Source organism: Algoriphagus resistens, from assembly GCF_001442615.1.
Classification (GTDB): Bacteria; Bacteroidota; Bacteroidia; order Cytophagales; family Cyclobacteriaceae; genus Algoriphagus; species Algoriphagus resistens.
On sequence record NZ_LMXN01000001.1, the window covers coordinates 633,155 to 690,825 of the forward strand.

A 57,671-nucleotide genomic window follows, 5' to 3' on the forward strand; every position below is an offset into this window, starting at 1 on the left:
AACTGTCCCTGAAGCTGGAACAGATCAGCGCTGATTATCCAAATCCAGACCACACCACCCAAGCACCGCATCTATGAAAAAGAAACTACTCCTATATTTTATTGCCTGTCTTATGCTATTGAACTTCCGGGCTATCGGGCAAACAACTGCAACCCTACAGGGGTCTGTAGCCTCATCTGATGGGATGGAGTTGCCCGGTGTGCTTATTTCACTGCGCGATACGGAAATCAGAACTATCACAGATGAGGCAGGGGAATTTAGCCTCAATGCCCCCGACGGAGAATATACCTTGAGCGCTTCCTATATCGGTATGGAACCCTTTAGTATATCAGTCACCATACCCGGGGATGATCCCATCCGTATCATTTTGAAGCAATCCGATTACGAACTGTCCCAGGTGGATGTGGTGTCCACAGGATATCAGGAACTTCCAAAAGAGCGGGCAACAGGTTCATTTGCTTTTTTGGACAGTCAACTGGTGCAGCGGAAGGTGAGTCCCACCATTCTGGACAGGTTGGAGGATGTCACTTCAGGCCTGATTTTCAACAGAGGCTCAAATGCCTCAAACGACCCGTTAAGCATCCGTGGACGGAGCACCATTTATGCGAATACTTCCCCTTTGATCATCGTCGATAATTTCCCGTATGACGGCCCTTTGGAAAATATAAATCCCAACGATGTGGCTAGCGTCACTGTACTTAAAGATGCTGCGGCAGCCTCTATCTGGGGAGCCAGGGCAGGAAACGGTGTTATCGTCATCACTACCACAAGAGGTAAGTCAGACCAGCCCATGCAGGTAAGTTTCAATTCCAACGTCACAGTTACCGAACCCCGGGATTTATACTATGTACCACAGATGTCCATACCTGATTTTATTTCTATTGAGCAGGGGCTGTTTGAAAACAATTTTTACAGAAACCTCGAAAACAATTCAAACAAGCCCAAGCTCCCTCCTGTGGTGGAAACTTCGATTGCCTTGAGAGATGGGCTACTATCGCAGGCCCAGGCCGACGAACAGCTGAGGCTTTACCGCCAATCGGATATCAGGAAAGATATAGAAGAGAATTACCTGCGTCCTGCCATCAACCAACAATATGCCGTTTCTCTGACTGGGGGCAATGCAGGCCATACCTACAATATATCCTTGGGGTATGATCAGCTGGGTTCAGATGTAAGAGGCAACGATGGCAACAGATGGACCCTGGCAATAGGAGATGAGTGGAAGACACTTCGGGACAAGCTTGAAATAGGATTACGGGTCAACCTTGCCAATCAAAACTCCCATACCCGGACGGAGCTGGCCAAGGGGTATGCTTATGACAGGCTGATGGACAGCAACGGAAATCCATTGCCCGTAGCGAACCTCTACAGTACCCGGTATATCAGTTCGGTAGAAGGGGAAGGCCTGTTGGACTGGCGATATATTCCGTTAAATGAAATCGGGAAGCAGGATTATACCTCCAGATCCTATGATTTCAGGGTTTCTCCCTCAATTCAGTATGCGCTGACCCCAGACCTGAAAATCGGTCTCTTTTATCAGTACTGGAAAAATATGGGGACTACCAGAAACCGGGCACCACTGGACCTGTTTTATACCAGGGATCTGATCAATAAATACACCCAGGTACAGGAGGATGGGAATTTTTCATATCCTATCCCCAAAGGAGATATATTGTCCACAGCCCAGTCCGAATCTTTTTCCCATACGTTCAGGCCCCAGCTGACTTACGTCAAGGAGTTAAATTCCAAGCATTACATCAATGCGATTGCCGGGATGGAGATAAGGGATTTACAGGGGCTAAGCTGGTCGGACAGATACTATGGTTATCAGGATGATATGGGGATCAGCATTCCGGTTGATCTGGTGAACAGGTATCCCTACTACCATAATCCCGGACAACAGGTGACTGTACTGTCCAACAGTGGGCACGGGGGCAATACAGATCGTTTTCTTTCTTATTATACCAACTGGGGATACGATTACAGCCACCGGTATTTTTTTAATTTCAGCGCCAGAAAAGACCAGGCAAATATTTTCGGAGTGGATGCAAACCAACGGGGAGTCCCGCTCTGGTCGGTAGGCGGGGCATGGATTATTTCAGAAGAAAACTTTATGAAAAGCCCGTCTATGCCCTTCCTTAAACTGAGAGCGACCTTTGGCTATAGCGGAAATGTGGATAAAAGCCTTTCCTCGGCCGTTACGGCACAGTATGTGAATTTCCAGTTTTATGATGCACTGCCGCATCTGACAGGGGCTACCATACTAAACCCGCCCAATCCGGATCTAAGATGGGAAAAAGTAAGGACCACAAATCTGGCACTGGACATGGAAACCCAGAACGGTATGTTCTCCGGTACTGTTGAGTATTACTCCAAATATTCCAGGGATCTTTTAGGCGAATATTCAGTGCCCTCATCCACCGGTAGAACCAGCTTTAAAGGGAATTTTGCGGAGACGCAGGTGAGGGGAGTGGATATTTCCCTGTCCGCGAAGATTTTCAGGGATTCCTTTAAGTGGACTGCCAGTCTGCTTTATAGCGGGCTCAAAGAAAAGGTGCTGGACTTTGAAAAAGAGCCCACGGTAAATGACCTGCTAAGTTCAGCATTGAGCTCCTCTCCTTATCCGAAAGTGGGAAGACCGCTGTTTGGGGTTTATTCTTATGCCTGGGCAGGATTGGATCCGGACACAGGGGATCCGATGGGAATACTCGATGGGGAGCCAAGCACAGATTACCTCGGCATTTCCAGAGCGGCAACCAGTGATAATCTTCAGTATCACGGGCCTGGTAGGCCTACCAATTTCGGCGCGTTTAGAAATGATTTTTCCTATAAAGGATTCAGTCTTTCTGTGAATGTATCCTATCGCTTTGGATACTATGTGAAAAGGAGGTCAATAGATTACTACACGCTTCTAAGGGGGGCTATAGGCCATGGAGACTATGATCTGAGGTGGAAGAATCCCGGGGATGAGCAAGTCACCCAGATCCCGTCCCAGCCTCTTACGGCTGACTCAAGAAGGAATGCCTTTTATACCAATTCGGCTACGCTGATTGAAAAAGGTGATCATATCCGGCTCAATGATATCCGGTTGGCCTATACCCTTTCCCAGTACACTACCGCCTGGTTACCGGTTAAATCTGCCCAGATTTATGCCTATGCCGGCAACCTGGGTATCATCTGGAAAGCTTCAGGTCAAAGGCTTGATCCGGATTATCAATACGCCAAGCCACTCCGGTCAATTTCCTTCGGCCTCAAACTCGATTTCTAGTATAAATGGGGAGGGTTAAAAACAATAGCTCTGTAAGGCTTCCGGACAGTTTTCCAGACTCCTTTTTACCGCTAACTTAAACGATAAACAAAATGAAAATAAACTATATATCAATTCTGTGGATGACAGCACTAATCTGCTTTTCTTCCTGCCAGGAATACCTGGATGAGAAACCTGAGAAATCAATACTTGTTCCTTCCAGTGCCGGGGATGTTCAGGCACTTCTTGACTATTACCCAAACCTGAATCAAAATTCACTTCTAACTTTTATCATTTCTGATGACTGGGAGACTACTGAGGAAAACTGGGATGGGTTAAGTCCATGGGAGCAGAATGCATACCTGTGGAAGACGGAAATATTTGAGCCCAATACGCTGTCCACTGATTATATCAGGATTCACAATCAGATATTCACCGCCAATGTTTGTCTGGAGGTATTGGATAAGTTGGCAGTAAATGAGGATATCAGCAATCTGCGGGGAGAGGCATTGGCACTTCGCAGTAGATCAATCTTTGAATTGTCGCTTTTGTTTCTGCCCCATCCTTTCTCACCGGATGCGGATGATATCCGAATTCCGGTCCGCCTAAAGCCTGAAATAAATTCGGAGCCCGAAATTCTTGGGATTCATGAGACGTTGGAAATAGTCGAGCACGATTTACTTGAAGCATTTTCTTTACTGTCTGAAAAAGGTGCGTATAGGACCCGTCCTGACAGGATATCTGTTCAGGCGTTACTGTCAAGACTTTATTTATATCAACAAAGGTGGGGAGATGCAAAGGAGTCCGGCAAATATGTCATTGGTTCAGAGTATAAGCTAATGGACTTTCATGAAATGGATAGTTCTTCTTCTTACCCCTTTGAGTTGTTCAATTCAGAAATGTTGCTTTACGGGATCACCAGTAGTTTCTCTGTGACCGCCAGTTCTGCTACGTATATCAATTCCGATCTGTATTCCCGGTATGGCGAGAAGGATCTTAGGCGCAGCTTATTTTTCACATTGGATCGGGATAGTCTGCCGCTCTTCAAAGGGTCTTACCTTGGTGATTATAATCTGTTTACAGGAATAAGTTTGTCAGAGGTTTATCTCACGCTGGCAGAATCTTCCATTAGAAACGGTGAGCTTAAAGAAGGGCTTACTTATTTAAATGCATTGGGGGGACATCGCTATCTGGATTTTGAAGAATGGGATGTTGCCACATCCGATGAAGCACTAGGATTAGTACTAAATGAAAGAAGAAAAGAATTGGTCTTTAAAGGGACACGCTGGATGGATATGAAACGCTTGCGGAATTTGGGTGACTTCGATTATCCGGTCAGGGAAATCAGAGATGAAGTTTTCACACTGCAGGCCGGGAATCAGTTTACACTTCAGTTACCGGCACTTGAAATTGAGTTGGAATCATTGTAGAGCAGAGAGCCCAGATTTATTAAACCTGGGCTCAATGGTCCTGATGTTCACGCTCTTATTTTAGCGGTGCAACACCTCTGTTTACAAACATTTTATTCTCACCAGGGCTCAATGGTTCACCACCGTCATCGTCATAAAGGCAGTGGGCATTTTGTGCACTATCACAAGTATAAGTGGTAGAACTCGGTGGAATGTCCGTCACATTGATGTAGGTGTCTTCATCTACTTTTCCCCACTGTTCTGTTTCGGGACTGGTAAAAGCAAATGCGGCAAAAGCAGCAAATGCAAACGCAATTAGGGGCAACTTGCCCTCGAGCTTCTTCATATAGTGTCCTGTTTTTTAACAGATCAAAAACAGGTGAAACCGTTTAGGGTTGTCTGCAGGGAGTTCATGCTCCCGACAGGCATGGTTAAAGTACCTACTCTGGTTAAGGGTTTTCGGCTTCTCCCTTCTGCAACGCCGAGTGTTGACAGGCCTTTCGACTCCCTGTCTTAGAAAGGGACGGTGCAATTTTTTGTAGCTTTTGGAAAATAAGTTATCCTGCAAAGCTTTGTTATTTTTTGGGTGGGGATCTGACCAATGTCCCTGCCCGTTTTTTACTTCATGTTTGGTTTAGCAGTTAGTCTTTAATCGGGTTTATAGGTTAAATTTGGACTATAGTATAGAAATGTTATGTTTCTATACTAGTTATAGCTTAACTACCTGTTAAAAGCCTGGGGCATATTCCTTGGGCATATTCCTTGGGCTTTTTTCTTGGGTTTTGGTGTACTCCAAAAATACCCAATGCGAGCAGCAGCAGATTCAACATAAAGTGTTCTGCCCATCCCAGCGATTCAATGATCCCTGCACAGTTGCACGGAACCCTGGGAAAAGCCCCCACCCAGATCAGTCCCACGTAAGAGGTGAAGACGGTGAGCAGGAGAATACTTGAGAGAAATCCCCACCATCTGGTTACTGAAAAGAGCAGGAGCCCGGCAATCAACAACTCTATGATTGGTACTGCATAAGCCAACACTTCTGCCAGCTCTGCAGGAAAGGTTTGGTTGTGAAAGGCATTCCTGCTATCGGTAAACCTGACCAACTTGTCCATGCCTGTATAGGTCCAGACAATGATCAGTATCAGGCCTGAAATCGACTGAAAATCCCATTTAAGGGTGGCTTCCTTTTTCATAGTTGAAAGCTAGAAACTCCTAAAACTGTGAATTCACAAGGTGGGAGAAGGGGCTAAAAAATCGGACAATGTCCTAAAATTGAGCATTTTGGAATTTTTTTAGCTAGAAATTTAGGTTTTATTAAAAATTCAGTTTTACCTGAATGTTAAGTTTATTGGTCATCGGAGTGTATTCCGGTATTAGTGTTTTGCCTTTTTTGATTAGTTTTTTTTAGGGCATTGGTACCTTTTTTAAGAGGGTGTGGAGTAAAAATTGGTTGTGTTACAAATTGTTTAATCTGATGTCTCATGCATTGGAAAGCTGTTGAATTAAAACATTTACTTGATCCTCAGGATGTAGTTTCCAAGGAAGCCTATCAAAAAGTTGGGGCGTATATCAAGTACAAATCAGCGTATTGGGGCCAAAGAAGATTGCTTGCTTTGTTCCTAAAATACCCTTCTGTCCAAACCCCTAATCCTAATTCCCCAATCCCAAAACCTCCAAATAAACCTGTTCCAATTCATCCACCATTCTCTTCATGCTGAACTGATCGATCACACGCTGTCTTGCTGCCAGTCTCATGCTATCATGTAATTCAGGATTTTGAATCAACGTACAGCAATAATCGCTTAATTCATTCCAGTTTTCTATAGAAGTCAGGTACCCCTGCACCCCTTGCTGGATTACTTCACCTATGCCTCCGGCACTGGTGGCTACAACGGGTACCTCACAGGACATAGCTTCAAGCATGGCTATAGGCAAACCCTCAAATTCCGAGGTGCTCAGGTAAATATCCATCAGGGATAAATAAGGGACCACATTTTTCTGTACTCCTACCAAATGAAAATGAGACTCTTTACCTGATTTTCTGATCTGCGCTTCAATTCTTCTTCTCCATTCACCATCACCAACCAGCATAAAATGGGTTTCTGGACAACATTCCAAAATTTTCAATGCTACCTCCACCCAGAGCCATAATCTTTTTTGGGATCTAAATACCGCCACGACTCCAATAACAGGCGCTGCAGCTGGAATAGTAAGAGAGCTTTTAAGATCTGCAATTACCTGATACTGGCCATCTGGCACTTTTATTTCTCCAGATATGGTATTTAAATCGTACCCTGCCCCGGTAGCTATCGGGCGTTGGTTCTGGATTCTCACAAACGCATCCGTGTTCACCCCATTTTGTATCACCTTAAGCTTCATCCTTTCCCCACGCTTGTAAGGATCCCATATTGAATTCAGACGCATGGACAATGCAACCTCATTGGATACAGCGATAGCCACGTCCTGTTTTTTGAAGCTGATACGATTACCCCAATAAGAGAGAGCATTATACCGCTCCCAGGTATTATGCTCAGTATAGACGATGGGTATTTTTAAGGAATTGCCAACAGATCTACCCAAAATCCCTGCCCATGGCAAATGTGCATGGATGATGTCAATTTCATATGTCCTGATAAATTCCCTCACCTTATTGACCTGAAAAAATAGTCCCAAATTGCCTGAGGGGATAAGCTGAACCTGGATCCCGGCTCTTTGCAGTTCGGATACTATATTAGTATCCTGATGGTAAAAATAAAGGCAATGGAATTCAAATTGTGTCTGATCATGAACCAATGCCGTTTCCGGAATTAGCTTTTCAGCGCCCCCTCGCCCCAGGCTTTTGATCAGGTGTAATATTTTTATTTTCCTACCTGCATCCTTTACATCCTCTGTCGCCACTTCAATTTTCATTAGTTACTATTCATCATTTTAAATTCCCTAAAAGACATCTAAGCCTTCTATGCCTATGGTTATTATAGGCTCCCGGGAAGGCAGCAGCCCTTCAAGTTTACATTATGCCCAATTATACAATAGACCAATTAAATTATCCGATGGTGATATTCTTTTCCCTCAGCTAGGTTGGCATAATCCATAGTTTCGGGGCAGCTAGCCGAGATCATTTGCTCACTATCAGCCAATTTGTTTTACATTTCCCATTTTTAAACTTATGCATCTAACATCCCATTTATTACATCCCATTTCCTACTTTTCCTCCCAGCTCACCCATACTCAGACTTAGCATTCCAAATTCAGATTTTAACTGCTGGTAATGGCTCATAATTTCATCCAGTTCTATCATAGCTTGAATAGGATCAGTGGCAAAATTATGGGGATGCCACCAGAGATGATAGATTTCATTTGCTTTTGCAGCTGCAGACATTTCATTCTTTACCCGTTTTAGGCGAACTGAATTGAAGAGGCTGTTTTTGGATATAGGTCGAAGAATCCTGGAGGCAGGGATCAGGAGAGGTTCATGGGGTATCTGTTGAATGGCTTCAATAGGGTAACTTGTTTTTGCGCCAACGTTGAAAAAACAATCAGCTGAACGGAACCATTTTTTACTCATATCCTCATGTTGGGTTTCCTGCCAATACCAATTCCTTGGGTTGCTTCTAGCCTGTGTGTAACCTTCTTCCAGACAGATGGGGAGGTACAGTTCATTGATGTGGTTTCTCGGGAATATCAATGACTTTAAAGCGATCCCAAATTTTTCCTGCGAAATACGCTGCGTTGCCTGCAGATCCTTTCTAAACTGCTCGGGGCTTTGGCCACGCATCAAGGTATAATAATGGGCAAAAGTATGTGAGCCCAGCTCCTGACCGGGCGTAGTGATGATTTGCCGGATAAGATCCGGTGCAAAATGTTCTGCTGGTCTTATGCCATTTGTCCTGACAAATTCGTAGGCCGAAAGTTTGGAATCTCTATAGGAGGGCATCTGAGTGGGAGAGTAGTATTGCCACTCCTCTTTACTTTCTGCGAAAAGCATTCCCACCGTGGCCCAGGTCGCATGAATTCCATTCCTGGCAAATATCTCCAGCAGATCCGGTACAATTTGCCTGGTATGTTTGAAATAGTTTGGATTATAAGTCGTTCCCACCTTGTCAAAAATCCCCCAGAGGAGTTCAAAATCAAGAGAAATGGTAAAAATACTTTTGTTCATTAATCTGGGATCAGTAATTAGGGGTTAGGGGTTTTCGAAGAAATATACCTACTGTGTCCATTCAGAATTGGTATCGTGACAGCACATTCTTCTCAGAGAATCCTTAAACTCAACTGAAATATACTTACAATCTTTAGCTTCTATTAGATGATCAATAATTTCTCCTAGTGAACCCCTGTTAGCGGCTCGGGCTTTTGTAGGTCTAAAATTAATTCGTGGTTATAGGCCTTTTTAAGATCGTTTTATATTCAACTTGAGATAAACTAGGTTTGTCTATCCAATTTCAATAGCCATTTTTCGTAATAAGTCGTCTTCCAATGTGTAGATGTGTTTTACTTTTCCATCAAAGATTAAATTTCCTTGCAAGTCTTTTACAATTTGGTGAACGGTTACTTCAAAGGTTCCGTTTGGTCTTTGATAAAATCCAACTGGCTCAACAATCGGGTTTATTTCCGTCCATTGTCTGGTCCAATATTTTCTTATTTCATCGTGTCCGCTCACATAACCGCCTTCAAAAGCTTTTGGCCATTCGACGTCTGGGTGAAATGTCGCAAGTGCAGTGTCAATTTCTCTAGCATTAAATGCCTGATACGCCTTTTTTATTAATTTCTCGAAATGAGGGATCATATACTTGTAAAATTGTCATTTGTTATAGTTGCTTTTCTCTTTTAATGGTATTCTGCATAGTTGACTGTGATGTACTTCTAGCCTGACTGCTAACAAGGAAGTGAAATCTTCCCCATCCTTCAGCAATGTTAGTTGTAACTGAACGGGTAGACCTGAGTATTTGAGAGGATAATTCAAATTTTCCATGGTTAAGCAATAGTGGTAAAACCCCATTTTGGATTCTGTTTTTTAAAAAAGGGCGGTTAATCGGCATTTCAAATTCTCAAAAGTATCCATCCCATTTTACTGCTAAATAGTTAAAATTCCCAATTCCTATTCCCCAACCACCTGCTCACTTTCTTCAATCCTTTTCCTTTCCTCCTCCACAATCCGATTATAAATCTCAGCTCGTTTTTTGATTTTGTTGGTCTTTTGCCAATCCAAAAATGCAGCGATCACAAAGAGCATATAATACATGATCTGCGATTTTTGCCGGATGATAATCCCCAGGTTTGACATCACAAAAGTCATAGATATGGAAATGGAAATAAATACCACTGCAGACATCTTCACCATGGCAGGAGCTTCCTTGATGTATTTGATAAAATCCTTATTTAGAATCTTACTGAACATATAAATGTAGAGTGCATTTTCAAAGGAAATTGCTATTCCCAGCAGATTGGGAGAGTCTAGAAAGAGCGGCCTAAACCAGAACGTGAATAGTTTCATAGGAAGACTATAAGAAGTCATATCTACACCAGACCCTGCAGATCGCAATCTTTGGGCATTCAGGCCTGATTCCTCCTCGAAGCTAGCCAGTACATTATTGGGGTCATAGCCAAGGAAAGTCAATAAATCCTCATACACGTAGATACTCATTGCAATCGCACCGATGGCTACCAGATATTTTTGATATACCGGGACTTTCTCCTTGCCCAATACAAAACCGACTCCCATGCCGACCAGCACTGCAAATAGAATATGTGGCCGTATCATGTAACATATAAACCCCCCCAGCATTATATAAGGGATTCTTTTCCCAGGCCAGGAAAGGCCATAGGTCAGAATGCCTAATCCGGCAAAAATATAGGCTCCCTTTCCAAGCGAAGCCGTCCAAAAGTGCATATTGGGAAGAAACATAAAAATTGTAATCGCATCCCAACCCTTGAATTTGGCATTAAAGCGCAGGTTCTCCTTAAAAAAGCAATAGAAATACACAAATCCCCAGAACCCTACCCAGGTACTGAAAAACATCATCATATCGTAGTTGAACCCAAGCCACTTGACAAAGGGATAATTCACCCACTCTATGAACAGGGTGCCTGGCTCAAATGCGTTAAACCAGTTTTTATAAAGGCGATGGCTATTGAAGTAATTAACGGAATCAGATCTGTTAAACTGAGCATAAGCCCAGTATATCAATCCGAATAGCATATGATACCAGTACAACTGGTTGAGCAGGCCGGCTTTGATCCATTTATGCTCTTTTTGGAGCTGGCCTATGATAGGCTGGCTCACACCAAAGAGAACTAAAATAAGAATTACTGCTCCTAACAAGGGGATCTGGTTTTTTGCTAAAGATAAAGAAGATGTGAGGCACTGGCAAAGTGAAAGTTCACCAGCTCTGTTGACACCAGTATAATTTCGGAGCCAATCCCGAAAGACCGAATTGCTTGCTTGGGCTTTGGCTCTTAAAATACCCTTCTGTCTAATTCCTGATACCTATTCAAGCAATCCAATTCCTAAACGAATTGCCCTTTCTACAGGAGAATAACCAACATCAGAATCTGAAATAGACAATTCCCCTCTCAACAGCAAAGGTGGTTGTGCCATAAACTTAGGGGTACTTCCGTGATGCGGTTGGGCTGAATGGACCAAGAAAGGATGACATAGGTACACTGTCCCAGCTTTGCCGGTTGCAAATGCTTCTTTTCTTTTTGGGAGCTCTTCTAGCTTCTCCGCAAGTTCCATAAAAGAAAGCCCTAAATCCCCTTCTTCAGACAACAACTTGGCAACATCTCTATGAGAACCCTCATAAATGACAGTGGGGGCATCATTTTCGCAGACATCGGAATACAAAACCAGCATCAATAACGCCCGTCCTTTTGATTTGATATTGACACGCCACTCCAGAAAATTATTCGGGTCATTACCCGGAAAACTTGCGTCTACATGTTGACCCGTGTCCTTAGGCTGTTGGTTAGATGGAAATCTGACAGGAAATGTTCCTACATTTCTGCAAGGAATCCATTTGTCCTTTCCAATTAACTGGTTAAAAGCAATAAGCAGCTTTGGAGTGTTTACTGAATTGACAAAAGGTTCGTCTGTGTACATTCCCAAACGGATTACGGGTTCAACCCAGGTTAAAGGGTCTGACCTGTCACAAGGGAGGTCATTCCATAGAATCTCTAAAACAGCATCTGCAGTTTCCCTGGAAAATGAATTGTCAAGGCGAACAAAACCGTAATGGATAAAATGCGCTATTTCCTTTTTACTTAGTATATCGGCCATAATTTTTTTTTGATAAACCATTCCCCAGACAAAATCAGGTTCAGTCGTCCAATGGGCTGGTTATTAATAAAATGAATGAATAGTAGAAAAGTACGCTTTGTATGAAAAAAAGCGCATTGCTTAAAGAACTAAGCTTGAAAAGGATATTATAGCATTACCGTCATTCTCATAGAGACAAAGTTAAAAAGTATCTCTATAACCCGCAAAACTTAGGGCGGCCCGCTATACGGATAATTCCCATATACATTTTGTCCACCTAAAAGAAGGAAAATAAATTGTGAAACCGAAAAGTTGCATATATATTTGCAACTGATTGGTTTCTTAAAAACAGAATGAAATGAGAAGAGATATATTTCAAGCCATAGCCGACCCAACCAGAAGGGCGATCATTGCACTCGTTGCATTGCATGCAATGACACCTAATGCCATTGCCGAACACTTCGACACAACCCGGCAGGCAGTTTCCAAACATCTGCGCATTTTGACAGAGTGCGAACTGGTTAAACAGGAGCCCAAAGGCAGAGAAATTTATTATCAGCTTGAAATAGACAAAATGAAAGAAATAGATCAATGGCTGGAACAGTTCCGGAAAATTTGGGAAACCCGTTTCAACCAACTTGACAGCTTATTGACTACAATTAAAAAATAGATGAAATCGAGCATGACACAGGCGTCACACACTGGGATGATTATAATGCATGCGAGATTCCACGGGACCATAAAAATTCAACAATAAACACATGAAATGAATCCGACATTAGCATTTGATTTTAAAGTCAACATAGAGAACAAAACCATTCACATCACGCGTGAATTTGCTGCGGACCCTGAATTGGTCTGGAAAGCATGGACTACCGCCGGACTGCTTGACCAATGGTGCGCGCCAAACCCGTACAGGACAGAAACAAAAACGCTGGATTTCCGAGAAGGTGGTTTTTGGCATTACGCATTGGTAAGCCCAGAAGGGGAGAAACATTGGAGTCGGTATGATTATAAAAAAATTGAACCTCATAAAAGCATTACAGAATTAAGGGCATTCAGCGATGAAGAGGGGAGGGTCAGCCCGGATTTCGCACGTACCGAATGCACCGTGGTTTTCAGCGAAATCCCGGTTGCCATAGGAAGCAAAACGCGCATAACGATAACTGAAAAATACGGAAGCCCTGAAATGTTTGAAAAAATGGCGACAGACAGCCACAGAAAAGGCTTTTCATCTCATCTTAAAAATTTAGACAAGTTATTGCTGACAATAAATAATAAATAAAATGAATCCTACATTGGCATTTGACTTTATAGTCAACAAAGAAAACAAAACCATCCACATCACACGCGAATTTGCCGCCGACCTTGAACTGGTATGGAAAGCATGGACAACAGCTGAGCTGCTCGACCAATGGTGGGGCCCGCAGCCGTGGAAAGCTGAAACCAAGACCATGGATTTCCGTGAAGGTGGCTTTTGGCTCTACGCCATGGTAAGCCCCGAAGGAGAAAAACATTGGAGCAAGTCCAACTTTCTGGCTATCAAGAAAGAAAGCTCTTTTACAATGAAAGGTGGGTTTTGCGATGAAAGCGGCACGATAAATCCTGCGTTTCCCCAAAACTTATGGGAGAATAACTTTACCCCTAAGGATAATAAAGTGCGAGTAGATATGCTGCTGACTTACGATACACTTGACGATCTTGAGAAAGAAATCGAGATGGGCTTCAAAGAAGGTATGACCATAGATTTCCAGCAATTGGACAAATTATTACGGACCTTTTCAGCGTAAAAAAGCTTTCCTAGTGCCAAGCTGGAAGGAACAGTGTAATTGCAAAATTGAAGAAGATAGAAGTAAGCAGGAAGTACGTTAATAATCAAACAGATGGCTAAAGAGCAGCTAAAATTCTGGTCTCCGGTAGAATTGTTGGAGTTTCTTCCCAGAGATGAGGCCTTGATAACTGACGTGTTACGTGAGATAACGATAGAAACGCTAAACGGCTATGGAAAGGAGAAACTGTCCTACAATGTTCCGTTCTTTTATGGCAACAAATCTATTTGCCTGATATTTCCCGCTTCCATTCCCCGAAGTGGTATAAAAAACGGTGTCTTGTTCGGCTTTTGGTATGGAAATCGTCTAAAAGATGAAAGCAACTATCTGACACATGGAACGAACAAACAGATCTTCTACAAGGTTTATCAGTCGGTTGAAGAAATTGATATCCCAGCTTTAACCGGGCTGATAAAAGAAGCAGTTGAACTGGATAAAAGGTTGTGTAAGAAATAGAACCAAAAACAGGAGTTGTAATTGTCACAGCAGAACATCTGTTTTGGGCTAGCAAATGCGGCAGTAGGGTTGTTGGCCGATTCCCCCGGATTGTCAGGTATCCAAAAAGGTATCTCAAGTGGTTGGTGGGAAAAATACCATTTTCACACCAACGTATAGCAGCATAGTGTATCAGAACAAACGGGAATAGCTGGAGCAGTTAACGCAATTTCAGGAAATATTTTCTAGGCCCACCCGTTGTATAACAATAACTAATTTATCTCTTAGAGCGAGATGAACACGGTAAAATCCATGTATAAATCCAAGAAAAGTGGTGGGGAAAAAGTGCGTAACGTTCATATTGATGGTATTGATAAGCTCAATTGCATGTGGGCAGCAGGTAGATAAAAACGGATTCCGGGGTGCGGGAGGCAGTGTCGCCTTCGGTGTAGGTTTTATGGATTTTACTTCACTCAACTCAGATTTGAAAGCCCTGGACATGCCTGTCTTTAACAAAACCCAGAGGAGTCTGGATGTCGGATTAACCGGTGGAGCGTTTATTAAACGATTTTACCTAGGAGGGAGTGGTTCATTACAACTCGGTGCTTCGGCCTCTGATACGCATTATGAATTGAAATACACGGGTGGTTATGGGATGCTGAAGGCAGGTTATACACTCATTGACAGGAGTCCGGTTATAGTCTATCCAACTATTGGTTTTGGGGGAGGGGGACAAAATCTTCGGATTGAACCGAAAAACAGTCCTGACGGAAACCTGCCCACAATGGATAATAACTTACATGTGGGTTACATGCTGATAGATTTTGGCATCAATGCCGATTTAATTTCCCTGGATAAGGATGACGGAGGACAACTGGTTTTGGGACTTTCTCTGGGCTACAAATGGAAGCCCTGGGTAGGAGGATGGGAGTTTGATGGACAGCATCTCCAAGCTTTTGATAAATTTTATGCAAATGGTTTATATGTTAAATTAAATCTTGGATGGGGTACTTTTAATTTTTGATGAACAATTTACAAAATCCATATATCCGCTAGTTTTCTCGGAAAAATCAACCTGTGGCTTTTTCAATAAGCCTAGGTCTGATAAGGCAATTGGATCTAAATGTATTAAGGGTATGTAACCCAGAAATCAAGTAGGACTGCATTCATCCAGTTTAAATTTAAAATCCTGTTTTATAGGTAAACGCGGTCTCACTTAGTTTAATCCTGGATTTCTTTAGTTGCCGCCGGATAGAATACCAATCTCCAGACACCTTGTTTTTTATAATATATCTGGGTAACAATTTGTATTGTAACAAAGAAAAACAGATTCAATACAGTGTTTAACACCGGTACAATATCAACGGGTAGCATGTATGCTATCAGCAAAACGATGCCCGCATTTATAAGCATGCTACCTCCCCAGATGATGGTGGATACTCTCCATACCCGACGAAATCCTGCTTGCCCGGCCCACAGTGATTCCAAATGTTCCCTGGAGATTTTGATTCTTTGTAACATATAGGAGGCTAGGGTGAAGACCAACGGCTTTTTAAATGCCAATGAAACCAAAAAAACACTTCCGATGAAGGCAATGAAAAACCCTGCTTTGGCCAGCATGAACCTTGCACTTCCTGTGATAAAAGCCATGGTGACACTCATTGCCAGGATACCTAGCATTAACAATCCCAATAAATCAGTTTTACCCTTTTTTATAAAGCGATAAACCTGAAAGCCAAGGATCGGTAAAGCACCGATCAGCAGTGAGTGAAATGCATTGAGCCCGATAAATCGAAGTCCATAAAAAAAAGCAAGCGGATAGATGATGCTAAAAGCCAATGGGATGGACAACTCTCGAAGAAGTCCCCATATTCGGTTATTTGTAGTATTTGTATGTATATCAACCCTAGGGTTCTCCTCTTTTTTAGTTTCCATAGGTTTTGGTTTTTAATCATTGCCTTTTATGTACTTATCTTAATAAGTAAAATTAGTTAATGAATTAAAGCTTATATTAAGATGCTACAACAGTGCCAAGCCCGTAGTAATGAGTCGGGTTTTTCCATTATAGTGGACACTATGCCTTGATGGTTTGTAGATGTTATGAGCTACTAATCTCATGTGAATCTGCCGGCCTTAGGCATCCGTTTCTATCTTGTAGATCAGATCCAATACTGGTAGTATATAGGAACCATCGATGTGATACACCCAAGTCTGCCCCATCTTTGTTAACGGTAAAAACGCAATTTTTATTTCCTTCTTCCTGTGCCCTCTGTGTTTAATGATGCTTTTAATTGGATCGATTTCATATGATTATAATTTGTCTTTTAAGGGCCATATGGAATCTCGCATGGTGAATAATCATCCCAGTGTGTGACGTATTCGTCATGCTCGATTTCATATGCTGTTTCACAAACTGTAGTAAAAGCTGATTTCCTGGGGAGTATCTATCCAATCAAATTTATGGCGCAGTAGAATTTCAATACCTATAATTTCCTACCCATTTTTAACTTGGGCTAAATTTTCTTTTACCTTGCTCTCAATTGAATTAAGGACGATGGATCAAAAGTGTCCATAGTTCGTATATACCAAGACGGATCTCACGCAAGGTTAATAAGGAGATCGAAAAATTAATGGAGATGAATTCTAATCGGATCAGGTCAATGACCATTTTTGAAACTTTTCAGCAGTTCACCGAAATTTCCCCAAAATCCTTAAATGACCTGCAGCAGCTGATTGTTGAAGAAAAATATTCGAAAGGAGAACACCTGCTCCGGTTTGGGGAATATGACAAAGATTTTTTTTTTATCGTTGAAGGGTCCGCCCGGGCATATTATTTACGGGATGGCACGGATATAACTGATTATTTTGCGTTGGATGGACAATTTATAGGCGGACTTGAAAGTTTGTTTCAAGCAGAACCTGCACTTAAGGCCATTGAACTTACCGAAGATTCTGTAGTGCAATCTTTCAATTACGTTGAATTTGAAAAGGTATGTACAAAACATCACGAATTAGAGCGCTTGGGGCGAAAATTAGTAACCCATCTTTTCATACTGGCCCAGCAGGTGGTAGAAGACTTACGCTTCTTGTCCGCTGCGCAACGGTATGAACAGCTACAGATTAGACACCCTGGTATTTTAAACCGGGTTCCTCTTAAACATATTGCCAGTTATCTTAATATTTCTATTGTAAGTCTAAGCAGAATAAGAAGCGGGAAGCAATAGGTACTTGGTAATAGTGGTATTGTGAATTTGCCGTTGTAAACTTCTGATTTTAACATATGTAAATTTTTAGGTCTCATATCCTGGCTATTTTTGAGACTTAATTTCTTGCAATAAGATCATGAAAATAGGAATCCAAGGAACCTGTATTACAGGCACATCACTTGCCTATTGGCTATATCATTTTGGCCATGAGCCTGTATTGGTTGAGCAATCACCTGAATTACGAAAAGGTGGGTATTTAATCGGTTTTATGGGGTATTGGCAATGATATAGCTGAAAAGATGGGATTATTATCAGAACCTAAAAAGCGCGGATATCCTATTGAAAAAATCCTTTTGAAAGACAACGCAGGAAAGACCCAGTCAAGTTTTGATGTGGATATTTTCAGAGATGGCTAACTACCGTCATTTAAGCATTGAAAGGTCTGAACTTGCTGCTGCGATTTTTGAAAAGGATAGATAATATACTCCAACTGAAACTGCTCCTTAGGATTTTGAGGAAGGCAGAAAGTATAACAGACAATCAACTATCCTTAGGAGGCAACACAAGCATCTACCCTCAAAATAAAATAACAACCATCCCTTACACGCACAAACTTTATTAAATGGACTTATACGGACAAAAAAGCAAAAGCATTCCACAGAAAATAGTCATCCATTTTATTGAAATCCTGTTGCTGGGCTTATCCTACTGGATTTTATTTCAAAATGGAGGTAATTGGGTTGAAGAACATTTAGGCATCAGTAATGCGGGTACCTCTATGGACAGAAGGATTATTATTTTTGTATTTCATACCGTTATTTTCCTTCGCCTAGCCTATATGATGATTTTTTTGTTGAAAAGAAGGATTCCCTGGGAAGAAAGTTTGAGTGTTCCTATGGCTTTTGCCCTTTATTTCATCGGATTTTCATTGTTTGTATTACCTGTCTCAAAACCGGTTGACCTCGCCGATTATTTCGCAATTGCAATGTTTATTTTGGGGTGTGTCCTTAACACAGGCGGAGAAATTCTGAGAGGCCAATGGAAAAAAAGACCTGAAAATAAGGGGAAAATATACACCAGGGGATTTTTTGCCTATTCCCGGCATATAAACTATTTTGGTGATCTGGTCTGGGCAAGTGCCTATGCTATACTGACAGGAAATAGTTGGTCTGTAACAATTCCTATCTTCTTATTTTGCTTTTTCGCCTTTTACAATGCTCCAAAACTTGACAACTATTTAAAAGAAAAATATGGCGTCGATTATGAGCGATATGCCCGAAAAACCAAAATGCTAATACCCTTTATCTATTAACGTCAAGCCAAATCCGGTTTTGAAAGCTGCTTAGTGAACCTGAATATTATACGGGATACTACACCTGTTGATAAATCAAATCTTCCGAAACTATGCATTTATATGTTCAGGTAAAATTCCTTGAAAGCCAGTTTAGTTGATCTCTTGTTAAACAGCGAAAATTTCTAAGGTAATATATAGATTTTTACAAAGGGAATTGAAGTATCATAAGTCCTGAAATCTGTATACCCACATCTTTCCAAAATCCCTTTCATATAGCCAGCTTTTTTATAAGCTATAAAATTGTCATAATGGTCTGAAAACCGCTGGTCTAGCCACAGCACCATTTTTTGCTTAAATGTTTCCGGGTGGGTCAGCGCACAGATGATCGTGCGCTGTGATAGCTCTTCCAGTTTCTTTACAAGATACACTGCTTCAGGTACAGGAATCACATGAAAAAACAGACTGGCTATAGCAAAATCATACCTCTGATCATCTTCATAGTGCTCTCCAAGTTCCCTGCATATAAATTCTATATTCGTACTACCCGCACTTTCTTTTTGTTTCCTTGCATAATCAATTAGCTTTTTGGATTTATCAATGCCCAACCCGTAACTTATTTTTCCGGAAAGTCTCTGCAACAGCGCCCCATTTCCGCAACCCCATTCAATTACTTTGCTGCCCGGGACTACAAAGTCACTAAGTTGCTCCCAAACAGAAGTCAGGTTGTCTTTAGCTTTTAAATGCATTGTATTATTGATTTAACAGGGATTTACTGCGATCCGTAAAAGCTTTTGATAATCCCCGTGTTGCTTGCCCACTTTTTTGCATAGCTTCAAACCTCGATAAGTGTTTATTTTAAAATACTTATAATCATTGGTTTATAAGGGGTTTCAATCGTATTTTTTTTCACCAATCCAACCCATACCCATTATTCCTTTGTAAATCAGTCCTTCCATAAAAGAGACCTTAAAATCAGCTACAGAGGTGTTTTTCTCTATAATATCAGTCAAGGTTGAGAACGTGGTAAAATAGAAGGTATTTGCCAGCTTCCGGTTTGAAATAACTTTTTCTGAATTCACTTTTCAATTTGTTGAATCGATTCTTAGTACTGGGTTTGCCCAGTGTATTAACCTGATTAACAAAAAGTTGAGATATTGTATAAACGGGGCAAAAATGGACTTTTCCATTTTGTCCGGTCAAGTCAGGGCGGTAGGATTCAGACCTACTCCCCGAAAGTTGTGTTTAGTGATTTATCTCGTTAGCAGGACTTGGAAGAGATGACAGCCGGACACCTTATACCCATTTTGAACTTTTTTGATAGTTTGAAAATCAGGTGATTTGTATCAGTGATTGACCATCTTCATTGCCCCTTCGCTGTAGCGCTCACCGATTACGGGATATTGCTTGATCACATCGTTAATTGCTACAAGATCTGTACTTGTTAGGTTGACTTCAACCGCACCAACATTCTCTTGCAGGTATTTTCTTTTTTTTGTCCCTGGAATCGGTATGATATCATCGCCTTGTGCCAAAACCCAGGCCAGCGCAAGCTGTGCAGGTGTACAACCCTTGGTGCCTGCCAATGCTGCAAACTCCACTATCAGCTTATTGTTGTTGGTTATGTTTTCCTGCTGATAGCGTGGTAAAGTTCTCCTGAAATCGTCCTCAGCAAGGATATTTACGTTGAGCGTATTGGTGACCAATCCTCTTGCCAAAGGAGAATAAGGCACCAATGAGATGCCAAGTTCACGGGTAGTCTGCAATATCCCGTTCTCCACATCCCTTGTCAGTAGTGAGTATTCACTTTGTAGGGCGGCAATCGGGTGTACGGCATGTGCTTTTCTGATGGATGCCACTGAAGCCTCGCTTAGCCCGAGATAGCGCACTTTACCTTCTTTTACCAAATCGGACATTGCGCCAACAGTTTCCTCGATTGGAATGTTTGGGTCAACCCTGTGGGCATAGTAAAGATCGATGGTATCAATTTTCAACCGTTTTAGGCTCTGTTCAACGGCAACTTTTATCCAAGTCGGAGAACCGTCAAAATAAGTGCCCACAGCACTGCTTGGCCCGGCAACGCCGTCCTTAAAACGGAATCCGAATTTGGTTGCTATAAACAATTTGTTGCGGTTTGGTACCAATACCTTGGAAAGGAGTTCTTCATTGGCACCGTTGCCATACATATCGGCGGTGTCCCAAAAGTTGATACCAAGATCAAGGGCTTTTTCCAGTGTAGCTAAACTTTCTTTGTCGTCTGTGGGGCCATAAGCGAAGCTCATGCCCATGCACCCCAAGCCAAGCGCAGATAGCTGCTCGCCGGTTGTTCCAAGTTTTCTATATTTCATTGTTGTAGGATTTATTCCTCAAATGTAGATCTTGGACACAAAACCTGATTTATACTATTCAAACAGATTGTTATACTATTCACACTGCCGAGCGTAACAGGGTAGGCGCTAACCCGGTGTGCTTTTTAAAGAACAGCGTGAAATAGGATGGGTATTCAAATCCGAGGCTATAGGCAATATCGGAAATATTCCAGTCGGTATGCTGCAATAAAGCTTTGGCCTCTTTGATGATGCGGGCTGCAATATGGGCGGTTGTAGTCTTGCCGGTCACCTCTTTTACCGAGCGGTTAAGGTGATTGATATGTACGGATAGCGCGGTGGCGTAATCGGCAGGATTTTTCAGCTTTAGTGTCAAAGCAGGGGAATCAATAGGGAACTGCCTTTCCAGCAATTCAAGAAACAGTGCGCAAACCCTGGAAGAGGCGTTGGCATAGGAATGAAAATTTGAGGCCGGATTGTTCTTCATGGCCTCATGGATGAGCAGGTGCAGATAGCTGCGTAGAACATCATACTTATGCGGGTATGCAGAACACATCTCTGCCTGCATTTTTTGAAATATAGCCGATAGTTCGCCCAATTGTGCTTCATTGGGAAAGAAGATCGGGTTACAGCCGATCCTGAACAAGGGTGAATCACGAAGGTTGGTAACCCGCTCGCTATGTTGGATGAAATCTTCGGTAAACAGGCAGTACCAGCCTGATTGATGCCCGGATGCTGCTTCCCAGGAATAGGGTACTATAGGATTGGAGAAGAGTAGTGCCGGTCGGTCAATCTTTATCCATTTGTCGGCATAATAGATCTTGCCCTCGCCAATGATCAGGGAAACCTTGTAAAAATCCCGTCTGCTGTACGGACTGACCACTGCACAGGTCTCCCTGCTGAACACGTTGATGTGTCCCATGCCCGCATTGTCAAGCGGAACATCTTTCGGCGCATGGCTTGGGAGCCTACTATAAAAATCGCTAACACTCTCTGCTTGTTTCATTCAATAAATTTATAAAATTCAAACAAATTTTTATCGTTAACAAAACTGGCTTGTCATAATAATTTCTGGATAGGATGCTAGATTATCAAGAAGCGTGAGCTCATCGACATTATCCTAACCTGATGTCCTAATGTGTGACAACAGGTTAGGTAGAGGGGTTATTATTTCGTTAAATCCACGCATTTGTCATTTATGCTAGCCAGCGGCTCAACGCTCATGTAGGTTAAGCCACCTATGATATAGCTATAAAATGTCAAGATCTCGGGCTACATAGTAGCTGGGTACCAAGGGCCGGAAGCCAGTTCTGCTGCGCAGTTTGGAAATATCCTGCACGCCTTGAAACGGATCGTTGAGCGGTCCTTCTTTTTCGTCAAAAGTTTCTGCTGCCTTTCCGACAGAATCAGCAAGTTCATACAAAGTGATCGGGGCGTCGTCGGCCACGTTAAAGATCTCTCCGTCCAGTCCTTCGCTGGTGAGCAGCAGAATCAGTGCCTGGGCGACATCAAGGTGATGTACCATGTGCATGCGCGAGCCTGAGTGCATATTCAGGTTTTTAACGTATGGAATGATTTCGGCTATGTGCGGGTCTTTGTCGCCATAAACGAAGCCAAGGCGCAAGATACGGACATCGAACCCCTGGTTTTGCTGCATGGTTATCAATTCCCTTTCTGCGGCAATCTTGCTGGATGCGTAGGCACGGGGATCATTGATATCTACTTGTTCATCTTCCCGTGCAGGGCGGTGGTAGCCTGAGCCGTATACATTGGAGGTGCTGGTAAAAACAAAGCGTTTAACACCTGCTTCCTGTGCTGCCTTCGCCAGTGCTATACTTCCTTCGCGGTTGGTTTTGACAATGCCTTCGTTATCGGTAAAGGTACGGAACAGTGCGGCAAGGTGGATCACGGCATCCATACCGGCTGCAGCCGGTGGCAAGGTGGCCGGCTCATACAGATCGCCGGTAACGGCTCTTGCGCCGAGTTCAATCAGTTGGCTCGCCTTTGTCTTGTCCCTTACCAATATTGATACCTCAAAGCCTTTGGCTAACAGGCGCGGCACTAAGCGGCTACCTACTTTTCCTGTTGCTCCTGTTACTAAAATTTTCATAGTTGAATGATTTAATGTTACAGGGCAAAGTTGCGCCGAAAATGCAGGGGAAAACGAATCAGCATCAAACCAATAATTATGATTTTCAAACCTTTCGGAAGGTGTTGGGCGTGCTGCCGGTCAGACGCTTGAAATAGTTGTTAAAATAAGCGGGATACTTAAAACCAAGGGCATAGGCGATTTCGGCCACGCTCCAGTCACTATGTTGCAGTAGCGCTTTCGCTTCGGCGATGATCCGGCCTGCTATATGCGCAGAAGTGGACTTTCCGGTTGTTTCTTTGACAGATCGGTTCAAGTAATTCACGTGTACAGTAAGGTGGCTGGCATAGTCCTGCGGGCTGCGTAGGCGGAGCGGTTCGTCGGTGCGCTCAATGGGGAACTGCCTTTCGAGCAGATCTATAAACAGATGTGTAATTCGGCTTGCGCCATTCCTGAAGGTCAGGGTCTGCTTCGGGGGTTGTATTCGCAGGGCTTCGTGGGTGATGAGCGCTATGCAGTTTTTGATCAGATCGCCTTTATGTTGATAGTCGCCTTGGTAAACAGCCAGCATTTTCTCAAACAGGCCGGTCATAAAGCTGGCTTGTTCAGCATTCAGGGGTACGACCGGGCTATCGCCCGTCCGGAAAAGCGGCGAATCCTGTAGTTCGCGGCCGCTGAGGAAGGTTTCGGTAAAGATACAGGCATAGCCACCGGTGCGGTTGATGCGGCGGACAAGAGAATGCGTTACCCGCGGGTTGACGAAAAAAAGAACCGTTCCCTTGATGTCCAGCAGTTGGCCACCATAATTGATGGTCATGTCCCCGTTGACCAAGCCCATTTTATAAAAGTCACGTCGTCCAGCTCTGACCGGAACCTCTGTTGATGCAGGAATGGCGTGAACCTTAAAACCTTTTAGTCTTAGGTCGGCCAGGTTCAGTCCGGGTATTTCCGTGTTCTCTTGGTTTACCATGGGACAAAGTTAATAAAATCAATCTTCTACCACTTTCCACTTTCGCACATAAACTAGTGCCTGATTTCATTGCTGCTTCTTAACATTGCAATTGGCGGACGTGAGGCCGATATTTCGTCGATCGTAGTTCCCTGGGTATACATTTGCTGCCATAACGTCCCTTGCCCATTGAGTATATATCCATAATTATCCTTCCTTTCACCTGCAATCCGTGAAAACCCAGCAGGGTAAGCAACTGGCCTGTTCCCATTTTGATTTTATGCTAGCGCCTAAATCCCCATTTCCAACAAAAACACCCGGAGTCCGCTTGAGGGTATTGACGAAATCCTTAATTTGCTGTCAGCAGTAGTCCCGAAGCCTGTGGACATTGGTAATATAGACGAAATAGGGTAGGGGAATGCTGTAACCGCTAGTGTTGTGTGTTATCTCCGAAATCATAGCCTATGAATCCAATTACAATTTTGTTCTTTCTATTGAGCATAGTCTGTAGCACTTCTTGTAGCCCACCTAACAGAACGGTGAAGGTTGACATAATAAAGCTGGACAGCTTATTCACGGAACTTGAAAAACATAATCTGGGAATGGGCAGTCTTGCAATTTCCGTAAACGATCAAATTTCATATCAAAATAGCTTTGGATATGCTCAAGTGGAAGATAGTATTCAATCTTCCACAGAAACATTTTATCGAATTGGATCAGTAACCAAAATGTTTACCTCCGTTCTTGTCTTTCAGTTAATAGAAGAAGGGAAATTGAACCTTGATGACCGTGTGAACATATATTTTCCTGAAGTCCCGAATGCAAAACTCATAAGTGTAAAGAATCTATTAAATCATTCCAGTGGATTAAGTAATTATTCAGATGAACCCGATTTTCAAAAATGGAAATATGAAGCGAAAGCCAAGAAGGAATTACTAGATGTAATTGCAAAAACTAAACCTAATTTTGAGCCTGGTAGCCGGCATGAATATTCCAACTCTAATTTCTTATTGCTCAGTTTAATTCTGGAGAAAGTTTCCGGCAAGACCTATCAAAAGCTTCTAAACAACAGAATTCTTTCGCAAGTAGATCTGACAAAAACCTATTATGAGGCTTCTGCTGATACAGTTTCCCGAAAAAGTAGATCTTACAAATATGCCAATGGAAGTTGGAATTTACAGAGAGAAGATATCGCTGAGAATTATTTAGGGGCAGGGGTAATTGTGTCAACTCCTTCAGATTTATTGAAATTTATAGACGCTCTATTTGCCTTCAAATTGATGGAAGAAGGTAGTGTAAGGAAAATGATTTCCACTAATCAAGATTATGGATTGGGGATTTTTAAGTTTCAATTTGAATCTGACTTTGCTTACGGTCACGAAGGAAGAATAAATGAATACTATACCACACTAATTTATTTTCCGAACAGTAAGTTATCAATAGCCTATTGTACGAATGGAATCGGATATCCAAGAGATGACATCATTAAGGCGGTCTACCAAATTTCTAACGATCAGTATTACGAGCTCCCTAATTTTAGAGGCATTAGATCAAGTCAAGAGTCGCTGAATGAGTTCACTGGAAACTATGCTTCCAGCATTATGCCGATTGAAGTAACATGTGAAATTGAAAATGGAAGGCTGATTGTAGAAACTCAGGGAACTCCCTTTGAAACAACCAGGATAAGCGAGAATTACTTTGCTAATGAGCAATTTGGATACTTTTTTGAATTTCTGCCTGAAAAAGGAATTTTGTTAATTAAGGAAACTGATAATGTTTATGCCTTAAAGAAGAAATGAACAAAACACAACATCTGATAAGCGATCGGGCCGACAATGAAAAATAAAACTATAGTAGTTAAAAAAGCTATCAGGTAGGTTGGCAGGAAGGTGATTCTAAACCCCGTCTGCTTAAAGCCATACCGTTGTGCTTCATTAAATAAATGCGCAGACCAAAGTTTACTATCGAACAAATTATTGAGTTGATTAAGAAGTAAGAGCCAGCTTGCTAGGGCAGGTTGTTTTTTTGCTGACATGGCTGATATCTCTGGCAAGATGGGTTAAAGAATAAATGATCTTTGGTAACTTGGAGCATGCTTAAACTGATAGAATGCCCACGGGATGCTATGCAGGGAATCCCCGGATTTATAGATACCGCTATAAAAGCCGCGTATATCAATCAATTGTTGGAAGTGGGGTTTGATACCGTTGATTTTGGAAGTTTTGTGAGCCCAAAAGCCATTCCCCAGATGCGTGATACCGAGGAAGTATTGGGCTTGCTGGATTTACATGGTTCGAAATCTAAATTATTGGCAATTGTGGCCAACCTCCGCGGAGCGGAGGATGCCTGTCAATTTCCTGAAATAGATTACTTGGGTTTTCCGCTTTCAGTTTCGGAGACTTTCCAGAAGCGGAATACCAATGCAAGCATCAGACAAGCATTGAACACGGTGGAGGAGATACAGAATCTCTGTGAAGTAAAAGGTAAAGTCTTGGTGACCTACCTAAGCATGGGCTTTGGCAATCCCTATGGGGATCCTTATTCTCCGGAACTGGTGGCGGGATTGGTAGAAAAGCTGGATGGCCTGGGCGTGAAAATAATTTCGTTATCAGATACTATTGGTATCGCAGACGCCGGGTTGATAGGAAGTTTGCTGGGTTTACAGATCTCTGCTTTTCCCCATATAGAGTTCGGGGCGCATCTTCATAGCAGACCAGCGGATATTGCCACAAAAATAAGAGCTGGGGCAAAGGCAGGTTGCAGACGGTTTGACGGAGCGCTTAAAGGATTTGGAGGCTGCCCGATGGCAGACGATGAACTGGTAGGAAATATGGCAACAGAAGTGGTGATTGAGACGCTGGAATCCGCAGGATTTGATCTGGGAATCAATAAGCTGGAATTTGCTGAAGCTATGAAATTGGCGGGTTTTGTTTTTAATCCCTAGTTTTTAGCTGGTATAACTCCTGGGCCTGACCCGATTCTTTCGGGAAGGGCGTTAGTCCCTGTTAAACCAGTCTTAAAAATCCCTGTTCGACCGACTTTAAATACCAGAGAGAGCCAATGCCAGAAGATACCGTAGGCTTTATGAGCCTGATTTAGCATTGAATTCGTCCCGGATATTTATTAAAAAATCTTTGATTTCCTGGAGCTTTTGTACCGCCTGAACCTTATCAAATCCCTGCTCTTTCCCGGATTTTATTACTTCCTGCGCTCCCTGAAGGGTATATCCCTTTTCCTTTACCAGGTGGTAGATGTATTTGATCTTCTGGATATCAATCTTGGTGTAGCGGCGGTTGCCTTTTCTGTCCTTCTTGGGACGGATAATATCAAACTCACCTTCCCAGTATCTGATGAGCGATGGCGCAACCTTAAACATTTGCGCTACTTCCCCAATGGAATGATATTTTTTTTCTATTTCTCGTTCTTTGTACGGCACGGTAAAAATTGTCTTTGACTCTAAATTAATGAAAATGCAATAGTTTCTTCAACAAGAACTTTAACTCATTTCGAAAAAAACGATTATTTTATCGATTTAGTGTTTGAAGCAGCTGAACTGCTACAAGTCCTGCTGTTTCTGTACGCAGTCTTGCTTTGCCTAAAGATACGGGCTTGAATCCTAAATCAAGAGCTTTCTGGATTTCTATAGGATCAAAATCACCTTCTGGACCAATTAATACCAAATAGTTGGAATTTGCTTCAGCAAGGTCAAACAGATGATGGTCATGATGTTCATCCACGTAGGCAATGAATTTCTGATATCCCTCAAATTCCCCGGAATCCAGAATTTCATCTAGTTTGGTGACAGGATGAAGTTTTGGGATGTGGAATTTCAGACTTTGCTTGCAGGCAGAGATTATCTTTTTCTCCAACCGTTCAGTTTTAAGGTAACTTCTTTCCGAATTCATGGTTTCCAGGAGTGTGAGTTCATGAAAACCAATCTCTGTGATTTTCTCTGCCATCCATTCCATTCTATCAGGGCTCTTTGTAGGAGCTAGCGCCAGATGAATGTGAAAGCCTTCCTCAGGCACTTCTGTGGTTTGGATTACTTTCAGGCTTGATTTTTTAGGGTCCGCCTCAAGGATCACACACTCGAAAAGAGTTCCTTCTCCGTTTGTTACGAAGACATGATCTCCTTGTTTTTTGCGAAGCACCCTGCAGAGATGCCTGGATTCATCCGATTCAAGTGTGATTAGGGGAGGGGTTATGTTTTCCTGAAAAAAGAGCTGCATAGACAAATTAATAAAGACACAAAAAAAGCACATTTCCCGAGGAAATGTGCTTTAACCATATAAACCTTATAATTTCTATTATCCTTTGGAAACTTCCATACTGACACTTTTGCCCTTGATGGTGTTGTTCTTCATGCCATTGATCACCTGATCAGCATCTTTGGAAGGAACATCCACGAAGGAGAAGTTATCATATATATCGATTCCTCCGATGCTACGTCCCGGTACGCCGGTTTCACCTGCAATCGCACCTACGATATCATTTGGACGGATTCTGTCTTTTTTACCAAGATTCAGGAATAGACGGGTCATGTTTGCTTCACGGGCTCTTTCCGGTCTTTTACCTCCATCTCTTGAGCCACCGTCACGGGATCCGAATTCTCTTCTTCTCTCTCCGCCTCTTTCATTTCTTCCGCCTCTGTCGCCGCGCTCTCCTCTTTCAAATCTGCCGCCACGTTCGCCTCTTCCGCCGTCACGTCCACCTTCTCTTCTTCTGTCGCCACCGTAGGTGTCTATGCTAAAGTTCTGCTCGCTCATTTCTTTCACTGAGTCGCCCATTACGATTTTGATAAGACCTACAGCCACTTGATCAAGTGTGAGACCCTCTGCAAGCATCTGTCCTATAGTTGCTTCGAAAAGTTGGTTGTCCTCTTCTTTCTGAACTTGTTCTGTTACTTTTTGTATGAATTGAGCTTTCTTCAATTCGATCAATTCAGCCGCAGTAGGAGGGGACATCTTGGTGATGGTAGCTTTGGTATATCTTTCCAAATCCCTCATCTTGAAGCTGTCTCTTCTGCCGGTCACGAAGTTGATCGCTTTACCGTTTCTACCTGCACGGCCGGTACGACCGATTCTGTGTACGTAATATTCTTCGTCCAACGGAAGGTCGTAATTGAATACGGCCTCAACATTGTCTACGTCTATTCCTCTTGCTGCCACGTCAGTAGCAACCAAAACTTTGCAATGTCCCTTACGGAATTTACCCATTACTTTGTCACGCTGGGCCTGAGAAAGGTCACCATGAAGTGCGTCTGCAGCGATTCCTCTAGCGATCAAGCCTTCAGTTACTTCATCCACCATTCGCTTAGTATTACAGAATACCACACTTAGGTTGATGTTATGAACATTCATCAGACGGGCCATCAATTCCATTTTCAATGGATTTTTGACTTCGTAATACGTTTGTTCGATGTTTGATACAGTCAATTCCTTCTTGTCGATTTTTACAATCTCAGGATTTGTCTGGTATTTTCTGGTCAAATCCATTATAGGCTTGGCCATTGTAGCAGAGAAGAATACGGTTTGTCTTTCTTCTGGCATCTCCTGTAGGATAGCCTCGATATCATCTCTGAAGCCCATGTCCAGCATCTCATCAGCCTCATCCAAAACCAGAATGCCTACTGAGTCAAGCTTCAATGTGCCACGGTTGATGTGATCTTGCACACGGCCCGGAGTACCTACTACGATCTGAACGCCTTTGCGAAGAACCCTGATCTGACGATCGATAGACTCTCCACCATATATGGCTACAGAATTGATCTGTCTGTGGTATTTGGCAAGTTTCTGGATTTCTCCTTCTACCTGAACTGCAAGTTCGCGGGTAGGGCAAAGAATGATTGCCTGTGGCTTATTGAAATCAGCATCGACCAAATCGATGATGGGAATAGCAAAAGCTGCTGTTTTACCTGTACCGGTCTGAGCCTGTCCGATGACATCTCTTCCTTGTAGGATAAAAGGGATTGATTGTGATTGAATTGGGGAAGGTTGGGTATAGCCCATCTCTTCCACTGACTTAAGAATTTCCGCAGAAATCCCCAAGTCTGAGAACTTGAGTGTTTGATCCATGATGTTTCCTTAATTTCCCTGCCATTCGGTCCTAGTAAATATCCCGACAAGCGACAGTAAGGAATTCACGGCACGAAAAATTGTTCTATGTCTTATTGACGGCACAAAAGTAAGATTAATATTTTTGAATACCAAATTGTATTCAAAAGTTTTTAGAATAATCTTCAAAAAAGCGTCTAATTATGCGAAATATATTTGGTTAGGAGAGAAGGAGGACAGCTTTTCCGAGGATTGTATTGGGGATTAGGATATGAGCTCAATTTTTAGCTGTCTATAATTTGCTTTTCAAAAGCCACGTGAAATGTCTTACGGCGTATAATCATACCAGTGTGTGCTTTTGAGTCATGCTCGATTTCTTTACGACTGTCGCATGAAATAATGAATCAGCACACCCTGCTCAATGAAGCATGATGCCTTAATCTGCTGTGACAATTTGTTTTGGTTGGATGTTGCTTGATTTAAAAAGTGATCCTTCAATTTTCAAATCCCAATTCACAGAAAAGATTTATCCTCGCTCGCTTCTGCAAGCATTTCTTCTGTGAGTTCTTTGCCAAGGTACCGGTCAATAATGCCGTGACCAACATAAAGAAGCGGGGTAAGCACGATGGCTACAGTCATCTTATAGAGGTAATTCATGATTCCCACTGCGATGATCTGGCTTATACTCCAGTTGCCAAACACATAGAATGCAATTCCAAGGACCACAAAGGAATCAATAAACTGACTGACCAGTGTAGAACCTGTGGCCCGGAGCCAGATCTTGTTTTCCCCGGTGAGGGATCTCAGTCTTTGGAATACATATACATCTATCAACTGCCCGAGTAAAAATGCAGTAAGTGACCCAATAATGATTCCCAGTCCCTGTCGGAAGATGGTATTGAAAGCATAGCTGATATTAAAACTTTCCCCATCCGGGGTAGCCGCGTTCACATCCAGCCAAAAATCCGCCGGAGTTAAAGCAGTCACCACACTGATGACGATAAAAGAGTAAGCAATTAATCCAGCTGTAAGAAAGGAGATTTTCTTGACCCCTTTCTTACCGAAATACTCATTGATAATGTCGGTGGTGATGAAGACAACAGGCCAGATCACTGCCCCGGCGGTCAGGTTGAAATCCAATAAATATTCACCGAAAAAAGTCCAGTTGACAGGATCGAAACCAAGTGTCTTTTCTGCAGAAAAAATCTTTACGCCAATGATTTCCGCCAGAATGGCATTCGTCAGGAAGATACCTCCCAAGATTATGAAAAGATTGGTTTTACGCGAGTTTTGGCTTTTGTTCATAATGCATAGGTATGGCCTTCTTCACTCAAAATGCTGTTTGGAAATACACTTTTTGCTTCTTCCAACAAAGGATTGAGTTCTGTATATCTCGAAGAAAAATGCCCCAGAAGTAATTTTTTTACCTTACTGATTTTCGCCAGTTCAGCGGCTTGCCTGGCTGTGCTGTGAAAAGTGGTTTTTGCCCGTTCTAAGTTGTCCTCCATAAAAGTGGATTCATGGTATAGTAAATCCGCATTTTCCACATACTTTTTCAAATCGGGAGTGAAAACCGTGTCAGAACAATAGGCATAAGTCCGCAACGGTGGAAGGGGGTAGGTGTAATCCTTAACCTTAAACAGGTTGCCAGATTCATCCCGGTAATTTTCACCGGCCCGGAGAGATTGGATTGCCTCAAAAGGCAGAGAAGTCTCCAGCAGTTTTTCCTTGACCATACTTCGAAGTCCATGTTTCTCCCGGATCAAAAACCCGGTGGTCGGAAGTCGGTGATTTAGCGGAAAGCTATAGACAGCGTAGCGATCAGCTTCTAGCAGTAAATTGAAACCTGTGTCATGTGTCTCTGTAAACTTTAGTGGATAGGGGAGTTTCGTGTTGCTGTACCGGAAATTGGTTGTGATGATTTCATCCAGTCCCCTGGGCCCAAAGATCGTAAGCGGAGTGGTTCGCTTCGCCAAACTGTAGCTGGAAAGTAGACCGATCAGTCCGTAATAATGATCCCCATGAAGGTGGGAGATGAAAATATGGTTGATCTTGGAAACTTTGACTTTGAAGGCTCTTGCCTGCAGCTGCATAGCCTCTCCACAATCAAGCAGTAAAAAGTCCTGCCCAAATCTAACGACTTGGGCAGTATGATGTCTTCCATGTACAGGAATAGAAGAGGTATTTCCTAATATGGTGACTTCAAAGTCCGGTATCAACCTTCCTCCTCCTCTTCTTTTCCATTTTCGATTTCATGCATAAAGATGGCTTCACTAGCTTCTTCAAGTGAACTCACCAAATTTAATTTTTTATCCAGCATGGAGATTTTCAAAAGCTTCATCACATGATCCTGAACGCCTGAAATGATGAAAACACCACCGTTTTTGCCGAATTCACGATCTCCAACCAGCAATGCGCTAAGCCCTGAAGAATCTACATATTTTACCCCGCTCATGTCTAAAACAAGATTCTCGAAGCCTTCAGCATGAATCGTCAACAACTCGGATTTCAAAACCGGAGCAAGTAGGGAATCCAGTTTCTCTTCCTGTGGGGCGAAGATGACGTACTGTTCTTTTTTATCAATTGAATATTTCATATTAGTATAATTTGTCTTTTAAGGGTCAGATGGAATCTCGCATGGTAGATAATCATCCATGAGTGTGACGTTCTGGTCATGCTCGATTTCACCTGTGTATAATTTGATTTTTATGGGTCATATGGAATTTCGTATCTGTCTGCCTCCGGCAGGCACGATTCATATTATAATTTATCCGGTTTAGCCTAGATGTGAAAGGATTGCTTTTTCAATTCTAGTCTCAATTTCGGATGTGTTTGCTTTCTGGAATGTTTCCCCGGTTATTTTTTCGAAGAGCTCAATATAGCGATCAGAGATGCTTTCTACAATTTCGTCAGTCATTTCCGGCACAGATTGTCCTTCCTTGCCCTGAAAACCGTTCGAAATTAACCATTGTCTTACAAATTCCTTGGAAAGTTGCTTCTGGGCAATCCCTTTCGCCTGGTTTTCTTCATAGCCTTCTGCATAGAAATAACGGGAGGAGTCGGGCGTATGAATTTCGTCTATAAGCAGGATTTTATCCCCGGCCTTTCCGAATTCATATTTGGTATCGACCAGGATCAATCCCATTTCATTGGCCATCTCCTGGCCCCGTTGGAACAATGCCCGGGTGTACTTTTCCAGTTGCTCATAATCTGCGGCACTTACGATTCCCTGCTTCAGGATTTCTTCTCTGGAAATGTCCTGGTCGTGTCCTTCATCGGCTTTTGTAGTAGGGGTGATAATAGGCTCGGGGAAGGGATCATTTTCACGCATGTGCTCAGGCATTGCCACGCCACAGACACTGCGCTTGCCGGCCTTGTACTCTCTGGCAGCATGGCCGGACATATACCCGCGGATCACCATTTCTACTTTGAAAGGTTCGCAGCGGATGCCAATCGTGACGTTGGGATCAGGAACAGAAGTGACCCAGTTGGGTACGATGTCTGCTGTAGCGGCCAGGAATTTGGCGGCTATTTGATTTAATACCTGGCCCTTATAAGGGATCGGCCTGGGCAATACCACATCAAAAGCGGAAATCCTATCGGATGCTACCACAACCAATTCTTTGTCAAACATATAGACATCACGAACTTTACCTTTGTAAAATCCCTGCTGCCCCGGGAAGTGAAAATTGGTTTCTTTGATTGCGTTACTCATCCTTATATCGTTTGGGCAAAAATAGAAAAAGCTTTTCCTTTCTTCTCTTCCCAGTTCTAATTATTTATCGGTTTTGTTTCCGTTTTCGTAGGTTTCTGTTTTGATCAATTGTTCTTTTTCATCAAAAAACTCCCTGTTTCCATCCAACTTTCCTTCCTTATACCTTCTGATTTCCTCAAGCGATCCGTCTTCTCTGTACACTCTTACTTCTCCTTCAGGTTTGTTGTTTAGGTAATTGATAGCAAAGTTAACCTGACCGTTTTCGAAGTAGGTAGTTTCCAGAAGACGGTTCCCCAGTTTATCAAAGGTTGTTTTCTTCTCAATTTTTCCAGACTGGTAATAGTTCTCTGTGGGCTGGATAGGAATTCCTTTTCGAAAAACTGATTTTTCCCTCAACTCACCATTCTGGTGATAGACTAGAAACTCACCTTCTTCATATCCTTTCTTATAGTTCCCTCTTCGTTTCGGAGATCCATCGGGATAATTGAGCTCATAGATACCATCCAAAAGTCCTTTGGAGAAGTTAATCCTGGAAAGTACCTGTCCATCTTCATAATATTGGGTTTCTATTCCATCCAATTCCCCATCCTCATAATTTGCAGAGACGATTATCTGTCCGTTTTCAGCAAATTCCTCAAAAGGACCATCGTACCGACCTTCAGAAAAATTCACTTTGGAAGCTTGCTTCCCCGATTCGTAGAACGTTTCGCTGAGCCCTTCGGGCTTGTTGTTCCTGAAGTGGGTTTTGTCGCTGATCTGACCTGATTCATAATAGGTGGTCACCAGGCCTTCTAATTGATTGTCCAAATAGGTGGACGTCTGCTTTACCTTCCCTCCAGGGAAAAAACTTTTGGATTCACCGGAACGGATATTGTTGACAAAGGGTATGATCCTTAGTGTATCACCTGATTTGGGATCCAAATCGACAAACAGCCCGTTTTTCTGGTCGTCTTGTAAGTGCCCGATGAGAACGAGGTTTCCTTCTTCATCAAATCTCTTTACTTCACCGTTCCCTTTGCCATTCAGTAAAAAATACATCTCCTTTATGAGGGTTTCTTCCTCATCGTAATAGGTGCGGACGGTATCTTGTCCGTAAGCAAACTGAGACAGAATGGCGAAAAGCACAAAAGCAATAGTTTTCCTCACACTAATTGGGTTTTGTAGATGGGGTGGGCAAGTTGTCAAATCTTTCACAAATATTCCATTCTTTGGCAAAAGAACGATCAAATCCCAGACCTGCGTATTTTCATTGAATAAGTGGTGTCCTACTCTACAAAAATCGCATACCGGAATTTTTTGAAGAATATCATACTATAGAAATATCATGCCTATTTCTTTCGTGTACCACATTTTCCATTTGTAAAAAAGATCAGCAGGATCATCAACGAGTTTGTGGTATACTTCAGATCCTATGTTAACATGCAGAAGAATCAGATGCACATGACATTGTTCACATGGGGACAAAAGGAAATTTTGTGGATTGGAAGTCAAGCATCTAAGCAATAAGACAGGACTTTTTTTAAGTCTTGAGCGATCAATAAGCCCAACAATAACTTTAAGTGAGAAGATTTGGAAGCTGTCCATGGGGCTAAAAGATATGCTTATATCCCCGATTTTTTATGGATGCTATCAGCTGTCAATTCAACTCTTTTGTTCAAAAAAAAATGACGTTTTAACGAAATACTGGACTGACACAGGTCTGAATAGAATGAAAATCGGATGTATGATTAATTTGAACAGCAGGCTTTGGTGTATTGTACCATTGCTGGTGATTTCAATCCAGCAGCTGACCGCCCAGGAAAAGCTTACTATTAAGGAGGCGGTGGAAATGGCGGTGACCAATTATGGAAATATACGGGCCAAAGGATACTATGCCGCGTCCTCAAAAGCACTGGCCGGGCAAGCCAAGCGGGAATATCTTCCGGACCTTACACTTTCGGCCCAGCAGGATTACGGTACTGTGAACGGGATAATCTCTCCCCTGTGGGGATTTGGAGGGTATGGTGTCTCCTCTTCGGGTTTACCCCGTAGTGAGCAAAACTGGGACGCGGCTTTTGGCGCGTCCTACGTTGCAAATATCAACTGGGAGGTTTTTGCTTTTGGCAGAGCATCGAAAAGAATCCAAACTGCTGAGGCTGTTGCCGATCAGGATCAAAAGGACCTGACCCAGGAAATATTCCAGCATCAGGTAAAGGTGGCAAGTGCCTATCTGGATGGAGTAGCAGCCCATAAGCTTACGGCTTCTTTCGAAAGAAACATGGAAAGGGCTGAGACCTTCCAGCAAATCGTGAAGGCGAAGGCCAGAAATGGCCTGATCGCCGGAGTGGATTCTTCCCAGGCTGACGCAGAGTTCTCCAACGCAAAAATTGCTTACCTCAAGTCCCTGGACAGAGAGTTGGAAGCCCAAAATAAACTTTTGAACCTGATCGGGGCTGGGGATCAGGAATTCACTTTGGACACCTTGTTTCTGTCTCAGATCCCATATGGGTTTATTGCCGATACAAGTTTTTCAACTCATCCGGTCCTGGAATGGTACCGGGCACGGGTTAATGTGAATGAGCGACAGACTGCCTATGTGCGGACTTTTAAGTATCCTTCCATTGCTATGATCGGGATTGTACAAACCCGTGCGTCTGGATTTGGGCCTACTTATAATGTGGACAATACGGATTTCAACCACTCGTATTGGGATGGAATCAGCCCTACCAGATCAAACTACCTGGTCGGTGTGGGACTTACCTGGAACCTTTCACAGATTCTTAGAGCCTCCAAGCAAGTCCAATCCCAGAAATTCATCAACCAGGCACTTCTGGAAGAATACAGACAAACCGATCAGCAGATCCGCCTACAGGCAACGTTGTCTGACAAAAAATTACAGAACGCACTAGAGAGTGCTGAGGAAGCCCCTGTTCAGGTAAAGGCAGCATCACAGGCTTATCAGCGACAGGTGGCGCTGTATGAGAATGGACTCACTGACCTGGTGAACGTTACCCAGGCTCTTTATCTGTTAATCCGTGCAGAAACTGATCATGCCATTGCAACAAATACTGTGTGGCAGGCCCTGCTGTTCAAGGCAGCAGCAGCCGGGGATTATAGCTTATTCGAAGACCAACTTTAAACCACAGCGATTGAAATGGAACTGATACGTTTTGCACTGAGAAAACCGATTACAATTTTGGTGGTGGTCGTTGGCCTGTTGTTCTTTGGGATTAAGGCAGTGAACACGATCAAGATTGATATATTCCCCCAGCTGGATCTTCCTGTATTGTATCTGTCCCACCCGCATGGAGGTTATATGCCTGAGCAGATGGAAGCATTTTATGGCAAGCGATATGTAAATATCTTCCTCTTCGTCAATGGGATAAAGCAGATTACCACGAAAAACATCCAAGGGCTGACCTTGATGAAAATTGAATTTTATCCAGGTACGGACATGGCGCAGGCGGCTGCGGAGATCAGTGCTTTTTCCAATAGAATACAGGCAGCTTTTCCCCCGGGATCAAACCCACCGTTTATTATCCGTTTTGATGCATCTACTTTGCCGGTCGGACAATTGGTCCTGAGCTCTGACACCAGAAGCAACAATGAGCTGCTGGATATCGCAAATATCAACGTCCGGTCCACATTCACTGATATTCCGGGGCTGGTTTCTTCACCTCCTTTTGGGGGAAGCTCCAGAACGGTAGTTATCAAAGTGGATCCCCAGAAGCTGCGTGACCACAACCTCACACCTGATCAGCTCGTCGAAGCTATGCGCGTCAACAACATTACAACTCCTTCAGGAAATGTTCGGATCGGTGACAAAAATTACCTGACCCCTGCAAATACCATTTTGAACACAGTGGAAGAGTTTGGTGATATACCTCTTTTTAAAGAGGGGGTCCACAACCTCTATATGAAGGATATCGCCACTGTGGAAGACGGGGCCGATATTGCATCCGGTTATGCACTGGTTAATGGCAGAAGGTCGGTGTATCTGAGTATTGCCAAAAGCGCTGATGCATCCACCTGGGAGGTGGTTCAAAACCTCAAAAAATCCATTCCTGATATTCAGAATCAGCTTCCTGAAGATGTGAAGCTCACCTTTGAATTTGACCAGTCCCAATATGTCATCAATGCTGTGGACAGCTTGATGCACGAAGGGATTATCGGTGCGGTTCTTACAGGGTTGATGGTGTTACTCTTCTTAGGTGATGCACGGGGGGCTTTGATCGTGATTTTGACGATTCCTGCATCCATTATTACCGCTGTGTTGTTTTTGAATCTGTTTGGGCAGACCATCAATATCATGACACTTAGCGGTCTGGCGTTAGCTATCGGAATACTGGTGGATGAAAGTACGGTGACTATTGAAAATATCCACCAGCATTTTGATATGGGCAAGCCTAAAGCACTCGCTATCTGGCACGCCTGTTCGGAGATTGCCTTTCCAAAATTACTTATTCTGCTCTGTATTCTGGCTGTATTTGCACCGGCATTTACCATGGGAGGAATTCCAGGATCCCTTTTCCTTCCTCTAGCGCTGGCGATAGGATTCAGCATGATTGCATCCTATTTCCTTTCGCAGACTTTTGTGCCTGTATTGGCAAACTGGCTGATGAAAGTAACCCATCATGTAAAGCCTGACCGAATGCAGATGACCGAAAGGGAGGAGTTGGAGTTGGCCGGGCCGGAAAGCAGTCATGGACAAAAAGTACTGCTGGCAGCACGAATCGACAAGAATAAAGATGGAAAAATCAGCCTGTTTGAACGGTTCAGAAAACGTTACCTGGACCTGATTGGGGCATTGCTTCCTTACCGTAAGCCTGTGTTGATCGTTTACCTGCTTGTCAGTATAGGACTGGTTGCACTGCTGGTAAACGGGATCGGCAGGGACGTTTTGCCCAGAGTGGACGGAAGACAGTTTCAGGTGAGAACGAAACTTCCTGACGGGACCAGGATGGAAACTACCGAGGCAGAAACGATCAAACTGCTGGCTGGAATAGATGAAATCGTCGGAAAAGAGAATGTTTCAGTGACTTCTGCCTATGTTGGCTTGCATCCCCAGCTTTACTCCATCAACCCGATTTTTCTCTGGATGTCCGGTCCGCACGAGGCAGTGATCCAGGTGGCGTTGAAAAGCGGTTACGAAGTGAATCTTGATGAGCTCAAAGATGCTATCCGTGCTAAAGCCAGCACAATCAATCCCGGGATGACCTTGTCTTTTGAACCCATAGAGTTGACCGATAAAATCCTTAGCCAGGGATCTCCTACACCGATTGAAGTCCGGTTTGTGGGCCGTAACAAAGAAACAAACAGGGAATATGCGCGGAAACTGATAGATAAGCTGAAAACCGTTGATTACCTCAGGGATATTCAGATAGGGCAATCTGTAAACTACCCGACTATAACTATTTCCATTGACAGACTCCGTGCCGCCCAGCTTGGGGTAGATATCAGCGATGTGTCACGCTCACTTATAGCATCTACCTCTTCCTCCAGATTCACAGAGAAAAATGTCTGGGTGGACAGGCCCAATGGGAATAGCTATAATGTGCAGATTCAGGTGCCGGAAGGGCAGATGAACAGTATCGATGAACTGGGTCAGATTCCTGTCAAAAGGAACTCAGCACGGCCGGTACTCAGTGATATTGCCACATTTGGGGAGGGTAGAACTGAAGGGGAAATCGATAATCTTGGAGCAAACCCCATGCAAACAGTCACGGCTAACCTAAATGATGTGGATCTGGCGACAGCGGCAGCTGATGTGAATGAGGCTATTGCATCACTTGGCGAATTGCCCAGAGGCTTGAAGGTGGAGCTGATAGGGATGAGTGCTACACTGATCGAAACGCTGGATAGCCTGGAAGGGGGGCTTTTAGTCGCAATCGTCGTGATCTTCCTGATGCTTGCGGCGAACTTCCAATCTTTTAAGGTATCAGGGGTGGTATTGGTGACGGTACCGGCTGTTCTGCTGGGCTCGCTGCTTTTACTGATCGCAACAGGGTCAACACTAAATCTCCAATCTTACATGGGGATTATCATGTCTGTGGGGGTTTCTATTTCCAATGCGGTTCTACTCGTCACCAATGCCGAAGAACTGCGGCTGAAAAATGCGGATGCCACCAGGTCTGCTATGGAAGCAGCTTCACTGCGTGTAAGACCGATCGTAATGACAGCGATGGCAATGGTAGTCGGAATGATCCCAATGGCCATAGGAATGGGAGAGGGGGCTGAGCAGACTTCTCCCTTGGGAAGGGCGGTGATTGGCGGTTTGATCGCATCAACAGTTGCAGCATTGGTTATTTTACCGATCGCATTCTCATGGGCCCAGGCAAAAAGTACCACGCAAAGCGTTTCTCTTGATCCGGAAGACGATCAAAGTATCCATTACATCCCTCCATCCAATTAATGTTTACCGATTGCATATGATTGCTTACCTAACTGGCAGAAAAATGAAAATCAGACAATTTATAAAGTTTACAATGCCGCTTTGTTTAGTGGTTGCAATGGCTGTTCAAAGCTGTAAATCCGAAGGGAAAAAAATCCCTGGATCCACAACCGGGACTACCGTTTTGACACATAAGGGATTTCATTTAAAGAAAGGTGCAGTGGCTTCCTCTTTCCGGATTCCTGGAGAACTTATAGCAAACCAGCAGGTGGACCTCTATGCAAAGGTCAGTAGCTTTGTCAAGACAATTTTAGTGGATGTCGGCTCTGAAGTAAAGCAGGGCCAACTGTTGGTGACTCTTGAAGCCCCGGAGCTCAGTTCTCAATTGGCTGGGGCAGAATCACAGTTGAAATCTTTTGAGGCTATTTATATGGCAAGCAAAGCCCATTATGAACGACTTGTAAAAACCAGTAAGACTCCCGGAACTATTTCACAAAATGATCTGGATATGGCCTTTGCCAATGAGCAGTCTGATCTGGCCAAATTAGAATCTGCCAAAGCTGCCTATCGCGAAATCACAGACACCAAGAATTACCTGGAAATTAGGGCTCCTTTCACAGGGGTGATTACCACTAGAAATATCAGTCCAGGTGCTTATGTAGGTCCTTCCGGCAGGGGATCGGAAGTACCGCTCTTTACACTGCTGGAACAGAAAAATCTCCGGCTTGTGGTAAATGTACCGGAGTTATATGCTTCCAGCTTGAAGAAAAACGATGTAGTAGAATTCACCGTCCGCTCTTTCCCGGGCAAAATATTCAAAGCGAAAGTCTCCAGACAGGCAGGGGCATTGGATGATCGCCTACGATCTGAAAGAGTAGAAATGGATGTGGACAACGCTGAAGGCGAACTATTGCCCAGAATGGTAGCTGAAGTGACCATTCCGGTCAAAACTGATGGGAGTAGTTTTGCTGTACCCCAATCCGCAGTCCTCAATTCTACGCTTGGAATGTTTGTCATAAAAGCGGAAAATGACAGTACTACCTGGATTCCAGTGCGCGTAGGAAGAAGTGGAGGTGATAGGATTGAAGTGTTTGGAGATTTGGCGGACGGGGATATTTTGTTGAGCAGTGTAACTGAGGAAATAAGGGATAACGCTCCTGTAAAAGTAGAAATCAGCGAATAAGTCCGGTGATTTCTACCAGTTGGCTGTTGTTTCTGCTTACATTTTCTCAATGACCAGTGCAGATGCACCGCCACCCCCGTTACAAATTCCCGCAACGCCGAACTTACCGTTTTTCTGATGGAGAACGGAATTCAACGTACTGATAATTCTGGCTCCGGATGCGCCCAGTGGATGTCCTAAGGAAACTGCGCCACCGAAAACGTTTACCCGGTCATTGTCCAGGTTCAACTCTCTCTGATTTGCCAGAGCTACTGCCGAGAAAGCTTCATTGATCTCATAGAAATCTATGTCTTCTGCCGTCAGGCCAGCATGCTGTATAGCTTTTGGGATTGCTAGAGCGGGAGCGGTGGTGAACCATAAAGGATCGGTAGCGGCATCGGCAAAGCCCCTGATTTTTGCCAGGGGGGTCAGTCCCAGTTCATCTGCTTTTTCTTTGCTTACCAACACCAAAGCCGAAGCTCCGTCGTTCATGGTGGAAGCATTGGCTGCCGTGACTGTCCCTTCCTTATCAAAAACCGGCCGAAGTGAAGGGATTTTGTCAAACATCACGTTCTTGTATTCCTCATCTTCGTCTATCAGGATAGTTTCACCTTTCCGTCCTTTTAGTTCTACCGGCACCACCTCATCCTTGAAGTATCCCTTAGCCCAAGAATCAGCGGATCTTTGGTAGGATTGTATCGCATATGCATCCTGATCTTCGCGGCTGATGTTCATCTCCTTGGCCGTATTGTCCGCACAGTTTCCCATAGGAAATTTATAATACACTTCGAAAAGCCCGTCTTTTACCAACCCGTCGATGAATTCTGCATTTCCATATTTATAGCCAAACCGGGCTTTGGGTACATAGAAAGGCACATTTGACATGCTTTCCATCCCGCCAGCGACTACCACGTCATTGATGCCCAACATGATAGACTGCGCGCCAAACATAACCGCTTTCATTCCCGAGGCGCATACCTTGTTAACTGTGGTACATGGAACGTTATAGCCTATCCCCGCACCAATAGAAGCCTGTCTGGCAGGTGCCTGCCCAAGATTCGCCGAAATGACATTTCCCATAAAAACTTCCTGAACAGCTTCTGTTTTGACCCCGGCTTTCTCCAAAGCCCCTTTAATCGCAATACTTCCTAATTCTATGGCCGTCAGCCCTGCCAATTTTCCTCCAAAACTTCCCAAGGGAGTTCTTACTGCTGAAACGATATATACTTCTTTGATCATAGTTATTTGGGTTTAGCGGTGTAAAGTTGAACCGTGGGAATAGGGTAAAGAAAGGGAGATCCAGCATGTCATTTGTTGCTTGCTCCCAGTGAGATGTCAACAAAATCCTATAGCCGAAAGCATACCTCAGAAATGAATTTACCAATCAGGAATGCCCCTTTTAGGTCTCTCTGTAGCCTTTTTCTTGTTTTGCTGGATGTATCGCAGTTCTGCTGCATTCATGCTTTCCAGGATTTGGGCTGCCTGCTCAGGAGTCAGGTTCATCGCTTTTAACTTTTCCTTAAACTCCTCCATGGCTTTTTGCTTATCGGCTAGATTGGCATCCATCTGATCGTTGGCATTTTCACCCGGCTTGTCCTCACTTTGCTCTGAAGGATCGCCAGCCTGGGATTCTTCGGCTCTGTCCTCATTGGTTTTGTCTCCATCTTCTTTGGATTCCTGCTGCTCACCGTCTTCTCCCTGGCTTTGCTGGTCTTCCTGCTGTTGTTTTTCCTCCTGATTCTGTTGGTCCTGGTTCTGCTTGTTCTCCTGGTCTTGCTTTTCCTGCTCCTGCTGTTCTTTTTCCAGTTTTTCTTTTAATGCCTGAAGCTTTGCATCACCGGGAAATTTGGACAACCCATCGTTTACAGTTGCCAGGGCCTGGTCTTTTTCAGTTTTCACATAGGAGCGGGCCGCACGGTTGAAGTACTCGCCGGAAGTCTGCGCTACGCTGTTGGCTAAGCTTAGCGTGAAGGCTATTCCCAGAAGTAGTAAGAATTTATTTCTCATCGATCTCTGTGATTTCTTGTAGACTCGTGATAAAATCTTGATAAGCAGCTACAGTCTCGTCCTGCTGAAGTGCCCCATTCATAAGGTTTAACGCATCTTTGAACCGGAATTGTTCCACCATCCGGTCAGCTTCTGCTTTTTTGCGCTTCGCAAACTCAGACGGCTCGGGTTTGTTTTGATCCTCATTCTTGCGTTCCTCATCCCGTTGCAACCATCTGGCCAGCAATTCATAATTATGCCTGGCTACTTCATTGTTGGGATCCTGGATCAGTGCGGATTTAAACTTGCTGAGTGCAGGCTCATATTCTTTCTTCTTTCCCAAGAGCACCCCTCCCTGATTGAATGCAAAAGAAGCAAGTGTTTTATCTGTGGCTGTGGAAGCTTTGTCATAATAGCCGGTAGCTTCATCCACTTTTTCTGCATAGTGGTTGCTCAGACCAAGGTTGTAATCAAGCTCCGCAGAGGCATAGCCAAATTCCTCAACAAGGAGTTGATGATTGGTAATAGACTGCTCATATTCAGCCTTGGCAAAGCTTTCTGCTGCCACGTCAATGGCGGAATTCAACCTGGAGACCCGGGTCCAGGACGCAGGAATCAGAAGAAAAACAGCCAATGTCAACTTAGTCCAGCTCATTTATAGTTTAATGGTTTTGATTGGAAGCATCATGTCAAGCAAAGACAACAGTAAGCCTGCCAAAAGGAAATAAAAATACTTATTAGCGGAAGCTTCTACAATTCTAGACCCGGTTACCCCTCCTTCTACCCGCTCCAATGCAGCCGTTAGACCGCCCATTTCCTGAACCTGGTCCGAAATCTCAAAATACTGGCCATTTGTTTCCGCTGCGATCTGTTGAAGCGGGGTACGGTCCAGGATAGTCTGTGCGGGCTTCCCTGTTTGTGGATCAATTACCAGTCCATTTCCTCTTGGGATACTGCTGCCAGCTTCAGTGCCGATCCCGAGGGAGAACACCTTTATTCCTTCCTCATTCAACCGGGAACCGATTTCCGACAGGTCATCCCCGAAATTCTCCCCGTCAGAGATCAGAATGATTGACTTGGATTTCACCTCCGGGCTTTCATCATTGAGAAACCTCTCCTCGGCAATTCTCAGCGGGCTATTGAGATCTGTCCCGGAATTAGGGACCAATCCCGTATTCAATCCATCGATATACAGTTGCAACACGCTTTGGTCAAAGGTAAGGGGGCATTGAAGGAATGCTTCCGAACTGAAAATAATCAATCCTATTCTGTCCGAAGGAAAGCTCTTAGTCAGGTTTTTCAATTCAAACTTAATACGCTGCAGTCGGCTGGGGCCTATGTCAGTGGCATTCATGGACTGGGACAGATCCACGGCAATAAAGATGTCTTTGCCTTCTTCCTGGATCTCTTTCAAGGATGTCCCGATGGAAGGACCCGCAAACGCAATAAGAAAAAGTACGAAATAGACTGTTCTGACGACTATCTTGGTGAACAATCTACGCTTTTGCACTTCAAGCTTACGGTTGATCTTCCAATAGCGGAATAGATAAATAAAATACAGCAAGCCGAAAATGGCGGCTAGCAGGAGAGGGAGTTTTATATCCGGATATGCCCAAATCATGGCTTGAAATTATAAAATAAAGATTACTTTAAAAGAAGGAATGCTGCAAGTGGTGACCATAAATTCAAATGTTCTTAATAATTAACAAACATTAATTTTTTTGAATCGTGTAGCTTTGGATATAGTTTTCTAATTAATGCAGCATGTGGTCAACTGCCAGAGTGAGTAATTTTCTCTTCATTTTTCTTTTTTGTTTACCCTTTTCCCAGCTTTCCGCACAGGATACCCGGTTTTTTTCTGCCGAAGTACTTGATGCAAGTAATTCATATCCGCTTCCCGGAGCAAGTGTTTACTGGGAAGGAGATGTGTCCAACGGGATAGTTTCTGATGAAAATGGGATTTTTAGAATAGAGATCAAATCCCTGCCAGCGCGATTAATAGTATCTTTTGTCGGGTTTGAAACTTCCTCAAGGGTGATTACGGCCAAAGACCTGGATAAAACCCAACGGTTTTTCATGAAAGCCCAGGAAATGTCTCTGGATGAGATTATCATCCAGGAGAGAAGGCCTGATGAGCAGGTCAGGAATATGGAAACCGGCAAAGCAACAGTTCCTATTGAAACCATTAAAAATATCCCGGCATTGTTTGGAGAAGTAGATCTGTTCAGGAGTTTGCAGTTACTTCCCGGGGTGCAGACTGCCGGAGAGGGCACTACAGGATTATTTGTCCGTGGCGGGTCTGCGGATCAGAATCTGGTGCAGCTGGACGGGGCGCCAGTATACAATCCTTCACATTTCTTTGGTTTTTTCTCTGTGTTCAATCCTGATGCACTGGATCAGGTAGAGCTTTATAAAGGCAATATGCCCGCATCTTTTGGAGGCAGGCTTTCCTCGCTGATTGATGTCTCGCTTCGGGAAGGAAACAACCAACAGATTCACGGTGAAGGAGGGATAGGAAGTATATCCTCAAGACTGACGTTGGAGGGGCCGTTGTTTTCCGATAAATCTACTTTTGTGGTTTCGGGCAGAAGAACGTATGCTGATCTGTTTTTGAAACTCTCGGATAACAATGATATCAACAGTAACAAGCTGAATTTTCATGATCTGAGTGGAAAGTTTACGTTCATGCTGGGGGAAAAGGATAAGCTTACCGTCTCAAGCTATCAGGGAAGGGATTTCCTGGGTCTTGATGACGAATTCGGGCTGGGTTGGACCAACTGGGTATCTTCAGCCCAGTGGAATAGAAATATTTCAGATAAGTTGTTCTTTGATCTGCAGGGATATCATTCCAGGTATAAATATAGTGTGGAGCTGGATGACCCGTCCAATGGGTTTGAGTGGGACAATAATCTTTCCGAGTCGGGTATGAAAGGAGTGTGGACTTTTCTTAAAGGCGAATCACTTCAGACCTACTGGGGGTTTCATAGCCAGTTTTATCATTTTGCACCAATTGAGCTGAATCCGATTGGGGACAGTACTATAGAGCCTTTGGATACAAACCCTAAAAATGGCCTGCTCAATAATCTTTTTGCAGGGATGACCTATGAGATTTCCCCGAAATTAAGTACTGAAGCGGGGCTAAGGTGGGGGGCTTACTCCCAAGTGGGTAAGGGAGTGGATTACCTATATGAAGGTGAAGTTCCAACCCCGGATGCCCAGATCACCGATACGTTGAATTATAAGAGCCTCGAACATATTAAATTCTATCAGGGACTGGAGCCCCGGATTGCTTTTAGGTATTTAATCAATGGGGAGTTTTCGGTCAAGGCAGCCTATAACCGCAATTTCCAATACGTACAGATCGCATCCAACAGCTCGGCAGGACTGCCTATAGACCGGTGGATTTTGGCAGGAACGTATGTTCCGCCGATCAGGTCAGACCAGGTTTCGCTAGGGTTGTTTAGGAATTTCGATAGCAACAAGTGGGAGTTTTCGCTTGAAGGATATTACAAGGATTTCAAAAACATCATAGATCTGAGAAATGGCGCTCAAATTCTGTTTACAGACCAAATTGAGACAGAGATACTTTCAGGGAATGGATGGGCTTACGGTGCCGAATTTCTGTTAAGAAAAAATGTTGGAAAAACTACGGGTTGGCTGGCTTATACCTGGTCACGTTCCTGGCGCAAAACCCCGGGGGTATCCAAAGGCATGAAGTATAACCCCCGCTATGATCGTCCCCATGACATCACATTGGTTTTAAATCATGAGTTTTCACCTTCATGGTCTGCAGGGCTGACATTTATCTATACCACGGGCCAGGCAGTTTCGTTTCCGGTGGGGCTTTACACCGTGGATTTACAGGCTGTGCCACTTTATTCTGAGTATAGGAATCAGGACAGGTTTCCTGATTACCATAGAATGGATGCCTCTGTTACCTGGAGAAATGCCGATAAAGGACGAAAATGGAAGGGAAGCTGGAATTTCAGCATTTACAATCTATATGGACGGAAAAATCCTTTCTCCTATGAATTCAGAGAGATTTATAATGATGATATCAACTATAGAAGCGCAGATGATGGCCCAATAAAAAGCGTGAGGCAGGGCGTAGTGATGACTTACCTATTTACATTTTTGCCTTCAATTACCTATAATTTTGAATTTTGACATGAACAGATTTTGCATCATACTCCTGGCTATTCTGGGTTTTTCCTGTCAGGAGGAAGTAGAACTTCCCCTGCGGTCAGAAGAATCCCGGATTCCTGTAATTGAAGCGACCTGGACAGACAGGCCTTTCTATAATGAAGTGAAGATAAGTCTCTCCCAGGACTACTATGACAGTGCGGAGGCAGATGTGCTCAAGGATGCTGAAGTGTATATCCTGAATACAGGAAATAAGGATATGATCCCTTTTTCTTACGATCCCAAAACGTCCAGCTACCGGCCTACAAATCCGGGTAGGATAGCCCAAACTGGTCAAAGCTATCGGTTGGTTGTCAAATGGGAAGAGAATGAATATGAAGCAGATGGTGTGATGCTGGAACCGCCTGTCGTCGATAGTGTCACCTATAGCTATGAGGAGGAAAGGCTATTCAGGGATGAAGGTTACTATATCAAAGTATATGGTAAAATCCCTTTTGAGGACAATAATTACTACCGGATCCGCGTAATCGAAAATGACACACTGAAAAATGACCGGGACGATTACCTGCTATTTGATGATACCTTTGGCCTTACCGTTTTTGAAGATGGGCTTGAACTGGGATACGAGTTTGATGCAGGGGATGAAGTAAGGCTGGAGTTGTTTAGATTAAACAGACAGCCCTACAATTACTTAGTGCAACTGGTCAACCTTCTTTACAGTGACGGTGGGTTATTCAGTCCTCCTCCCCAAAATCCCGATACCAATATCAGGGTGCTGGCGGGAAGCTCAGGGGTGTTGGGCTATTTCAGCGTAGCACCGATCTTAACTGCCTCGGTCCTCATCGAGCCGGAAGATGATTGACAGGGCTTATGGGATTTCCCTTCTTCAAAACTGGCGAAGATAGGAATAGAGAGCAGAGAGGTTTGACTTTTACAGGTTTTTTATTGTGAAGTGATAGAGGTCAAATCTTTGATTATTAAAGGAGTATAGAGGGGTGTCAGTTCTGTTTTTTTAATCTATTTTCATTTCATTCGTTGATTTACGAAAAAATCGTAGGATTATTAAGAATTCGTTTTTACTTTAGGGGTATGAACGAATTAAACAGCAACGAAGAAAGGATAATGCGAATTTTTTGGAGACTCGAAAAAGCGCTTGTCCGCGATGTACTTGAAGAGCTTCCAGACCCTAAGCCACCCTACACCACCCTGGCTTCCTCAATTAAACTATTGGAGAAGAAAGGTTATCTGGATCACAAAGCTTACGGCACCACCCACCAGTATTTCCCTCTGATCTCACAGGCTGAATACAGTAAAAAAAGCGTGAATCGATTGGTGAAGCACTATTTCGAAGGTTCGGTGGGTAATTTCCTCTCTTTTATGGTGAAGGAAAACAAGATTTCTGACAGGGAAATTGAAGACTTACAGAAGATGATCGATGATATGGACAAACCCACTGAGTCATGAATTCAATCCTAATTTATCTGGCCGAAGCAAGCATCTGCGTCGCCATTACGGTTCTCTTTTATCGCTTTGTATTGAGTGAGTTGACTTTTTTCACACTCAACCGGGTGATTTTGATCAGTATGCTGATGTTGTCCTTTATCATTCCGATGCTCTCTTTCAATTTAGGGATGGCATCAATCGGTACGGGGGAAATTGTACTTCCTGAATTTTTGGTAGGCAAGCAAGCAGCGCAGGAAACGCTCAGCCTTTCCTGGCAGGAAATTGTCTTTTATACCTATCTGGCCGGGGTAATCCTGATGACTGTTCACTTGATTTTGGGCTTTTTTACCTCACAGCGTCTGCTGGGCAAGTCGAGGTTGATGCAATACCAGAATTACTGGATTGCTGTGCATCCACAGTTTATACCGGCCTCCTTTTTCAGCTACATTTTGCTTCCTGATTTCGATCCGGACAGATCCGAGCAGAAGCAGATCATACTGCATGAATCGATGCATGTACGCCTGAAACATAGTTGGGACTTGCTTCTGGTCCAGTTTGCCAAAATCATCTTTTGGTTCAATCCACTGATCTACCAGTTTGAAAAGTCGCTTAGGGAAGTGCATGAATACCAGGCTGACCAAGGCGTGACTTCCACGTACTCCAGGAAGGAATATTCCGGTCTATTGCTTCAGATGATCACCGGGGGACAGGGCTGGCACTTCATGAATAACTTCAACCAATTCCAAACCAAAAAACGAATTATTATGATGAGTAAACCACAATCCCAGAAAAAGGAAATGCGCAGGTTCTTGCTTGCGGTCCCTGTGTTGGCGGCCCTGTTCTTCGTGTTTTCCTGCGAGATCACCCCCGAGGAAGATATAGCAGGACCGACTATGGAAGGCGAAATAAATAAGGCGAATTTAGTGACTACAGACTTTACGGCAAGGAAACTGGCCAAAGACGGACAGACGATTTTTGATGTGGTGGAAAGTCCGCCAAGTCCTCAGGGTGGGATGGATGGATGGAATAGATACCTGAGCAATAATTTGTCTTATCCGGCTCAGGCCAGAAGAATGGGGATAGAAGGGACTGTAATTGTGGCATTTGTGGTAAATACAGACGGCAGTCTTTCAGATTATGAAGTTATTAGAGGTGTCGGGGGAGGTATTGATGAAGAAGCTATCCGGGTAATAGAAAATGCACCTGACTGGATACCTGGATCGCAGAGCGGGGTAGCCGTTAATACAAGAATGAGATTGCCGATACGGTTTAAGCTCGGCGGGGATGAAGTGGTGAACCAAGTAAAAATAGACTTTAAAGTTGAAGAAGATCATCCATCCACAGTGGTGGTAGGTTATAATTAAGTTGAGCAGATTAAATTAACTAGCAGGAATCCGGGGTATTCGGGATTTCTGATAGATGAAAATACAGTTAAACCATACACTATGAAACGAACAACCCAATATTCCCCGTTAAAAACAATTCCACTTCTACTGGTTGCACTGCTCTTTTTTACAGCTCTTCCCGGTCATACGGCCCTTGCGCAGACAGAATCCGGGAAAGTCTATAAGGAAGTAGACGAAATGCCAACGCCGCCTGAAGGAATTGACGGATGGAATAATTACCTGGCCAAAAATATGAAGTACCCGAAGGCCGCAAGAAAATCAAAAGTCGAGGGCATGGTCATGGTATCGTTTGTAGTGCAGCAATCCGGTGAGATTTCCAATGTGGAAATTGTCCGGGGAATAGGGAAAGGCTGTGATGAGGAAGTTGTACGGCTGGTGAAGGAATCGCCAAAGTGGAAACCTGGAAAAAAGGACGGGAACATTGTCAAAACACAGATGATGCTACCTGTGAATTTTAAGCTATAGTTAAGTTTTAATTAGTTGTAAAAAACATCCGGAGAATCTTCGGATGTTTTTTTGTGTCCAGAAAAATTAACTGATCTGGTAATCCACTGGCTGTTAGTTCTGTTTATTAATGTTAAAATTTACGATGATTACGTAATATTACGAGAATGTCGTAGATTTTTTAAGCGCTGTTTTTTACCTTGGAATCATGGAAGAATTAACAGCCTACGAAGAACAGATCATGAAAATATTTTGGAAGCTTAACCGGGCCATTGTCCGGGATGTTCTGCATGAGCTTCCAGCTCCCAAGCCCCCATATACCACCTTGGCTTCAACAGTAAAGGTGTTGGAGAAAAAAGGGTATCTCGGACATAAGTCTTATGGAAAGACCAACGAGTACTATACCCTGGTCGCTGAAAGTGATTACCGGAAGAAAAGTTTTAATCACTTGGTAAAGAACTTCTTCGGAGGATCCGTGGAGAATGTGTTGTCTTTCTTGGTGAAGGAAAAGAAGGTGTCGGAAAAAGAAATTCAGGAAATGCAGAAATTGATAGATGACTACTCAAAAAAGCAATAAACCATGAATTATTTGATCAATTACTTATTGGAAGGGAGTTTGGCATTCGGACTTGGTTTGATCTTTTACAAAAGTTTTTTTGAAAGACTGACTTTCTTCCAGGGCAATCGCGCACTACTGATCGGGATAGTGCTTGCATCCTTAGTTCTGCCTTTGATCTCATTGGATTTTGGCTTTTTAAGCACAGCGTCAGTGGCAACCTTGAGCAGTTCTATAGAATGGGTAGAGGCCAAAGTCAGTGCAACTGATCAGGAACAAGAAGGGTTTGCGTTGTCCTGGCAACTACTCGTCGCAGGGGTTTATTTGCTTGGAGTGGTAATTACTTTTTTGAGACTTCTGTTGGGAGTGGCCAGGACGGTGCTGATGATCCGCCATTCTTCGAAAGTTCACTATGGGGGAAGGACTATAGTGGTAAATCCAAGGTTTATTCCTTCCTCATTTTTCAGGTACATATTCCTCCCTGCTCTTGATCTTGAAAATGAGGAGCACCAACAGATTATTTTACATGAATCTGTACATGTGGATCGGTATCATTCTGTAGACGTTATGCTTATCCAGCTTGCCAAAGTGCTTTTTTGGTTCAATCCGCTGATTTACCTGTTAGAGCAGTACCTGCGCGAGATCCATGAATTCCAGGCTGATCAGATTGTAACCCGGATCTATTCTCCCATTTCTTATTCCAGACTATTATTGAAGCAGCTCACTGCTGACTGCGGACTTCAATTCATGAATAATTTCAATCAATTTCAAACCAAAAAACGAATAATTATGATGAACAAAACTAAATCAAACCGTATGCTCAAAAGCAGATTTCTGCTGACAGTACCGCTGGTGGTGCTTATGATTGGGCTGTTCTCCTGCGATATGGCCGGAGGTACTAAAAAGATTATCGGTACATGGTCAGGGAATGATTTCTCCTTTGAGCAAACAGAAGGGCCGGACATGACCGCGATGATGGAGGGAGGTAAACAGCTCCATATGGATGGTAAGTTGATAATTAGGGAAAATGGGACTTATCAAATCCTAGTTGGACCGGACGACATGAACGGAAGCGGTGTGTGGAAAGTGGAAGGGGATAACTTGATTACCACAGATGCCAAAGAAAATGTAACCGTATACGAGATTAAAGAATTAAGCGATGATCTTCTGAAAACAGTGCATGCAGTTTCAACGGAAACTCCGATGGGTACTGTTGCCGGTACGATTACACTGACTTATTCCCGTTAAAAAATTTACCAAAATCTACGAGATAATCGTAGATTTTAAGCGCAGCCAAAGAAACACAGGGTATAAAGGTATTGTCTGGTTGCGGGATGCAGTCGGACACAAAACAAAAACGGGATGAGGCGTTGCCATTGGGCGAGTCTATGACCCCCGAAGCCCAACCCATCGGCTCTGTCATGGGTGGGTAATTCACTCTACCACTTTCACCAGTAGTTTTTCACAGACTTTTTCAGAAAGGGTCTCCCGTGGATGGTTTAGGTAGCTGACCACAATGCTCTGATCGTAAGCTTCCTTAGACTTGACAGTTAGCTCTATACCCAGACCAAGATTTCGGCCATTTAGAAATTCCAGAAATTCAGAGGATGAGTTGGTCAAAGCGGCCAGGATGACGGTCTGACCGGCTTTGCAATCCGAGAGGCTGAGGTAATTGACTTCCTGGATGCGGCCTTGTTTGTCTGGGATAGGGGATCCGTGTGGGTCAATGGTAGGGAATCCCATCATTTCATCCATGCGCTCAAAAAATTTAGGTGCATGGATATGCTCCACCTGCTCGGCTATTTCGTGTACTTCTTCCCATCCAAAGCCCATTTTATTTACCAGGAACATTTCAGTTAACCTGTGCTTGCGGATCACCAGTGCAGCGTCTCTTTTGCCGGTTGGAGTAAGTGTAACCGGTTTGTATTTTTCGTAGATCAGCCACCCGTTTTTTTGAAGCGTCTTTACCATGCTGTTTACTGTTGGCATACTTACCTGCAACTGCGCAGCAAGCTCTGAGATATTCACCTCATCTTTCTCATTCGCAAGGTTAAAAAGTGCCTTAAGGTAGTTCTCTTCCGTTTGTGATGCCATTACATAAAGTTTTAGTACTCAAATATGCATAAATTTTACTTAAAACAATTTAATTAGATTATTCAAACTTTAGGTATTGGCAGTGCTTAATCCATACGTATGAGAGAAACAAATACGTTATTTTCAAGATTGTTTTTTTATGTCTGGTAGAATTTCCGCTCAGTATTTTATGTGTAAGGGGAATTGCTGGCATTTGTGATATATGTGATACTGATAAACATTGCCTTCCATCTGGCACGGCACATGTTTGCAACCACGGCAACATTCTCTCACGTGTTCGGATCGATACAGTTAGCAACATGTTAGTCCATGCCCTTGCAACCAAACAGATTACACATGCATAGAACGCTGTCGGCAATGATATTCAAATACTTTCGAATTAGATATTTCAAAGTTTAAGTCCAGATATTCCAAAGTTTAGGTCCAGATATTCCAAAATTTAAGTCCAGATATTCCAAAATTTAAACTCAGATATTCCAAAATTTAGCTAACTTTGGTTGAAATAAAATCGCGTGATTATGCCTGAATGGATAGAGAGAACAATGGCTAAGGAGATAAGGAAACGGATTACACAATACCCGATATTGGCAGTAACGGGTCCACGACAATCCGGCAAAACCACTTTGCTTAAAACGCTGTTTCCCGACTATGGGTACGTGTCTCTTGAAAATCCAGATAATCGGTCTTTTGCAAAAGAGGATCCAAACGGTTTTCTTAAACAATATGCAAGTAAAACGATATTGGATGAAGTTCAACGCGTACCTGAATTGTTTTCCTACTTGCAGACTTTGGTGGATAGCTCTGGGCAAATGGGGCAATATATCCTTTCAGGATCTCAAAATTTCCATTTACTTAAGCATATAACCCAGTCACTGGCAGGGCGGGTTGCGCTTTTCCGACTCCTGCCTTTGGACACCCAGGAATTAGAGCAAGCCAAAAAATTGCCGGCTAATTATTTGGATGCCTGTATTCGGGGAGGATACCCTGCCATTTATCATCGAGATTTAGATCCAACGGATTTTTATGCCAATTACATTCGTACATATATTGAAAAGGATGTGACCGAGTTAGTCAATATTCATGATATAAATAGCTTTCGAACGTTTTTGGGTTTGTGTGCAGGAAGGGCAGGGCAGCTTTTGAATTTGACCTCATTGGCTAATGATTGTAATATATCACAACCTACTGCAAAGGCTTGGTTGTCTGTTTTAGAAAGTAGCTATCTTGTATTTTTACTTTATCCTTATCATGAGAACTTTAATAAGCGCTTGGTGAAAACGCCTAAACTGTATTTTTATGATGTGGGTTTATTGACACATTTATTGCAAATTCGTGAACCTGGAGAATTGGCAATTAATAGACTCAAGGGAAATATATTTGAGAATTTCGTGATTGCCAATTTTCAAAAGTTTAATGAGAACCGATACCGGCATCTCAGTTATTATTTTTGGCAGGATCACAATGGATTGGAAATTGACCTGTTACTTAAAACTGCAGATACGGTTGATGTATATGAGGTTAAATCTACCCAAACATTAAGCGGGGCGCTATTTAAAAACCTGCAACATTTTATAGAATTGGTAAAGCCACAAGCTGTCCGCCCGTACCTGGTTTATGGTGGGGATCAAGCTTTAGTCCGAAGCAATGTACAGGTAATACCTTGGAAAATGCCCGATCAATAGAGATGACTTGAACTCTGGTACGCAAGGAATATCCCCGGCTTTTCAAACCTACCACACCATCCGATTCTTTTGTTAAAGCTCTTTAGTGAAATGATCATCAGGATTAGAGCTGACCACAAATGACAGTGGTCAGCTCTACTCTTTAAATAAAGCACTCCATTTTATGCTAGGTCTGAAATACTAGGCATACGCTCGTTATTGTTTGGCAATTCCCTGGATTTCTTCAGTCACAGAACCGCATTTCAGCATCTTATCCCCGAAATAGGGGTTGTTGATTTCTTCCGAAAGGATGATCCAATTTGCTCCTTTATTGCCATTTGCCATAGGGCAATGTTGCAGAAATAAATTTCCTGCTACCAGCTCACTGTTTTTGGCCAATGTTATCATTTGATCCGAAAGACTGATAAATGATTGCCGTTGAACCTTAGGATCAGTGCTTTCTGCAATTTTCTTCGCATCTTCCCTGATAGAATTGTACTTTGCTTCAGTCAGTAAAGTCTCTAGTTTTTTCGCCTCAGCACTTACTTTTTCACCATCCGTTTGTACCAGGGCATCTTTCAACGCCAAGTATGCACTGAAAATCTGGGTCATTGATTCTTCTTTGAATGCTACTGTTGAGATTGTTGGGGCGATTTTCTCCGCTGGTTCAGCTTCGTGCATTTCATGAGTGTCCGAATCATTCATCTGTGAATGATTTTCACCGGATTTACCTGAGCAGGCAATAGAAAGGGTAATGAGTAAGGAAACGGCAAAAGGTGTTTTTAGATTTTTCATAGTGATAGGTATTTATTTTTTTTGTTTTTTATTTTTCGGTCTTGCCATAAAGAATAAGGTGAAGCCTGAACCTACGGCTGCCAATCCTGCCAGGGAAAATATCCGTAGCAAAAGGTTGTTGAAATTATCCCTTCCGGCATAATCCATGGTGTGAAACATCCAGAGAAAGTCAAACCAACGCCAGGATCTGTGTCTGACCTTGGTGAACTGTCCGCTTCTGGCGTCTACATAGGCCACAAGATTTTCAGGATGATCAAAATGTACAGCCCAGGCAGGTAGGGGAGTACCGCGGTATTCATGGTGGGCCCCTGCCTTGGTCAGGTATTCCATTTCCTTAATTTGGAGCTCATCTTTGATATGAATCCGGGAGATTTCTCTTGCCTCTGCTTCTGAAATCCCTGGATGGAGTTCTCCTGTTTTGGCATCAAACAACTTGCTCTGATTTACCCAATAGTAAGGTCTGTGGTTGACAAACCTTAGCTCAAGGGATGATATCATCAGGGTAGTGTCAAGCTTGTTTATAGCGATTAGGGCGTTTGCATTTTCATGCATCATATGTTCGGTACGAAAATGATCGCCATGGATTTCATCAATAGCCGTCCAGCTGAAATAGAGCCCTGAAATGGTCCAGAGCAGGAATTGGATTCCAATAAATACGCCCAAAAATCTGTGGATCCTGCGTGCGTAATACTGATTGTTTTTGCGCATCTATTCGTGAGTGTTAAACCCGTAAATTTTAAGGGATTGTTTTGGTGACCTCACCACAGGTAAGCATCGCATTCCCAAAGTATGGGTTGACTACTTTTTCTTCCAAACTCAGCCAATCCGCACCTCTGTTGCTGTCTGCCATGGGACAATGCTGTACATAGATTTTGGTGGATAAGGGCCGGAAGTTCTCAGCCAATCCAAGCAGCTCATCGGATACGGAACCAAAGGATTTTCTTATTTCTTCTAATTTTTTTTGGGTACTGATCTGGGCAAGTGCTGCTTTGATTTTTTCGCTGTATTTCATCCATTCATTGTGGGCATCACCTTTGAATTCAGCCATGTTCACTTTTTCCAATGCGCTCAGCATGTCGGCTGCCCTGGATTTGGATCCGGATAGCTCATCCTTGGTCAATGCATTTTTCAGCTTGAAATAAGTATCAAAAACGGGTTTCAGCTCATCCTTGGCTTTTGCGGAAATCTCCGTAGGACCGGCAGAAACCTGGGTGGCTGGTTTTCTTTCAGTGACCTGGCCATGATTATGTCCGGTCATCGCAGCACCTCCTTCCGGGGACATCATGCTCGGTTTTCCCGCCAGTTGGGCAGCCGCATCAATACTAAAGGTGCCATTTACGGCAATTTCTTCACCGGGTTCCAATCCTGAGGTAATGAGGTATTCTGAGCCCAATGACGGACCAAGGGTAACTTCCCGAAGTTGAAAAGTCACGGCCTGATCAGTTACATGTTTTACATAAACAACCGAACGGGTCCCTGTCCACATCACAGCTGTTTTTGGTACTACAATGCTATTGTCTTTGTTGGAAGGGGCTTTGCTGTCAACTTCCCCGGAAACAAACATTTCAGGTTTGAATTTCAGATTGGGGTTGCTTACCTCCAACCGTGCTTTCGCTACTCTGGTCTGGGAATTAATGACCGGGTCTATATAGCTTAATTTGCCTGTGAATGTCTCTCCAGGAAATGATTGTACTGTGAATTGTATAGGATCACCTTTTTTGATCCATTGGAGCTCAGATTCATAAACATCAAAGAGTACCCAGACTTTACTCAGATCAGCGATTCGATAGATTGCCTGACCACGAT

General features: G+C 43.4%; 54 protein-coding genes and 2 pseudogenes (2 of these 56 running past the window's edge). 25 read left to right on the forward strand and 31 right to left on the reverse strand.

The window, feature by feature from the left end:
• The 3 genes from AS141_RS02635 to AS141_RS02645 form a co-directional block, all read left to right on the forward strand.
• Positions 1–77, forward strand: the 3' portion of a protein-coding gene (locus AS141_RS02635) for a TlpA family protein disulfide reductase (protein WP_057936057.1). Its footprint begins 1,654 nt before the window's first position; only the last 77 of its 1,731 coding nucleotides appear in the window; its start codon lies off the left edge, out of view; the stop codon is at positions 75–77.
• Entirely contained in the window at positions 74–3,268 is a 3,195-nt protein-coding gene (locus AS141_RS02640; protein WP_082632140.1) for a SusC/RagA family TonB-linked outer membrane protein, read from the forward strand. Before AS141_RS02635 ends, AS141_RS02640 begins: the two co-directional genes overlap by 4 nt.
• Positions 3,269–3,360: 92 nt before the next feature.
• Positions 3,361–4,677, forward strand: a complete 1,317-nt coding sequence (locus AS141_RS02645) for a RagB/SusD family nutrient uptake outer membrane protein (protein ID WP_057936059.1) — start codon at positions 3,361–3,363, stop codon at positions 4,675–4,677.
• 55 nt (positions 4,678–4,732) lie between these two features.
• On the opposite strand, the gene AS141_RS02650 is transcribed toward AS141_RS02645, so the two are convergent.
• From AS141_RS02650 to AS141_RS02680, 8 genes are all read right to left on the reverse strand, one after another.
• Positions 4,733–5,002, reverse strand: a complete 270-nt coding sequence (locus AS141_RS02650) for a DUF6520 family protein (protein WP_057936060.1) — start codon at positions 5,000–5,002, stop codon at positions 4,733–4,735.
• A gap of 370 nt (positions 5,003–5,372) precedes the next feature.
• Positions 5,373–5,849, reverse strand: coding sequence for a MauE/DoxX family redox-associated membrane protein (locus tag AS141_RS02655; protein WP_057936061.1), 477 nt, complete (start codon positions 5,847–5,849; stop codon positions 5,373–5,375).
• A gap of 457 nt (positions 5,850–6,306) precedes the next feature.
• On the reverse strand, positions 6,307–7,566 hold the full coding sequence (locus AS141_RS02660; RefSeq protein ID WP_057936062.1) for a glycosyltransferase: 1,260 nt from the start codon (positions 7,564–7,566) through the stop codon (positions 6,307–6,309).
• A 277-nt stretch (positions 7,567–7,843) separates the two neighbouring features.
• Positions 7,844–8,815 carry a polysaccharide deacetylase family protein gene (locus AS141_RS02665; protein WP_057936063.1) on the reverse strand — a complete coding sequence of 324 codons (972 nt, stop codon included), beginning with the start codon at positions 8,813–8,815 and terminating at the stop codon, positions 7,844–7,846.
• Positions 8,816–9,088: 273 nt separating this feature from the next.
• Positions 9,089–9,442 (reverse strand): nuclear transport factor 2 family protein, encoded by a 354-nt coding sequence (locus AS141_RS02670; protein WP_057936064.1) that lies wholly within the window; start codon positions 9,440–9,442, stop codon positions 9,089–9,091.
• 22 nt (positions 9,443–9,464) lie between these two features.
• Positions 9,465–9,695: a four helix bundle protein gene (locus AS141_RS25880; protein ID WP_082632141.1), complete on the reverse strand. Its 231-nt coding sequence runs from the start codon at positions 9,693–9,695 to the stop codon at positions 9,465–9,467.
• Positions 9,696–9,754: 59 nt separating this feature from the next.
• On the reverse strand, positions 9,755–10,978 hold the full coding sequence (locus AS141_RS02675; RefSeq protein WP_057936065.1) for a hypothetical protein: 1,224 nt from the start codon (positions 10,976–10,978) through the stop codon (positions 9,755–9,757).
• Positions 10,979–11,143: 165 nt separating this feature from the next.
• Entirely contained in the window at positions 11,144–11,932 is a 789-nt protein-coding gene (locus tag AS141_RS02680) for a phytanoyl-CoA dioxygenase family protein (RefSeq protein WP_057936212.1), read from the reverse strand.
• 337 nt (positions 11,933–12,269) lie between these two features.
• On the opposite strand from AS141_RS02680, the gene AS141_RS02685 reads away from it, so the two are divergent.
• The 5 genes from AS141_RS02685 (at position 12,270) to AS141_RS02705 (ending at position 15,199) form a co-directional block, all read left to right on the forward strand.
• Positions 12,270–12,581, forward strand: coding sequence for an ArsR/SmtB family transcription factor (locus AS141_RS02685; protein WP_057936066.1), 312 nt, complete (start codon positions 12,270–12,272; stop codon positions 12,579–12,581).
• 96 nt (positions 12,582–12,677) lie between these two features.
• The gene (locus AS141_RS02690) at positions 12,678–13,196 is read left to right on the forward strand and encodes an SRPBCC family protein (protein WP_057936067.1); all 519 of its coding nucleotides are present in this window, start codon (positions 12,678–12,680) and stop codon (positions 13,194–13,196) included.
• 1 nt (position 13,197) lies between these two features.
• On the forward strand, positions 13,198–13,701 hold the full coding sequence (locus AS141_RS02695; RefSeq protein WP_057936068.1) for an SRPBCC family protein: 504 nt from the start codon (positions 13,198–13,200) through the stop codon (positions 13,699–13,701).
• Between the two features lie 93 nt (positions 13,702–13,794).
• On the forward strand, positions 13,795–14,196 hold the full coding sequence (locus AS141_RS02700; protein ID WP_057936069.1) for a DUF1801 domain-containing protein: 402 nt from the start codon (positions 13,795–13,797) through the stop codon (positions 14,194–14,196).
• A 343-nt stretch (positions 14,197–14,539) separates the two neighbouring features.
• Positions 14,540–15,199, forward strand: a complete 660-nt coding sequence (locus AS141_RS02705) for a hypothetical protein (protein ID WP_057936070.1) — start codon at positions 14,540–14,542, stop codon at positions 15,197–15,199.
• Between the two features lie 197 nt (positions 15,200–15,396).
• Here AS141_RS02705 and AS141_RS02710 read toward each other — a convergent pair whose 3' ends face one another.
• Complete coding sequence (locus AS141_RS02710) at positions 15,397–16,110, reverse strand: VC0807 family protein (protein ID WP_057936071.1); 714 nt, start codon at positions 16,108–16,110, stop codon at positions 15,397–15,399.
• Positions 16,111–16,811: 701 nt separating this feature from the next.
• Here AS141_RS02710 and AS141_RS02715 point away from each other — a divergent pair.
• The 3 genes from AS141_RS02715 to AS141_RS02720 all read left to right on the forward strand — a co-directional run bounded on the left by AS141_RS02715 (position 16,812) and on the right by AS141_RS02720 (position 18,693).
• On the forward strand, positions 16,812–17,399 hold the full coding sequence (locus tag AS141_RS02715; protein ID WP_198293478.1) for a Crp/Fnr family transcriptional regulator: 588 nt from the start codon (positions 16,812–16,814) through the stop codon (positions 17,397–17,399).
• 118 nt (positions 17,400–17,517) lie between these two features.
• Positions 17,518–17,667: a hypothetical protein gene (locus tag AS141_RS26480; protein ID WP_157243369.1), complete on the forward strand. Its 150-nt coding sequence runs from the start codon at positions 17,518–17,520 to the stop codon at positions 17,665–17,667.
• A 336-nt stretch (positions 17,668–18,003) separates the two neighbouring features.
• Positions 18,004–18,693: a DUF1295 domain-containing protein gene (locus AS141_RS02720; protein ID WP_057936073.1), complete on the forward strand. Its 690-nt coding sequence runs from the start codon at positions 18,004–18,006 to the stop codon at positions 18,691–18,693.
• 164 nt (positions 18,694–18,857) lie between these two features.
• On the opposite strand, the gene AS141_RS02725 is transcribed toward AS141_RS02720, so the two are convergent.
• From AS141_RS02725 to AS141_RS02750, 6 genes are all read right to left on the reverse strand, one after another.
• On the reverse strand, positions 18,858–19,421 hold the full coding sequence (locus AS141_RS02725; protein ID WP_057936074.1) for a class I SAM-dependent methyltransferase: 564 nt from the start codon (positions 19,419–19,421) through the stop codon (positions 18,858–18,860).
• Positions 19,422–19,565: 144 nt separating this feature from the next.
• Positions 19,566–19,754, reverse strand: a complete 189-nt coding sequence (locus AS141_RS02730) for a hypothetical protein (protein WP_057936075.1) — start codon at positions 19,752–19,754, stop codon at positions 19,566–19,568.
• A 264-nt stretch (positions 19,755–20,018) separates the two neighbouring features.
• Positions 20,019–21,020, reverse strand: a complete 1,002-nt coding sequence (locus AS141_RS02735) for an aldo/keto reductase (RefSeq protein WP_057936076.1) — start codon at positions 21,018–21,020, stop codon at positions 20,019–20,021.
• Between the two features lie 79 nt (positions 21,021–21,099).
• Complete coding sequence (locus AS141_RS02740) at positions 21,100–21,921, reverse strand: helix-turn-helix domain-containing protein (protein ID WP_232424800.1); 822 nt, start codon at positions 21,919–21,921, stop codon at positions 21,100–21,102.
• Between the two features lie 327 nt (positions 21,922–22,248).
• A complete protein-coding gene (locus AS141_RS02745) occupies positions 22,249–23,109 on the reverse strand; it encodes an NAD-dependent epimerase/dehydratase family protein (protein ID WP_082632143.1) in 861 nt (286 codons plus the stop codon).
• Between the two features lie 85 nt (positions 23,110–23,194).
• Positions 23,195–24,058: a helix-turn-helix domain-containing protein gene (locus AS141_RS02750; RefSeq protein ID WP_057936078.1), complete on the reverse strand. Its 864-nt coding sequence runs from the start codon at positions 24,056–24,058 to the stop codon at positions 23,195–23,197.
• A gap of 443 nt (positions 24,059–24,501) precedes the next feature.
• Between AS141_RS02750 and AS141_RS02755 the strand changes: the two genes are divergently transcribed.
• Together AS141_RS02755 and AS141_RS02765 are read left to right on the forward strand one after the other, a co-directional pair.
• Positions 24,502–25,836 carry a serine hydrolase domain-containing protein gene (locus tag AS141_RS02755; RefSeq protein WP_082632144.1) on the forward strand — a complete coding sequence of 445 codons (1,335 nt, stop codon included), beginning with the start codon at positions 24,502–24,504 and terminating at the stop codon, positions 25,834–25,836.
• A 293-nt stretch (positions 25,837–26,129) separates the two neighbouring features.
• The gene (locus tag AS141_RS02765; protein WP_057936081.1) at positions 26,130–26,981 is read left to right on the forward strand and encodes a hydroxymethylglutaryl-CoA lyase; all 852 of its coding nucleotides are present in this window, start codon (positions 26,130–26,132) and stop codon (positions 26,979–26,981) included.
• A 138-nt stretch (positions 26,982–27,119) separates the two neighbouring features.
• Here AS141_RS02765 and AS141_RS02770 read toward each other — a convergent pair whose 3' ends face one another.
• The 8 genes from AS141_RS02770 to AS141_RS02805 form a co-directional block, all read right to left on the reverse strand.
• A complete protein-coding gene (locus AS141_RS02770; RefSeq protein ID WP_057936082.1) occupies positions 27,120–27,473 on the reverse strand; it encodes a MerR family transcriptional regulator in 354 nt (117 codons plus the stop codon).
• 88 nt (positions 27,474–27,561) lie between these two features.
• The gene (locus AS141_RS02775) at positions 27,562–28,266 is read right to left on the reverse strand and encodes a 16S rRNA (uracil(1498)-N(3))-methyltransferase (protein WP_057936083.1); all 705 of its coding nucleotides are present in this window, start codon (positions 28,264–28,266) and stop codon (positions 27,562–27,564) included.
• 78 nt (positions 28,267–28,344) lie between these two features.
• Positions 28,345–30,111, reverse strand: coding sequence for a DEAD/DEAH box helicase (locus tag AS141_RS02780; protein WP_057936084.1), 1,767 nt, complete (start codon positions 30,109–30,111; stop codon positions 28,345–28,347).
• Positions 30,112–30,603: 492 nt separating this feature from the next.
• Positions 30,604–31,395: a queuosine precursor transporter gene (locus tag AS141_RS02785; protein WP_057936085.1), complete on the reverse strand. Its 792-nt coding sequence runs from the start codon at positions 31,393–31,395 to the stop codon at positions 30,604–30,606.
• A complete protein-coding gene (locus tag AS141_RS02790; protein ID WP_057936086.1) occupies positions 31,392–32,309 on the reverse strand; it encodes a ribonuclease Z in 918 nt (305 codons plus the stop codon). Before AS141_RS02790 ends, AS141_RS02785 begins: the two co-directional genes overlap by 4 nt.
• Complete coding sequence (locus AS141_RS02795) at positions 32,306–32,686, reverse strand: STAS domain-containing protein (RefSeq protein ID WP_057936087.1); 381 nt, start codon at positions 32,684–32,686, stop codon at positions 32,306–32,308. The genes AS141_RS02790 and AS141_RS02795 overlap by 4 nt, the downstream gene beginning before the upstream one ends.
• 180 nt (positions 32,687–32,866) lie before the next feature.
• Complete coding sequence (locus AS141_RS02800) at positions 32,867–33,805, reverse strand: phosphoribosylaminoimidazolesuccinocarboxamide synthase (RefSeq protein WP_057936088.1); 939 nt, start codon at positions 33,803–33,805, stop codon at positions 32,867–32,869.
• A 60-nt stretch (positions 33,806–33,865) separates the two neighbouring features.
• Positions 33,866–34,951, reverse strand: coding sequence for a toxin-antitoxin system YwqK family antitoxin (locus tag AS141_RS02805; RefSeq protein WP_157243370.1), 1,086 nt, complete (start codon positions 34,949–34,951; stop codon positions 33,866–33,868).
• Between the two features lie 577 nt (positions 34,952–35,528).
• Here AS141_RS02805 and AS141_RS02815 point away from each other — a divergent pair.
• The 3 genes from AS141_RS02815 to AS141_RS02825 are packed head-to-tail and all read left to right on the forward strand — an operon-like array spanning position 35,529 to position 41,358.
• A complete protein-coding gene (locus tag AS141_RS02815) occupies positions 35,529–36,923 on the forward strand; it encodes a TolC family protein (RefSeq protein WP_082632162.1) in 1,395 nt (464 codons plus the stop codon).
• Positions 36,924–36,938: 15 nt separating this feature from the next.
• Positions 36,939–40,196, forward strand: coding sequence for an efflux RND transporter permease subunit (locus AS141_RS02820; RefSeq protein WP_057936091.1), 3,258 nt, complete (start codon positions 36,939–36,941; stop codon positions 40,194–40,196).
• A 43-nt stretch (positions 40,197–40,239) separates the two neighbouring features.
• A complete protein-coding gene (locus tag AS141_RS02825) occupies positions 40,240–41,358 on the forward strand; it encodes an efflux RND transporter periplasmic adaptor subunit (RefSeq protein WP_057936215.1) in 1,119 nt (372 codons plus the stop codon).
• 36 nt (positions 41,359–41,394) lie between these two features.
• Here the strand turns inward: AS141_RS02825 and AS141_RS02830 are convergent, their stop codons facing one another.
• From AS141_RS02830 to AS141_RS02845, 4 genes are all read right to left on the reverse strand, one after another.
• On the reverse strand, positions 41,395–42,573 hold the full coding sequence (locus AS141_RS02830; protein WP_057936216.1) for an acetyl-CoA C-acyltransferase: 1,179 nt from the start codon (positions 42,571–42,573) through the stop codon (positions 41,395–41,397).
• 141 nt (positions 42,574–42,714) lie between these two features.
• Positions 42,715–43,344 (reverse strand): hypothetical protein, encoded by a 630-nt coding sequence (locus AS141_RS02835; RefSeq protein ID WP_057936092.1) that lies wholly within the window; start codon positions 43,342–43,344, stop codon positions 42,715–42,717.
• Positions 43,334–43,978, reverse strand: a complete 645-nt coding sequence (locus AS141_RS02840) for a tetratricopeptide repeat protein (RefSeq protein ID WP_057936093.1) — start codon at positions 43,976–43,978, stop codon at positions 43,334–43,336. Before AS141_RS02840 ends, AS141_RS02835 begins: the two co-directional genes overlap by 11 nt.
• A complete protein-coding gene (locus AS141_RS02845; RefSeq protein ID WP_057936094.1) occupies positions 43,979–44,944 on the reverse strand; it encodes a VWA domain-containing protein in 966 nt (321 codons plus the stop codon).
• A 143-nt stretch (positions 44,945–45,087) separates the two neighbouring features.
• Between AS141_RS02845 and AS141_RS02850 the strand changes: the two genes are divergently transcribed.
• The 8 genes and pseudogenes from AS141_RS02850 to AS141_RS02880 all read left to right on the forward strand — a co-directional run bounded on the left by AS141_RS02850 (position 45,088) and on the right by AS141_RS02880 (position 52,563).
• A complete protein-coding gene (locus AS141_RS02850) occupies positions 45,088–47,490 on the forward strand; it encodes a TonB-dependent receptor (RefSeq protein ID WP_057936095.1) in 2,403 nt (800 codons plus the stop codon).
• A gap of 1 nt (position 47,491) precedes the next feature.
• Positions 47,492–48,328 (forward strand): DUF4249 family protein, encoded by an 837-nt coding sequence (locus tag AS141_RS02855; protein ID WP_057936096.1) that lies wholly within the window; start codon positions 47,492–47,494, stop codon positions 48,326–48,328.
• A 227-nt stretch (positions 48,329–48,555) separates the two neighbouring features.
• Complete coding sequence (locus AS141_RS02860) at positions 48,556–48,930, forward strand: BlaI/MecI/CopY family transcriptional regulator (protein WP_057936097.1); 375 nt, start codon at positions 48,556–48,558, stop codon at positions 48,928–48,930.
• 359 nt (positions 48,931–49,289) lie between these two features.
• Positions 49,290–49,664, forward strand: a pseudogene (locus AS141_RS27260) (M56 family metallopeptidase); the annotation flags it as partial.
• A 216-nt stretch (positions 49,665–49,880) separates the two neighbouring features.
• A pseudogene (locus tag AS141_RS27265) lies at positions 49,881–50,186 on the forward strand (energy transducer TonB); the annotation flags it as partial.
• A gap of 168 nt (positions 50,187–50,354) precedes the next feature.
• Positions 50,355–50,780, forward strand: a complete 426-nt coding sequence (locus tag AS141_RS02870) for an energy transducer TonB (protein ID WP_057936099.1) — start codon at positions 50,355–50,357, stop codon at positions 50,778–50,780.
• Between the two features lie 187 nt (positions 50,781–50,967).
• Entirely contained in the window at positions 50,968–51,336 is a 369-nt protein-coding gene (locus AS141_RS02875) for a BlaI/MecI/CopY family transcriptional regulator (protein WP_057936100.1), read from the forward strand.
• 3 nt (positions 51,337–51,339) lie between these two features.
• Positions 51,340–52,563 carry a M56 family metallopeptidase gene (locus AS141_RS02880; RefSeq protein WP_057936101.1) on the forward strand — a complete coding sequence of 408 codons (1,224 nt, stop codon included), beginning with the start codon at positions 51,340–51,342 and terminating at the stop codon, positions 52,561–52,563.
• A gap of 186 nt (positions 52,564–52,749) precedes the next feature.
• On the opposite strand, the gene AS141_RS02885 is transcribed toward AS141_RS02880, so the two are convergent.
• Positions 52,750–53,409 carry a metal-dependent transcriptional regulator gene (locus tag AS141_RS02885; protein ID WP_057936102.1) on the reverse strand — a complete coding sequence of 220 codons (660 nt, stop codon included), beginning with the start codon at positions 53,407–53,409 and terminating at the stop codon, positions 52,750–52,752.
• 518 nt (positions 53,410–53,927) lie between these two features.
• Here AS141_RS02885 and AS141_RS02890 point away from each other — a divergent pair.
• Complete coding sequence (locus AS141_RS02890) at positions 53,928–55,091, forward strand: ATP-binding protein (protein ID WP_057936103.1); 1,164 nt, start codon at positions 53,928–53,930, stop codon at positions 55,089–55,091.
• 195 nt (positions 55,092–55,286) lie between these two features.
• Here the strand turns inward: AS141_RS02890 and AS141_RS02895 are convergent, their stop codons facing one another.
• The 3 genes in view from AS141_RS02895 to AS141_RS02905 are tightly spaced (at most 28 nt apart) and all read right to left on the reverse strand, a layout consistent with a single transcriptional unit that may run on beyond the window.
• On the reverse strand, positions 55,287–55,865 hold the full coding sequence (locus AS141_RS02895) for a DUF3347 domain-containing protein (protein WP_057936104.1): 579 nt from the start codon (positions 55,863–55,865) through the stop codon (positions 55,287–55,289).
• Between the two features lie 12 nt (positions 55,866–55,877).
• Positions 55,878–56,573, reverse strand: a complete 696-nt coding sequence (locus AS141_RS02900; protein ID WP_057936105.1) for a PepSY domain-containing protein — start codon at positions 56,571–56,573, stop codon at positions 55,878–55,880.
• A 28-nt stretch (positions 56,574–56,601) separates the two neighbouring features.
• Positions 56,602–57,671 carry the 3' portion of an efflux RND transporter periplasmic adaptor subunit gene (locus AS141_RS02905; protein ID WP_057936106.1) on the reverse strand. Its footprint extends 715 nt past the window's final position, so the window shows 1,070 of its 1,785 coding nt (coding positions 716–1,785); its start codon lies off the right edge, out of view; it ends in the stop codon at positions 56,602–56,604.

Excerpts from the sequence above, each read along its gene's own strand:
- AS141_RS02745 (WP_082632143.1), bottom strand. The coding sequence starts at position 23,109 with ATGAAAATTTTAGTAACAGGAGCAACAGGAAAAGTAGGTAGCCGCTTA.
- AS141_RS02835 (WP_057936092.1), bottom strand. The coding sequence starts at position 43,344 with ATGAGAAATAAATTCTTACTACTTCTGGGAATAGCCTTCACGCTAAGC.
- AS141_RS02890 (WP_057936103.1), top strand. The coding sequence starts at position 53,928 with ATGCCTGAATGGATAGAGAGAACAATGGCTAAGGAGATAAGGAAACGG.
- AS141_RS02700 (WP_057936069.1), top strand. The coding sequence starts at position 13,795 with ATGGCTAAAGAGCAGCTAAAATTCTGGTCTCCGGTAGAATTGTTGGAG.
- AS141_RS02660 (WP_057936062.1), bottom strand. The coding sequence starts at position 7,566 with ATGAAAATTGAAGTGGCGACAGAGGATGTAAAGGATGCAGGTAGGAAA.
- AS141_RS02850 (WP_057936095.1), top strand. The coding sequence starts at position 45,088 with ATGTGGTCAACTGCCAGAGTGAGTAATTTTCTCTTCATTTTTCTTTTT.
- AS141_RS02775 (WP_057936083.1), bottom strand. The coding sequence starts at position 28,266 with ATGCAGCTCTTTTTTCAGGAAAACATAACCCCTCCCCTAATCACACTT.
- AS141_RS02695 (WP_057936068.1), top strand. The coding sequence starts at position 13,198 with ATGAATCCTACATTGGCATTTGACTTTATAGTCAACAAAGAAAACAAA.
- AS141_RS02740 (WP_232424800.1), bottom strand. The coding sequence starts at position 21,921 with ATGGGACACATCAACGTGTTCAGCAGGGAGACCTGTGCAGTGGTCAGT.
- AS141_RS02765 (WP_057936081.1), top strand. The coding sequence starts at position 26,130 with ATGCTTAAACTGATAGAATGCCCACGGGATGCTATGCAGGGAATCCCC.
- AS141_RS02650 (WP_057936060.1), bottom strand. The coding sequence starts at position 5,002 with ATGAAGAAGCTCGAGGGCAAGTTGCCCCTAATTGCGTTTGCATTTGCT.
- AS141_RS02690 (WP_057936067.1), top strand. The coding sequence starts at position 12,678 with ATGAATCCGACATTAGCATTTGATTTTAAAGTCAACATAGAGAACAAA.
- AS141_RS02855 (WP_057936096.1), top strand. The coding sequence starts at position 47,492 with ATGAACAGATTTTGCATCATACTCCTGGCTATTCTGGGTTTTTCCTGT.
- AS141_RS02820 (WP_057936091.1), top strand. The coding sequence starts at position 36,939 with ATGGAACTGATACGTTTTGCACTGAGAAAACCGATTACAATTTTGGTG.
- AS141_RS02705 (WP_057936070.1), top strand. The coding sequence starts at position 14,540 with ATGGTATTGATAAGCTCAATTGCATGTGGGCAGCAGGTAGATAAAAAC.
- AS141_RS02870 (WP_057936099.1), top strand. The coding sequence starts at position 50,355 with ATGAAACGAACAACCCAATATTCCCCGTTAAAAACAATTCCACTTCTA.
- AS141_RS02880 (WP_057936101.1), top strand. The coding sequence starts at position 51,340 with ATGAATTATTTGATCAATTACTTATTGGAAGGGAGTTTGGCATTCGGA.
- AS141_RS02750 (WP_057936078.1), bottom strand. The coding sequence starts at position 24,058 with ATGGTAAACCAAGAGAACACGGAAATACCCGGACTGAACCTGGCCGAC.
- AS141_RS02640 (WP_082632140.1), top strand. The coding sequence starts at position 74 with ATGAAAAAGAAACTACTCCTATATTTTATTGCCTGTCTTATGCTATTG.
- AS141_RS02715 (WP_198293478.1), top strand. The coding sequence starts at position 16,812 with ATGAATTCTAATCGGATCAGGTCAATGACCATTTTTGAAACTTTTCAG.
- AS141_RS02875 (WP_057936100.1), top strand. The coding sequence starts at position 50,968 with ATGGAAGAATTAACAGCCTACGAAGAACAGATCATGAAAATATTTTGG.
- AS141_RS02795 (WP_057936087.1), bottom strand. The coding sequence starts at position 32,686 with ATGAAATATTCAATTGATAAAAAAGAACAGTACGTCATCTTCGCCCCA.
- AS141_RS02840 (WP_057936093.1), bottom strand. The coding sequence starts at position 43,978 with ATGAGCTGGACTAAGTTGACATTGGCTGTTTTTCTTCTGATTCCTGCG.
- AS141_RS26480 (WP_157243369.1), top strand. The coding sequence starts at position 17,518 with ATGAAAATAGGAATCCAAGGAACCTGTATTACAGGCACATCACTTGCC.
- AS141_RS02895 (WP_057936104.1), bottom strand. The coding sequence starts at position 55,865 with ATGAAAAATCTAAAAACACCTTTTGCCGTTTCCTTACTCATTACCCTT.
- AS141_RS25880 (WP_082632141.1), bottom strand. The coding sequence starts at position 9,695 with ATGCCGATTAACCGCCCTTTTTTAAAAAACAGAATCCAAAATGGGGTT.
- AS141_RS02665 (WP_057936063.1), bottom strand. The coding sequence starts at position 8,815 with ATGAACAAAAGTATTTTTACCATTTCTCTTGATTTTGAACTCCTCTGG.
- AS141_RS02900 (WP_057936105.1), bottom strand. The coding sequence starts at position 56,573 with ATGCGCAAAAACAATCAGTATTACGCACGCAGGATCCACAGATTTTTG.
- AS141_RS02860 (WP_057936097.1), top strand. The coding sequence starts at position 48,556 with ATGAACGAATTAAACAGCAACGAAGAAAGGATAATGCGAATTTTTTGG.
- AS141_RS02725 (WP_057936074.1), bottom strand. The coding sequence starts at position 19,421 with ATGCATTTAAAAGCTAAAGACAACCTGACTTCTGTTTGGGAGCAACTT.
- AS141_RS02755 (WP_082632144.1), top strand. The coding sequence starts at position 24,502 with ATGAATCCAATTACAATTTTGTTCTTTCTATTGAGCATAGTCTGTAGC.
- AS141_RS02685 (WP_057936066.1), top strand. The coding sequence starts at position 12,270 with ATGAGAAGAGATATATTTCAAGCCATAGCCGACCCAACCAGAAGGGCG.
- AS141_RS02680 (WP_057936212.1), bottom strand. The coding sequence starts at position 11,932 with ATGGCCGATATACTAAGTAAAAAGGAAATAGCGCATTTTATCCATTAC.
- AS141_RS02800 (WP_057936088.1), bottom strand. The coding sequence starts at position 33,805 with ATGAGTAACGCAATCAAAGAAACCAATTTTCACTTCCCGGGGCAGCAG.
- AS141_RS02720 (WP_057936073.1), top strand. The coding sequence starts at position 18,004 with ATGGACTTATACGGACAAAAAAGCAAAAGCATTCCACAGAAAATAGTC.
- AS141_RS02655 (WP_057936061.1), bottom strand. The coding sequence starts at position 5,849 with ATGAAAAAGGAAGCCACCCTTAAATGGGATTTTCAGTCGATTTCAGGC.
- AS141_RS02825 (WP_057936215.1), top strand. The coding sequence starts at position 40,240 with ATGAAAATCAGACAATTTATAAAGTTTACAATGCCGCTTTGTTTAGTG.
- AS141_RS02645 (WP_057936059.1), top strand. The coding sequence starts at position 3,361 with ATGAAAATAAACTATATATCAATTCTGTGGATGACAGCACTAATCTGC.
- AS141_RS02735 (WP_057936076.1), bottom strand. The coding sequence starts at position 21,020 with ATGAAATATAGAAAACTTGGAACAACCGGCGAGCAGCTATCTGCGCTT.
- AS141_RS02670 (WP_057936064.1), bottom strand. The coding sequence starts at position 9,442 with ATGATCCCTCATTTCGAGAAATTAATAAAAAAGGCGTATCAGGCATTT.
- AS141_RS02885 (WP_057936102.1), bottom strand. The coding sequence starts at position 53,409 with ATGGCATCACAAACGGAAGAGAACTACCTTAAGGCACTTTTTAACCTT.
- AS141_RS02785 (WP_057936085.1), bottom strand. The coding sequence starts at position 31,395 with ATGAACAAAAGCCAAAACTCGCGTAAAACCAATCTTTTCATAATCTTG.
- AS141_RS02710 (WP_057936071.1), bottom strand. The coding sequence starts at position 16,110 with ATGGAAACTAAAAAAGAGGAGAACCCTAGGGTTGATATACATACAAAT.
- AS141_RS02815 (WP_082632162.1), top strand. The coding sequence starts at position 35,529 with ATGATTAATTTGAACAGCAGGCTTTGGTGTATTGTACCATTGCTGGTG.
- AS141_RS02780 (WP_057936084.1), bottom strand. The coding sequence starts at position 30,111 with ATGGATCAAACACTCAAGTTCTCAGACTTGGGGATTTCTGCGGAAATT.
- AS141_RS02845 (WP_057936094.1), bottom strand. The coding sequence starts at position 44,944 with ATGATTTGGGCATATCCGGATATAAAACTCCCTCTCCTGCTAGCCGCC.